The sequence below is a fragment of the Streptomyces sp. CA189 genome (genome assembly GCF_056428985.1).
Map to the genome: position 1 here is coordinate 112521 of NZ_JBWJVM010000014.1, position 56958 is coordinate 169478.

Sequence of the window (56958 nt, forward strand, 5' to 3'; positions counted from 1 at the left end):
GTCGGTCAGCGGGAAGCCGTATTCGGGGCGGAAGTGGTCGGTGACGGCCAGGAAGTCGTATCCGGCGTTCCGGTAGTACTGCGCCGTCTCCGCCGGGGACAGGGCACCGTCGGACTGATCGGAGTGCGTGTGCAGGTTCCCCCGCCAGAAGCGGCCCGGTCGATCGAAAGGCAGGCTGTGCATCCAACTCCTCCTTCTCGTACCGCAGCAGACCAGGTTCGCCCGGTTGGCGGTTGGCCCCTGGCGGCTGAGAGTGACAGATCGTGCCGCGCGACGCGCTCTCTACTCGGCGTCGAGCTGGTGGTCGGCCCAGACGTAGCTTTCGGGCAGCAGATCGGCGATGGGCACGGCTCGGACGCGTTCGCCGTGGCCGATGATGACCTTGAGGGTGGGGAAGTAGTCGAGGAGGACTTGCCGGCACCGGCCGCACGGGGGAACGAGCCCGCGGTCACGGTCGCCCACGGCGACGATGGTGTCCAGCTCGTAGGCGCCCCGGGCGGCCGCGGCGCCGATGAGGGCCAGCTCGGCGCAGGGGCTCCGGCGTGGTCGACGTGAGGGGTCTGCGTGGCCATCTTCTCCGCCTGCGTACGGTGTCAGGCGACGTTGACCCGCGTGACGACGATGCGCAAGCGAATATGCTCCTCGTCCACGGCGGCGGAGCCCCGACCGGGGCGGATGTCCCCGACCGGCGAGTCGACGCGGCGTACGGACCGGGTGAGCGCACGTACACTCGGCCTATGAGCCGCACACGACGTGTCACGGGGGAGTGCCTGCCGCAGGCCGCCCCCGGCGTGCGTGCGGCCGCTGCGGGCCGGACGGGCGTCAGCCCCCGGACCGCCGCCGACGGCCAGGCCCCCACGGTCGGCCGCGGCGTCCTGCACGGCCACGGCTAGCGCTCTCCCACCGCGCCCGGGCCCCGTACCTCCCGCCGCACCATCCTCAGCGACGGGCCCTGCCCCGGCAGCCCGGCCCCGATCACCGTGTCCGGCCCGGCCCCGTCGCTCCGAGGGCGACGCATCGCCCTCCCCGTCCCCACCACCGCAGTCCCGACGCTCCGTCGGCACTGTCGCCAGGCTAGGGCCGTGCGCCGGGCCGTAGCCGCCTCCGAAGGGACCACCGTGAAGTTGAGCGGGTTGCTGACCGGCCATGAACACCACGTCATCCAGGGCGACACCGAGTCGACGGGGATCACGGCGGGCACCACCTTCGACGTGGACCGCGTGGTGCCGGGCTCGCTCTTCATCGCGGTACCCGGCCACCGCGGCGGCGGCCCCGCATCCATCGGTGCCGCGCTCGCGCGCGGAGCGGTGGCGGTGCTCGTCGACGAGGCGGGAGCCGCTGCCGCTCCCCCCGGGCGGGAGCTGCTGCCGGCGGTGTGCGTCGTACGGGTCTCCGACACCCGCAAGGCGGCCGCCGTCGTCTCCTCCCGCTACTTCGGCGAGCCGGGCCGGCACATGGACGTGGTGGCGGTCACCGGCACCAACGGGAAGACCTCCATCTCCTACATGGTCGAGTCGCTCCTCAAGATCTCCGAGGGCGCCTCGGTGGGCGTGATCGGGACGGCGGGCAGCCGGATCGGCGACGAGGTGATCCCCATGCCTCCCTCGGCGCTGACCACACCGGAATCGCCCGACCTGCAGTACCTCCTGGGCCGCATGCGGGACCAGGGCACAGGCAGCGTGGTGCTGGAGGCCACCTCCATGGCCTTGCAGACGTACCGGATGGACCGCACGTTCGTCGATGTCGGCGTCTTCACCAACCTGACCCAGGACCACCTGGACGACCACGGCACGATGGCCCACTACACGGACGCCAAAATGCGGCTGTTCCAGGGGTTGTGCCGGCACGCGGTGGTCAACGTGGACGACGTCGTGGGAGCCGGGATCAGGGCGATGATGCCCGGCGCGGTGACGACGTACGGTCTCGACGAGGATGCCGACTTCCGGGCCACGGACCTGATCGCGGACGCCTCGGGCACGCGGTTCACGCTGCACCACGCCGGCAGCGAGTACCCGGCGGCCATCCCGGTCCCGGGCAGGTTCTCCGTGTCCAACGCGCTGGCGGCCGTGGCGGCCTGCCGGGTCCTGGGGCACGACCTGGACGGACTGGTCGCCGCGCTCGCGCAGATGCCGCCCGTGCCGGGCCGGTTCGAGCGCTTCGTCACCCCCGCCGGCACCTCGGTGATCGTGGACTACGCGCACTCGCCCGACTCCCTCGACAAGGTCCTCACCGCCATCCGAGGCTTTGCCCGGGGCCGCGTCATCACGGTCTTCGGCTGCGGCGGCGACCGCGACACCACCAAGCGCGCCGAGATGGGCCGCATCGCCGGCGCCCACTCCGACCTGTGCGTCCTTACCTCGGACAACCCGCGCACGGAGAACCCCGAGGCGATCCTGGACCAGATCGCGGGCGGAATCGAGAGCACGGGCACACCGTACGAGCGCTCCGCCGACCGGCGCCGGGCCATCGCCTTCGCACTGTCCGCGGCCCAGCCGGAGGACATCGTCCTGATCGCGGGGAAGGGCAGCGAACCGCACCAGATCGTGGGTGAGGACCTGCTTCCGTTCAGCGACATGGCGACCGTACGCGACCTCGCCTCCCGCCTGCTCCCCTGAAGGCCCCGCCGGAAGGCGACCGCGGCGGATTTCCCGAGCCGTCGATGGATTGCGGGCCGAATTCGGCAACGAGCGATGAGTTCCGGCGTCCGCAGCGGTCTCCCTTGAATGGAGAACACGGAGCACATCGATCTGGCAGCGGCCGCGGCGCGGGTGGCCCGGCTCGCCGAGGGCATCGGCGAGGAGCAGCTGGGGAACCCGACGCCCTGCACGGAGTACGGGGTACGGGAGGTGCTCGCGCACCTCGCCGGGCTGAGCGTGGCCTTTCGCGACGCGGCCCGCAAGGACTTCGGGCCGACGACCGGCACACCGCCCGGCTCGGCCCGGCCGGTCCTGGCCGACGACTGGCGCACGGGGCTGCCGAAGGCGCTGGACGCACTGTCGGCTGCCTGGCGCGAGCCGGGGGCTTGGGAGGGGGACACCCAGGCGGGCGGCGTCGAGCTGCCGGCCTCCGTCATGGGCATGGTCGCGTTGAACGAGCTGCTGATCCACGGCTGGGACCTCGCACGGGCGACGGGCCAGGAGTACGAGGTGAGCGAGGAGGAACTGGCGGTGTCCGAGGGCTTGCTGACCCCGGAGGAGGACGCTCCGGCCGAGGAGGGATTCTTCGGCCCGATCGTCGCGGTCCCGCCCGACGCGCCCCTGCTCGACCGTGTGGTGGGCCTGAGCGGCCGACGCCCGGATTGGCGTCCGCCGGCGTCCTGATCAGGGACGGGGAGACCCGAGTCCGCCTGCCCGCCTGCCCGCCCGTCGGGTTCGAATTCCGCGCCCCGGGTGAGCGGCGGGCGCCGCGGTGACCGCTCCGGCAGCGACGTGCGCGCCACGACCGCCGGTGCGGCACGGTCGGACTCCCGCCAGGGGAAGGCGGGTTCGGCGCGCCGCCGAGGTCGCGGCCCGCGTCCCCGCTCGACGAGCCGGGCTCAGGTCATTGGTCCAGACCTATTGACCGGTCGGGCCGTTCCTCCTACGATCCGGTCCGGCACAGCCCCACCTGTCCCCACCTCACCCAGAGCCGGGCGTCACGCCCCCACGCGTCGGTCATGCCCATGGCGCTCGGCGGGAATGGAGCGCACCATGTTCCGTCGGAGACCACGCACCCCGCGCCTGCCGGCCGACACCGGCCCTCGTGTGAACCCGACCAATCGCGCCCAGCGCCCACCGACCGTCCTGAACCGCTCCCTCGCCTGGGTGAGCGCCGCCGCCGTCATCGGTGCCGGCATCGCCGTGGCGGGCTCCGTCACGGCCGGGGTCGCAACGGCCGGAGCCGTCGCCACCAACCTGGTGGTCAACTCCGGCTTCGAGAACGGGCTCTCCGCCTGGACCTGCTCCGCGGGCTCCGGCGCGGTCGTCAGCAGTCCGGTCCGCTCCGGCTCCTCCGCGCTCAGGGCCACGCCGACCGGCCAGGACAACGCCCAGTGCGCCCAGACCGTCAGCGTGCAGCCCAACTCCCAGTACACGCTGAGTGCTTACGTCCAGGGCAGCTACGTCTACCTCGGCGCCACCGGCACCGGGATCACCAGCGCCCCGTCCACCTGGACGCCGAACAGCCCGTCGTACGGCCAGCTCAGCGTCGGCTTCACCACGGGGCCGAACACCACCTCGGTGACCGTCTACCTGCACGGCTGGTACGGCCAGACCACGTACTACGCGGACGACGTATCGCTCACCGGCCCCGGCGGAAGCAGCCCCACGCCGACGACGCCCCCGCCGACCACCACGCCGCCGACGTCGCCGCCCCCGACCACCGCCCCGCCGACCACCGCGCCCCCGACCACCGCCCCGCCGGGCGAGACCTGCCCCACGAAGCCCAAGCCGTCGGGCAAGGTCCTGCAGGGTTACTGGGAGAACTGGGACGGCGCCGCGAACGGCGTCCACCCCGGCATGGGCTGGGTGCCCATCACGGACAGCCGGATCGCCGCGCACGGCTACAACGTCATCAACGCCGCCTTCCCGGTGATCCTCTCGGACGGCACCGTCCTGTGGCAGGACGGCATGGACGCCACCGTCAAGGTCTCGACCCCCGCCGAGATGTGCCAGGCCAAGGCGGCCGGGGCGACGATCCTGATGTCGATCGGCGGTGCCACCGCAGGCATCGACCTGAGCTCCAGCACCGTCGCCGACAAGTTCGTGGCGACGGTCGTCCCGATCCTCAAGAAGTACAACTTCGACGGAATCGACATAGACATCGAGACCGGCCTGACCGGCAGCGGCAACATCAACACGCTGTCGGCCTCGCAGAGCAATTTGGTGCGCATCATCGACGGCGTGCTGGCCCAGATGCCGGAGGGCTTCGGCCTGACGATGGCTCCCGAAACCGCCTACGTGACCGGTGGAAGCGTCACCTACGGATCGATCTGGGGCTCGTACCTGCCGATCATCAAGAAGTACGCCGACAACGGCCGGCTGTGGTGGCTGAACATGCAGTACTACAACGGCAGCATGTACGGGTGCTCCGGTGACTCCTACCAGGCAGGCACCGTGCAGGGCTTCACGGCCCAGACCACGTGCCTGAACAACGGCCTGACCATCCAGGGCGTCACCATCAAGGTGCCCTACGACAAGCAGGTGCCCGGCCTGCCGGCCCAGCCCGGCGCGGGCGGCGGCTACATGACGCCGAGCCTGGTCGGTCAGTCGTGGAACGCCTTCGGTGGGGCGCTGAAGGGGCTCATGACGTGGTCGGTCAACTGGGACGGCTCGAAGGGCTGGACCTTCGGCGACAACGTCAAGTCCCTCCAGGGCCGTTGAATACACCCCTGACCTGACCCTGACCTCTGGGGGATGAGGAAATAGGTGGGCGGGGCCCCGTGGGAGCGCTGAGCGCCCCCGGAGCCCCGCCCCGGGTTCAGGAGGCGGCCCGCAGGCGGGTGGCCGCGGATTCCGCTTCCCGTACGACGCGTTCGGTGTCGATGTCGACGAGGCGGCCGTCGAGTTTGAGGGGCCGGCCGTCCACGAAGACCGCGCGGACGTTCTCCGGGCGGCCGTTGAAGACGATCTGGTTGATCCAGTCGAATCGCGGCGCGAAGTTGAGAGCGGCGGGGTTGATCACGATGACATCGGCGCGCTTGCCGGGGGTCAGGGACCCCACCGTGTCGCCCATGCCGATCACCTCGGCGCCGCCGAGCGTGGCGAGGCGGAGGACGTCGTGCACCTGGGGGAACACCGAGGTCTCCAACGCGCGTGCGCGCTGGAGGCCGATGGCCCCCTTCATCAGGGCGAAGAAGTCCGAGGTGTCGTTGGTCCCGCCGTCCTGGCCGAGCCCGGCCTTGACGCCGCGTCGGCCGAGGTCCGGCAGCCGCATGATCCCCGAGGCGAGCCGCATGTTGCTGAGCGGGCAGTGTGCGACCCGTACGTCGTGCGCGGCGACGGCGGCGATCTCGTCGTCGGTGAGGTGGATCGCGTGGTTCATGAGCAGCCGCGGACCCAGCGCGCCGATGTCCGCGAGGGTGCCGATCGGATCGTCCGCGTGCTGCTCGGCGCGTTCGAGGACATGGCTGTTGAGCATGACTCCGAGGTCTTCGGCGATCTCCCAATGCAGCCGGTTGAGGCCCTTGATGGCCCGTGCCGCGTGGGTGGCGACCTGCGCCGAGGCGAGGGGGAGCGGGTCGATGAGCTCCTTCTTGGTCCGGGTGATCAGCGAGGCTTCCCGCTCGGCTTGGAACATCGCGTAGGTGAAGCGGACGCCCGTGCCGGCCAGGGCCCGCACGTACTGGACCGTCGTGTCGTACGGGAGGGCGTCCACCCAGTCCACGAGCGTGGTCACGCCGGACTGTACGGAGTCGAGGGCGCCGAGGCGGACGAAGCGGTACATGTCCGCGGGCGTGATCCGGGAGAACGTGGCCCGGTTGCAGTCGGCCAGCCATCCGAAGAGGTCGCGGTCCGCGCAGCCGCCCCGCATCGACGACTGCCACAGGTGGGTGTGCACGTCGACGAATCCCGGCATCACCAGTTGGCCGGCGGCATCGATCACCTGAGTGCCGGGCGGTGCGGGCAACCGCTTCCCCACGGCCGCGATGACACCGTCCCGCATGAGGACGTCCGCGTGCTCGGCCGTCCCCAGCGGGCCGTCACCGAGGGCGGGGTCCATGGTGAGCACGAGTGCGGCGTTCCTGAGCAGGACGGCCCGGCCCGGGGGAGTGCCGCCGTGCGGCGGCCGGTTCCTCCCGGCGCCCAGGACGAGTGGGGCGGCCGCGGCCATTCCGAGGCCGCCCAGGACGCGCCGACGGCTGGGTGCCCCCGCCGTCGGCGAAGGCGTAGGGACTTCCGGTAAGGGGGTTGAGGCGGGTTCGGGACACTCGCTGAGCGGGTTCATGGCGTGTGGCCTCCCAACGAACGAGGGTGGGATCGGCCTTCCCCGGGCTGACGGGTGGTCAGGTGAAGGGGCGCAGGCTACATGAATCGTCCATCGGGCCAACGTCTTTCCGATAGAGGTGCGTCAACATTTTGTAGAAGTTGCACCCGTCGCCCCGTCCTCACCCCCCTGGACGCGTGCTCCTACGACCCCTCGTCGTAGGTCCCCGCCTCGACCTCGAGGGCGAGTTCTTGGAGGACTTCGATCGCGGAGACGTCCGTACGCCCGCCGTCGTGGGCGATCGCGAGGCTGGTGAACGCCAAGCTGAATCCGGAGACCATCGTGTGCAGCGCCGGACCGAGGGCTTCGGCCACCGCCGCGGCCACCTGCTGCGGAGAGGCGTCGGCCGGCACGCTGATCGACGGCAGCATCTCGTTCAGGAGGGTCGAGGCCACTCCGGCCGTCGCCTCGGAGCCGCCACCGTCCGTGTCACCGCCACCGCGGCCCTCCTCTCCGGTTCCGTCCTGCTCGGTTTCGACGGCCCGGCGGATGTCTTGGGCTTCGGTGAGGATGCCGATCACTCGCTTGAGGACCTCTGCGCGTTCCATCCTGCGGAGCGTAGTCCGCCGTCGTCCGGGGTGCGGCCGTGGGGCGGCCTCGCCGACGGTCAGATACTTGTCGATTATCGATATGGCCCCTAGTCTTCGGCGTATCGAAAATCGATAGGAAGGGGCGCGGTGAACACGCGACTCACTAGGATCCTGGCCTCGGTGACCTTCGTGCTGTCGGTGCTCTGGGGGCTCGTCTTCATCGGCACGGGGCTCACGCACATGCTCGACGACGGGGCGGTCTGCGTGCAGACCGGCTTCTGGGCCAATGCCTCACTCGGGGACGGCCTGCCGATCGGCAAGGGCGTGGAGGCGTCCAGCAGCGCCGCGCGGCTCTGTCAGAACAGTCCCTCCGGGGCGCAGCGGGCCGCCGACCTCGGGGGCGAACTGCCCTGGCTGCTGTTCGCCTCCCTCGCGCTGCTGCTCTTCTCCCGGCTGCTGAAGGCCGTCCTCGTGCAGGGGCCGTTCACCGACGCCGTGGCGCGACGGCTCACCGTTCTCGGCTGGTTCGTCACGGTCGGCACGCCGCTGGCAGGCCTCGTCGTAGGCTGGTCGCAGTCTTGGCTCGTCGGCAGCATGGCGCCCATCGTGGGGTCCGGGCCGACGGTCGCGGAGCCGCAGGTGCTCATCCTGGCCGGCCTCGCCGCGGTGATCATGGGGAAGATCATGCGCGAGGGCGTGCGCATGCGAGAGGACCTCGAAGGGACCATCTGATGCCCGAAGAGGAACTCCACTCGATCCGGATCCACCTCGACCGGGTCCTCGTGGAGCGCGGCATGACGCTCACCGAACTGTCCGCGCAGGTGGGCATCACCGTCGTCAACCTGTCCGTGCTCAAGAACGGGCGAGCCAAGGCCGTCCGCTTCTCCACCCTGTCCAGGATCTGCGACGTCCTCCAGTGCCAGCCGGGAGACCTGATCACCCACGACCCCGCCGAGCCGGCCTAGCGTGGCCGCGCCCTCCGCCGAACGCCCCGTGACCTCGGCGGACCGATGTCACGGGGCGTAGGCCGGGCGGCCACCGGCTACCGGCTACCGGCTGAGCGACTTGAGCGCCGCCGCGTCGTACGGCTTCAGCTCGTCGAAGCGGTTGCCGAGGACCTTCGCCGCCCACTGCGGGTCCTGGAGCAGCGCACGGCCGACGGCGACCATGTCGAACTCGTCGCGCTCCATCCGGTCCAGGAGGTTGTCGATGTCGCCGAGCGCCGCACCCTCGCCGGCGAAGGCGCGGAGGAAGTCGCCGTCGAGGCCGACCGAGCCGACGGTGATGGTGGGTCGGCCGGTGAGCTTCTTGGTCCAGCCCGCCAGGTTCAGGTCCGAGCCTTCGAACTCCGGGATCCAGTAGCGCCGGGTGGAGGCGTGGAACGCGTCGACGCCGGCCGCCGCCAGCGGGGCCAGGATCGCCTCCAGTTCCTCCGGGGTCTGCGCGAGCCGTCCGTCGTAGGCCTCCTGCTTCCACTGGGAGTAGCGGAAGATCACCGGGAAGTCGGCCTGGACGCGCTCGCGGACCGCGGCCACGACCTCCGTGGCGAACTTCGTACGGGCCACCGCGTTGCCGCCGTAGGCGTCGGTGCGGCGGTTGGTCCGCTCCCACAGGAACTGGTCGATCAGGTAGCCGTGCGCGCCGTGCAGTTCGACGCCGTCGAAGCCGATCCGCTCGGCCTCCGCGGCGGCGTCGGCGAACGCGCCGATGACGTCGTCGAGGTCGGTGCGGGTCATCGCCCTGCCGGTCCCCTCGGTGCCGTCGACGCGGATGCCGGACGGGCCGACGGCGGGGGCGTCGGGATACGGTGCCTCGCCCTGCTGGCGCACCATGCCTATGTGCCACAGCTGAGGCACGATCGTGCCGCCCGACTCGTGTACGGCCGCGGCGACCTTCGCCCACCCCGCCAGCTGGTCCTCGCCGTGGAACCGCGGCACCCGGTCGCTCTGCCCGGCGGAGTCGTGACCGACGTAGGTGCCCTCGGTGACGATCAAGCCCACACCCGCGGCGGCCCGGCTGGCGTAGTACGCCTGAACGTCCTCCCCGGGCACGCCGCCGGGGGAGAACATCCGCGTCATCGGCGCCATCGCGATGCGGTTGGGGACGGTCAGGCCGTTCACCTTGACGGGCCGGGACAGAATCTCGGCCGCGCGGGAGGCGGTGGACGTGGTGACGGGCATGCGGGTCCTCCGGGTTGAGGCTGTGGCTCGTCGGGTGACAACGAGAAGTGCATAGTACACATGTTATGTATCATGCATATTGCCGGGTCCGGCCGTCGTACGGGGGCCCGCCGGTCCCCGGGTTCACAGGTCGGCGATAATGGAGCGCCGGAAGGAGCGGGAGGCGCAGTGCTGGAGAAACTGGAGCGGGAGCTGATGCTGCTCTCGCGGCACCAGGTGCTTGCCCGGCGTGAGCGCGACACCGAACGCCTGGAGCGGTCGGCGTACCTGCTGCTCAGCCGGATCGACTCGCAAGGCCCCATGTCCATCGGACAGTTGGCGGAGGCCTTCGGGCTCGACACCTCGACCGTGAACCGCCAGACGGCCGCGCTGCTGCGCTGGGGCCTGGCCGAGCGCGTCGCGGACCCGGAAGGCGGCATGGCCCGCAAGCTCTGCATCACGGTTGAAGGCGGGCGTCGGCTCACCGAAGACCGCGAGGTCAACATGGACTGCCTGGCCCGGGTGGTCGCCGACTGGTCCCCGGAGGAAGTGCGGGAGCTGGAGGACGCGCTGGTCCGGCTCAACCGCAGCGCCGAGGCCCTCGAAGGCCGCTGCTGGCCGCGCACGGAGGAGGACGGCACCCGCGCCGAATGCCACCCGCCGGTCCCGCACGAATCCCCGGACCCCGCTCCGCGGGCACCCGCGACTCCCGCACCGTAAGAACGCGCACGCATCGTGCGGCGCCCGGACCCGGCGAGCGCAGCAGGGTGGCCGGGAAGGCGGTGGAGTCGCGGGTCGTCATCAGCGGGGCCGTCGAGTTCCCGAGGCGCACCCGGACGCGGGCCCGTGGGCCGGCGGTGCTCAGGCGAAGTGCGCGGTGATGCGCTGGAGCGGGACGAACTTGAAGTTCTGGTTCCCACTGGAGGCGGGGGCGCCGTTCGAGCCGTCCTGGCAGATGAAGACGCCCTGGGGGAAGGCCGGGCCGAGGTCGGCCGCGGTGGCGTCGATGCCGTCGGTGTCCTCGCAGTCGTCGGCCGCGGTGCCGTTGGCGACGGAGAAGCGGCCGAGGTTGGCGCGGGTGGTGCGGTCGTAGACGGTGAAGTCGTCGCTGCCCTGGGACGAGACGTAGATCCGGTTGCCCGCGGCGGCGATGCCCTCGGCGTCGGCGGTGATGTGGCCGCCGGACCCGGTGGAGTCGAGCTTGGTGCGCGAGGTGCCGGCGGTGGGCTCGGCGCCGTACACGCAGACGCCGACGTCCTCCTCGCCGAGGTAGAGCTTGCCGGTGGTCTCGTCGGTGTAGCAGCCCTCAACGGCGGAACCCGCGTCCCACAGACGGACCGAGGTCGCGTTGACCGTGTCGCCGGTCACGCCGAGCTCCCACTGCTCCACCCGGCCCGAGGTGGAGTTGGGGAAGGCGTACAGCTTCCCGGACGCGGGGGAGGTGTAGAGGCAGATGCCGTGGGCGGTGACCTCGGTGGGAACGTCCTTCAGGTGCTTGAGCTGTCGGGTCACGGGGTCGATGCGGTAGATGTGCATGGCGCCGTTGCCGTCGGCGGCCTCGTCGTCCGCGGAGACGACGATGTTGCCGCGCAGGTCGACGTTGTTGCCGTAGTCGCCGCTGATCCGCTGGATCCGGGTGCCGGACAGGTCGTAGACCTCCAGCGCGCCCTTCTTGTCCGTGGCGACGACCACGGACTGGGCGGGGTCGGTCGGGTGGACCCAGATCGCCGGGTCGTCGGCGGCATCCCCGCTGTGCGAGACCGGCGCGGTCTCCACGCTTGCGGTGACGGAGACGGGCGCCGCGTGCGCCGGCGCGGCTGGTACGACCAGGGCGGCCAACACCGCGGCGGGCAGGACGGCCGTACGGACAGAAGCGGTGATGGACACCGGGTTTCCCTTCCACTGTGAACGCTGGACAGGGGGAGGGTAGGGAGGCGTTGCGTGCTCTGCGTGCTCTGCGTGAACAGGAGCTGAACCGGCCGCGTCCGGCCGTCCGGGCCGGACCACGGGGGGTCCTGTACGCGGTGTGGCGGCCGGGCAGGTAGTTTGCTCGGGTGAGTCTCCTTGATGATGTGGCCGCACGTGACGGCTGGCAGTGCTGGGTTTGTGATGAACCGGTCGACCCCGACGAGTCGGTGAACGACCCGCGGGGGCCCAGTGTCGACAGCCGGACCGCCGACCGGAAGGCCAAGGTCGCCGAGCGGCTCGCGCACCGCGGGTGCAACACCCGCAAGGGCGCGGTCAAGGTGGTCATCGCCTGGCCGGAGCGCCTGTACGTGGTCGAACCCGCGCCGCTGATCACCGTTGCCGAGAGGCTGGAGCGCAAGGGCGGCCGCGAGATGGTCGGTCGTTGTCCGACCAAGAAGGATGCCCAAGAGGCGGCGGACTGGCTGGTGGACCGCTTCTCCCGCCTCGTACCGGGGCTGCCGGTGACCGCCGACATCCAGGCCGGCGGCGGTCAGTTCCTCCTCATCCTGTCCACCGGCCGCCGCTGACGGGGCGCACGGGGCGGGCTCGCGCGGCCGCCTCCCTTCAGGCTCCGACGTAATCCGCCAGGTGCTCGCCCGTGAGGGTGGCACGGGCGGCGACGAGGTCGGCGGGGGTGCCCTCGAAGACGATCCGGCCGCCGTCGTGGCCGGCGCCGGGGCCGAGGTCGATGATCCAGTCGGCGTGCGCCATGACCGCCTGGTGGTGCTCGATGACGATCACCGACTTGCCGGAGTCGACGAGCCGGTCGAGCAGGCCGAGGAGCTGCTGGACGTCGGCGAGGTGCAGGCCGGTGGTCGGCTCGTCGAGTACGTAGACCCCGCCCTCGTCTCGCATGTGCGTGGCCAGCTTGAGCCGCTGCCGCTCGCCGCCGGAGAGGGTGGTCAGCGGCTGGCCGAGGCTGAGGTAGCCCAGGCCGACGTCCGCGATGCGTTCCAGGATCTTGTGCGCGGCCGGGATGCGGGCCTCGCCCTCGCCGAAGAACTCCGCGGCTTCGGTGACCGGCATCGCGAGGACCTCGGTGATGTCGCGGCCGCCGAGGTGGTACTCGAGTACCGCGGCCTGGAACCGCTTGCCCTCGCACTCCTCGCAGGGGCTGGAGACGCCGGCCATCATGCCGAGGTCGGTGAAGATGACGCCGGCGCCGTTGCAGCCGGGGCAGGCGCCCTCGGAGTTGGCGCTGAACAGGGCCGGCTTCACGCCGTTGGCCTTGGCGAAGGCCTTGCGGATCGGGTCGAGCAGCCCCGTGTACGTAGCCGGGTTGCTCCGCCGGGAGCCGCGGATGGGACTCTGGTCGATCGATATGACGCCCTCGCTCGCCGGGATCGAGCCGTGGACGAGCGAGCTCTTGCCGGATCCGGCGACGCCGGTGATGACGGTGAGCACGCCGAGCGGGACGTCGACGTCGACGTTGCGGAGGTTGTGCGAGGTCGCGCCTCGGATCGCCAGTGCGCCGGTGGGCTCGCGCACGCTGTCCTTGAGGGCCGCCCGGTCGTCGAGGTGGCGGCCGGTGACCGTGCCGGACGAGCGCAGTCCTTCGAGGGTTCCCTCGAAGCAGATGGTGCCGCCCGCCGGGCCGGCCCCGGGGCCCAGGTCGACGACGTGGTCGGCGATGGCGATCGTCTCCGGCTTGTGCTCGACGACGAGCACGGTGTTGCCCTTGTCGCGCAGCCGCAGGAGCAGGTTGTTCATGCGCTGGATGTCGTGGGGGTGCAGGCCGATGGTGGGCTCGTCGAAGACGTAGGTGACGTCGGTGAGTGCGGAGCCGAGGTGGCGGATCATCTTGACGCGCTGGGCCTCGCCGCCCGACAGGGTGCCCGAGGGCCTCTCCAGCGAGAGGTAGCCGAGCCCGATCTCCACGAACGAGTCGAGGGTCTGCTGGAGGACGGCGAGCAGCGGGGCCACGGAGGGCTCGTCCAGGCCGCGTACCCACTGCGCGAGGTCGCGGATCTCCATGGCGCAGGCGTCGGCGATGCTGATCTGCCTGATCTTCGAGGTACGGGCTCCTTCGCCGAGCCGGGTCCCGTCACACCGGGGGCAGGTGGTGAAGGTGACCGCGCGGTCCACGAACTCCCGGATGTACGGCTGCATCGACGCCCGGTCCTTGGCCAGGAGCGACTTCTGGAGCTTGGGGATCAGCCCCTCGTAGGTGAGGCTCGCCCCGTCGACCTTCACCTTGGTCGCTTCCCGGTACAGGAAGTCCTGCCTCTCCTGCTCGGTGTACTGGGCTATCGGCTTGTCCGGGTCGAGGAAGCCGGACTCGGCGTAGGTACGCACGGTCCACCAGTTGTCCGACTTCCAGCCCGGGATGGTGAAGGCGCCCTCGGCGATGGACTTGGAGTCGTCGTAGAGCTGGGTGAGGTCGATGTCGGACACGGTGCCGCGGCCCTCACAGCGGGCGCACATCCCGCCGCTGCGGCCGAAGGCGTCCCCGCCGGCCTTGTTCCCGCCGTCCTCGGCGGTGATCGAGCCGCTTCCCTTCACCGAGGCGGTGTTGAACGAGTACGCGCTCGGCGGCCCGATGCGAGGCCGGCCGAGCCGGCTGAAGAGGATGCGGAGCATGGCGTTGGCGTCGGTGGCGGTGCCGACCGTGGAACGGGGATCGGAGCCCATCCGCTGCTGGTCGACGATGATCGCGGTCGTCAGCCCGTCGAGGACGTCGACGTCGGGTCGCGCCTGGGTGGGCATGAAGCCCTGCACGAACGTGCTGTACGTCTCGTTGATCAGCCGCTGGGACTCCGCGGCGATGGTGCCGAAGACCAGGGAGCTCTTGCCTGAGCCCGAGACCCCGGTGAAGACCGTCAGCCGGCGCTTCGGGAGCTCGATGCTGACGTCCTTGAGGTTGTTCTCCCGCGCGCCGTGCACGCGGATCAGGTCGTGGCGGTCGGCGGCGTGCGGCGCGGACGACTGCGGCCGCGACGTGGGGATGTGGGAGGTCTGAGGCATGATCGTCGTTCTCCAAGACTGTTGTACGGCCACATGGCTGTGCGGATCCGTGTCCGTCACTGGTTCCGCGGAGCCGCTGTCGCGCGGCAGGACCGGCGCCGAGCGCGCCGGGGCGGCCCCGGCCTCCGATCCGGATCGGAGGCCGGGGACGGGGCCGGGGCCGGGTTCTTCAGCGGCTCAGGTTCTGGAACCGCTTCACCGCCAGCGGGAAGAACACCGCGATCAGGGCTACCGGCCAGGCCACCGCGAGGAGTTCCGCGTGGGTGGCGGCCCAGGAGTCGCCGGTCGCGCCCGGGTTGCCGAACAAGCCGCGTACCGCGGTGGCCGTCGCCGACATCGGGTTCCACTCCACGATCGCGCCCAGCCATGAGGGCATCGACGCGGGCGAGGCGATGGCGTTGGAGAGGAAGCTGACCGGCCAGACCAGGATCTGTACGGCCTGCACCAGTTCGGGCTTGCCCGCGACCATCGCCAGGTGGATGCCGATCCACAACATCGCGAACCGCAGCAGCAACAGCAGTCCCACGGCGCCCAGGAAGGGGACGAAGCCCTCGTGCCAGCGCCAGCCGATCGCGTATCCGACCGCGATCATGACGGTCAGGCCGACCACCGACTGCAGCATGTCGGCGACGCTCCGGCCGACCAGGACCGCCCCGGAGTTCATCGGCATCGAGCGGAACCGGTCGATGACCCCCTTGCCGAGGTCCTGGGTGACCGAGAGCATCGTCGCTTCGAGGCCGAAGGCCATGGTCATGGTGAGCATGCCGGGGACCAGGTAGGCCTTGAAGTCGCCTTCGACGCCCTGTCCGCCGCCGATCAGGTAGCTGAACATCAGCATCATCATCACCGGGAAGACCAGCCCGACGACCACCTGTACGGGCTGGCGCGCCCAGTGGGTCAGCTCGCGCCGGGTCATCGTCCAGCAGTCGGCGGCCGCCCAGCCGAGCTTCGACCCCGGGGCGTGCGTCGTGGTCATGCCGTGCGTCGTACTCATGCCGTGGGTCGTACTCATGCGGCGTCCTCCTTCGTCAGGTGCATGAAGACCTCGTCGAGCGTCGGCCGGCGTACCGCGATGTCCTCGGCCTCGATGCCGGCCGCCTCCAGCGCCCGCACGGTCTCGGTCAGCGCGGCCATCCGGTCGCTGACCGCTGCGCTGACCATCCGCCGGTCCTCGTCCACCGTGACCTCACCGGGCAGGAGCCCGGCCGCGCGGGCCAGTTGGCCGCTGTCGTGCAGGACCACGTCGATGCGGTCGCCGCCCGTCTTGGTCTTCAGCTCGTCCGCCGTGCCCTCGGCGATGACCTTCCCGTGGTTGATCACCGCGATCTGGTCGGCCAGCTGGTCGGCCTCCTGCAGGTACTGCGTGGTCAACAGCACGGTCGTGCCGCCGTCGACCAGGGAACGCACCGCGCTCCACACCTCCGTGCGGCCGCGGGGATCGAGCCCGGTCGTGGGCTCGTCCAGGAAGAGCAACTGCGGCTGGGAAATGAGGGAGGCCGCGAGGTCGAGCCGCCGCCGCATGCCGCCGCTGTACTGCCTGATGGCCTTCTTGCCGGTGTCCGCCAGCCCGAACCGGGCCAGGAGCTCATCAGCTCGAACGCCCGCACGGCGGGCGCCGAGATGGTAGAGGCGGCCGAACATCTCCAGGTTCTGGCGGCCGCTGAGCTCCTCGTCGACGGCGGCGTGCTGGCCGAGCAGCCCGATCCGCGACCGCACCTCGTCGGGCCGGGTCCGCACGTCGATGCCGGCCACCTCGACACGCCCCTCCTCGGGGCGCAGCAGCGTGGACATGATGCGTACGGCCGTGGTCTTGCCGGCGCCGTTCGGGCCGAGGATCCCCTGGACGGTCCCGGCTCGGACGGTGAGATCGAGGCCGTCGAGGGCCTGCTTGTCCCCGTACTTCTTCCGCAGACCTTCGACGACGATCGCCATCTCGTGGTCAGACAACGCACCCTCCTGCCCTTAGTGGTCAAGCTTGACTAGGGAGTCCAAGGTAGGGGGCTCTCGCCCTTTAGTCAAATTTGATTAGCTGCCGAGGGAACCGCGGAGGGTTTCACCACTAGTCAAACTTGGGTAGAGGTAGTCTAGTCAAAATTATCTACGGAGGAGACGCTCATGTCAGCGATCCGGCTGCTGGTCCTCGGCGCGGTCCGCCAGCACGGACGGGCCCACGGCTATCAGGTACGCAACGACCTGGAGTTCTGGGGTGCCCACGAGTGGTCCAATGCCAAGCCGGGCTCGATCTACCACGCGCTCAAGCAGATGGCGAAGCAAGGACTCCTCGTCGAGCACGAGGTCGCGCCGAGCGCTGTCGGCGGCCCGCCCCGCGTCGAGTACGAGATCAATGACAAGGGGAACGAAGAGTTCTTCACGCTGCTGCGCGAAGCGCTGAGTTCGCACGAGCAGAAGCCGGACGTCATCTCGGCCGGCCTCGGCTTCATCGTCGACCTGCCCCGGGACGAGGCCGTCGCGCTCCTCAATCAGCGGATCGCGGGGCTTGAGCAGTGGCGGTCCGCAGTCACCGAGTACTACACGCCGGAGGACGGGCCCGGACAGCTCGGGCACATCGGCGAGATCATGAACATGTGGGTGCACTCGGCCGACAGCGGCGCGGAATGGACGCGCGGCCTCATCGAGCGGATCGAAGGCGGCGCCTACACGTTCGCGGGGGAGGGCGAACCGTTCGTGGGCGTACTCGCGGACGATGAGCCGAACCCGTTCGCGACGGGTCCCCATCCAGAGGACAACCGCTAGCCGGCATCCTGGTGGCGGAGTCGGCGATGCGCGTCAAGTAATGGATCCCTTTAGGTGAAAATGTCTCGGGGGGATTTCTGACCATTTCCGATACGGTGTGGAAATGGAGGAATACCTGGAAGGGTGGAGCGACTTCAATGTCGCCATGATGGGAGCCGCGGCCGCGCTCGCCGGCCTTGTGATCGTGGCGGCAAGCGTCAACATCGCGGAGGTCGTCAAAACGCCGTCGCTCGCATCGCGGCTGGCCGGCGGCATCGCGGGCCTGGTGTTGGCCCTCTCGGGGGCGGCAGTGGGGCTTGTTCCCCAGGTCTCACCGACGGCGTACGGTTCGTCGATCGCCGCACTCGCAGTCGGCGCAGGGTTTCTGCAGGCGCAGGCAACGAGACGGATCTACGAGAATTCCCACCCCGACAATCAGATGAAATTCGCCAAGTCTGCCATCGGATTCGTGGCACCCTGTGCATACCTGGTCGGTGCCGCGCTGCTTGTCGTCGGGTCACCTCAGGGCGTCGTATGGTTCGCCGCCGGCTCCGTCGTCGCAATCATCACGGCGCTCGTCATCTCCTGGATCGCACTGGTCGAAGTTCTGCGCTGAGAAGCCACAGGCCCGAACTCGCCGAGCAGGTGGGCAAGAGCGATGACGAACGGCCGGGAGGCGTGGGTGCGTACGGGGCCTGCCGGACCGGGACCCAGCCCGGGATCCGGTCCGGGCCCCAGTTCGGGACCCGGTCCGGGTATCAGTTCGGGTATCAGTCGTCGATCGCCTGGTAGAGCGTGGTCCAGAAGTCCTGGCAGAGGCGCGCCGGGTCCGGGACGGACAGGCCGACCTGGGTGAGCAGGATTCCGGTGAGCTGGTTCTCCGGGTCGGCGTAGGTCGAGGTGCCGCTGCCGCCGTCCCAGCCGAACTGGCCGATGGGTGCGTAGTCGCCCCGGTGGGTCCGCGTGGCCATCCCGAATCCCCAGCCGCCGTGCTGCCCCTGGCCGAATGACACGTGGACGTTGTCCGCTGCCATGGCATGCCGTGCCGCTTGCTGCTCGGGCTGGAGGCGGTTGGTGGTCATGAGCTGGACGGCGGGCCGGGACAGGACCCGCTCGGTGCCGTGCATCCCGCCGTTGAGGAGCATCCGGAAGTAGGCGTGGTAGTCGTCGGCGGTGGAGTTCAGTCCGCCGCCGCCGCCCTGGAACGCGGGAGGCCGGCTGTGACGTCCTCCCTTCGCTTCGTCCCACACATGGAACTCCCCGGTCTGCGGATCGGGGGCGTAGAGGGGAGGCAGCCGGTCGATCTGGTCGGCGGGCACGTGGAAGCCGGTGTCGTTCATTCCCAGGGGGTCGAAGACGCGTTCACGCAGGAACGTTTCGTACGAGTGGCCGGTGACCCTGGAAACGAGCACGCCGAGCAGATCGCTGGCGATGTGGTACTGCCAGCGATCTCCGGGCTGGTGCATCAGCGGCAGCGCGCCGAGGCGGCGCATCCACTCGTCGGGCTCTGGCATCGGCTCCGGCAGATTGGGCGTGAGCCCCTGCTCGAAGATCGTGTTCATGATCGGAGTGCCCAGAGAAGTCATATCCATGCCGAGCCCGAACGTGGACGTCAGCACGTCCCGTACGATGATCGGCCGCCGCGCCGGCACGGTGTCGTCCAACGGGCCGTCGATCCGCTTCAGCACCTGACGGTCGGTCAGTTCGGGCAGCCACGGATCCACCACGTCGTCCAGCCGCAGCCTGCATTCGTCGAGGAGGATCATCGCCGCTGCCACGGCGACGGGCTTGGACGTGGAGGCCATCCGGAAGATCGTGTCCCGACGCATCGGCGCGCCACCCTCATGGCGCATCGTCCCGATCGCTTCGACGAGCGTCTCGTCTCCACGGCTGACCAGTGCGACGAGTCCCGGTATCTTCCCGGACTCGACGTACCGCGCCAGCACGTCGCGCATTTTGCGCAGCCCTGCTTCGGAGAAGCCGTCTTTGCCCTGGCTCATGATGATTCCCTTCCGCCCAGCGTCCGATCTTTCGTATGCCAACACGGCCCCGTCGAGCACGAGTTCGCTCTGGGGACTGCCGCGGCTCCGCAAAAATCCTGGAGATGCTCGCCGGTCCCCTGCCCGCCTGTCAACGGGTGAGCGCGGGCAGATTGTCGAAGGTGCCTCGAGGGGTGTTCCCCCGCTCATCTTCTTGCCGGGGCGGTCGGACTCGCCGACGATGCTGCAAGGCCCCCTCCGTCCGGCTTCTACCGGGCCATCGGCGGGGGCATCGAACCAACAGGGGGATACAGTGACAAACTATCGCATTCCGAGGAATCGTTCTCGTGCGTCGGTCTCCACACTGGTACCGCTCATGCTCCTCGCCGGGCTGCTCCTGGGCCCGGCAGCCTCCGCCGCGACGGCGGCGCCGGCCGGCCGGCAGGCTCCCGCGGCTGCGGTCCTGTCTCAGAGTTCCCTCTCGGCCGGCGGCGGCGTGGTGACCGTGCTGCGCACGCCGACGTCCTCTCAAGTCCAGGCCACCGCCGGCAGCAAGAAGAAAAAGAAGAGCAAGAAGAAGGGCGGGCTCTTCAAGAACCTCGTCATTGTCCTGCTCCTCGTCGTCGCGCTGCTCGTGGTCCTGTTCGGGGTGCGCATGGTTCTGCGCCGCAGGTCCGCCTAGGCTTTGGCCGGCCGATCGCGTGAGGAGTCCCGCCACCGGCGTGGGGGCCACTGCGACCGCCGCGCTCCAACTGGTGCTGATTGGCAAGGAGATTCGCCGGTTGCTGAGCCCGGCTACGGGAGGCCCGGCGCACCTCGTGTCGACACGGCGGAACGCGCGACCCTGCTGCGGGGCCGCCGACGCCGACGGCGGCCCGGAACCTTCCGCCGTTGCGCTTGATCCCGATCGGGCTCCTGTTGGCTTCAGGCCCGACTGATCCGGAGAACCGGGATATCCCCGTCGGTCCCTTTCTGGTACTGCTCGTACCGAGGGAATACGGAGAGCACGAGTGGCCAGACCCTGGCCTTCCTCCGCGGGCAGGACTTCGACGCGTGCCCGGAAACGTTCGCCCAGTACCCGTACGTGCACCTCGGGGTTGGCCTCGACGCTCGCGAACCACATCGGGTGGTTGTCGGCACCTCCGTTGGAGGCCACGATCAGAGAGTGGTCGCCGTCCTTCGCGTGGATGAGGACGGTGCGGTGCCATGCACCGCTGACGCGGCCCTGATAGTCCAACAACAAGCAGGGGGAACCGTTCATTTCGGTGCTCTCTGCACCGTCTGACTCTTCGTACCTCACGCTTTGGTCGCGCACCTGCGGATGGGGGCTCAGTTTCACAGTCGCTGGGTCGTAGGCAGTCATGGGGAACCTCCGGAAGTGAAGGGCGGCGTCGCCGATCATCCACCATGACCACCTGCTGGTTGCTCTGGGTCAAGAGTGTCGTGATGCGGCCTGGCGGAGTTCAGGGCGTGAACATGTTCCGTTCTTATGACATGTGAAATATCACATGTCATAAGCGCCGGCGAGAACCCTTGGACGGTGCTCCATCACAAGGAGAACGAACCACCATGAACCGCTTAGCCCTGCTCGCAGCCAGTGCCATGGCCCTGGCCGTCTGCACGACCACCGCGGCCGCCGCCGCCCCGTCGGCAGACACCACCGAGACGGTCACCTCCTGCGGGAACTCCGGCCTCCAGGCCGGCTTGGCCACGCGGGTGTGCGCGGAGATCAACGGTACGACCATCACGTTCTACGGGAAGGTCGCACTGGCCGGCCCGCCCTCCCCGGGCAGCCCGCAACCCGCGGCCAAGGAGCTCCTCACCACCCTGTCCGTGCAGGTCGTCGGAGCCGCCGCACCCCGTACGCAGGTCAAGCCGGTCCTCTTCACCGCCGCCACCCTCGAGGTGCGCGCACCCGCCGGCACCGCACCGTGCGGTTCGACCGTCCGCGGTACCTTCGGCGTGGCCGCGGACCCCCACGCGGCCACGCCGGTGGCCCACGAGGTCACCCTCACCTGCTGAGACTCCCGCGCGCGGTGAAGGCGCGCCCGAACCCGGCTACCCGCCCGCCACGTTTCGTGGTGGGCGGGTAGCCGGGTTCGGGGGAAGCCGCGGACCGGTTTCCCGGACGGCCGTGGCCTCAAGGAAGCGAGATCACTTGCCCAGGTAGGCGTTGATGGTCGTGACCTCGGAGACGTTGCCCTGCTTGTCGGTGACCTGGGCTCGGAAGGAGATCCCCTGGTCCTTTGCGGGGTTCCGGACGGAGAACGCGCCGTCTGCGACCGTGACGCGCTTCCAGGTCGTACCGCCGTCCTCGCTCACGGAGATCGTCAGCGACTTGAGGTTCTTCCCGGAGGCCGCGCCCTGCACGGTCACGGGGATCCGGGTGACCTTGCCCGCGGGGGCGCGGGAGGCGATGTCGAGCGGGGCGTGGAAGCGCACCGTGGAGACCGGGAGTTCGGTGTGGGCGGCGACCTGGCGGGAGCGGAAGGTGAAGCTCGTGTCGATGCGCGTGGAGACGGCGGAGACGTCCGGGGACCGCTCGACGGAGGTGGTCAGCCGGTATTCGGCGTCGGCGCCGTCGACCGTGAAGGGGTCCCAGCCGCTCAGCGGGTCCTCGCTCTCGGCGACCTTGACTCCGTTGCGGTACAGGGTGGTCGCGGCCTTGGTGAGAGCCGAGGATCCCGCGTGCCCCGCGCCGTCGCCGAAGAGGGGCACCGAGGCGGTGATGGTCTGCTCGCCCGTCTCCGGGTCGGGCGCGGTGCGGAACACGCCCAGGCCCTTGCCCAGGAGCGGTGAGAAGACTCCGGTGTTGAAGGTCTCGCGGTGGGAGGAGCCCGCCGTGTAGCGCTTCGGCTCCAGGGCGGCCTGGTCCGCCTCGATGCGCTGGTTGCCGTCTTCGTCGGGGGCGCCCAGCTGCCAGAACCCGCTCCGCCAGGTCGCCCCGTCGAGGGCGGAGAGCAGGAGCGTGCGGGTGCCGGGAGCGGGTTGGACGGCTCCGTAGAGGTCGCCTTCACGCATGCCGGGCAGGGTGGGGGCGGCGTACGCGAAGCCGGACTTGCCGGGGGCGGGAGCGCCCATGTCCAGGGAGACCTTCGCCAGCGCATTCGCCCGTACGTGCCGTGTGTACCCGGTCGCGAGGCGCTTCGTCACGCCGCCGAGGGCAACGGAGTACTGGGTGGCCGGGTCCTTGAGGAAGGTCGCCTGCCAGCTCTGCGTGAGCGAGCCGTCGGTCACGTCCGGCCCCATGTGGGCGGAGCGGAATCCGGTGTACCCCTGGGGGAGGACCCAGCCGTTGCCGAGGTGGCCGTCGCCGACCGCCTGTTGGTAGTACGGCAGGGCGAAGTCGGCCGTGGCCAGACCGGGAACCGTGATGTCCACGGGCTTCGCGGTGCGCGCGTCGACCGTGACCGCGGTGGCTCCGGAGACCTCCAGCCGGGGCTGGACCAGCCAGTCGACGCCCCGGGCGAGGTCCGACTCGTCCTGGTACACGGAGCCGTGGAGGGCGTACGTGCCCTTGGGGACACGCAGGGTGCGGGGACCGGCCTCGTTGCTGACGCCCACCCATACGCCGGAGGCGGCGCCTCCGATGCCGAACAGGGAGTGGGAGAACGCGCGGGCGGCCGAGCCGTCGCGGTCGAGGGTCGTGATGGTGACGTCGTACGCCTCGGTCTCACGGGTGGCCGCCGCGCCCGTGCGCACCGACTGGCCGCCGCCGGTGGCGGTGACGTAGGCGGAGTAGGCGCCGTCGGTATCGCCGAGCCGGGTGTCGGCCGTCAGGTCGACCTCGGCCCGGCCACCGGCGGGCACGGTCACCTTGTCGGCGCCGAGCGTGAAGAACCCGGCCGGGGCGGCGTTGCCCCGGGCGTCATTGCCGGTCACCGCGAGGTCGAGGGTGACGTCGGTGGTGCCGAGGTTGCGGTAGGCGACCTTCTTGGTGAGGGGCACGTCGTCGGCGTGCGGCCACTGGGACGTGCCGAGGGACACCGACGGCTGCTCGGTGATCACCGTTTGGGCGAGGGCCTCGTCCACCTGCACGCGGCCGGTGCCCTGCTGTTGGACTCCGACCGAGCCGTCCTTCGTGGACGCGGTCAGCACGCCCTTGAGCTCCGTCCCGGTCCAGCCGGGGTTCTTCTGCTTCAGCAGCGCTGCCGCTCCGGCCACGTGAGGGGTGGCCATGGACGTGCCGTTGAGCTGCAGGTAACCCGGGGCGGGGTGCTGGGCCCCCGGAGCGGTGTCGAGCCTGCTTCCCGGGGCCGCCGCGGCGGTGATGCCCACGCCGGGCGCGGTGAGGTCGGGCTTGACCGCGCCGTCGCCGACGCGCGGGCCCCTGCTGGAGAACTCCGCGAGGACGTCCTTGGCGTCTACGGCGCCGACGGTCAGGGCGGCGTCGGCGCTGCCGGGCGATCCGACCGTGGACTCGCCGGCGCCGTCGTTGCCCGCGGCGACGGCGAACAGGACGCCCTTCTCCGCCGACAGCCGGTCGACGGCGGCCTCGACCGGGTCGACGCCGGGGAAGTCCCGGCTTCCGAGGCTGAGGTTGACGACGTCCGCACCCTCGGCGACGGCCCACTCCATGCCCGCGATGACCGCGGAATCGGTGCCGTAGCCCCGGTCGTCGAGGACCTTGCCGCTGATCACCTTGGCGCCGGGCGCAACACCCTTGAAGGCACCCCCGGACGCGGCCCCGGTCCCGGCCGCGATGGAGGCCACGTGGGTGCCGTGGCCGACGCGGTCCGCGGTGTCGGGGGAGTCGGAGAAGTTCTTCTCCCCGACGACCTGGCTCTTCAGGTCCTCGTGGGTCTTGTCGACACCGGTGTCCAGGACGGCGATCTTCACACCTGTGCCGTCGAACCCGGCCTGCCAGGCCCGGTCGGCGCCGATCTGCTTCGTGCTCTTGTCCAGGCTCGCCTTGCGCACGCCGTCCAGCCAGACCTTGCCGATGCCGGCCTCGGTGGCCCGGACGCCGCGGGCCGTGGGAGCCGTCAGGGCCTCCCAGACCTTGGCGGCCTCGGCGGGCGAGGCCTCGACGGCTTCGGCGTTGACGGCCTGCAGGGCGCGCCTCGGTTCGTTTCCGGCGGCGGACCGCAGCTCCGTGCGCGCCGCCCCGGCGGCCCCCTCGTACTGGACGATCAGGCCGAGTCCGCCGCGGTGCAGTGCGCGCAGGGTCGGGTCGGCGAGCGTGGTGACGTCGAAGAGGCGCCGGTCCAGCGTGCCGGCGGCCAGCAGGGCCCGGGCGTCGGCGGGCAGGACCAGGGTGCGGCCGTCGGCGCGTTCGATCTCGACCGGTACGCGCTCACGGCCCTTGGCGGGCTCGAAGCGTACGACGGCGCCGCTGCCGTTCACGGTCACCCGGTCGCCGGTGATCAGCGTGACGGTCACGGGCGTGGCCGCGCTGCCGGCGGCCGGGGTGGTCCTTGTGGAGGAGGCTGCTGCCGCCCCGGCGGGGCCGGTCAGCCCCGTACTGAGGGCGACGACGGCGGTGGCGAGGGCGAGGGCCCCGGCGGCGCGTCGAGGCGTGCGTGTCCGTATGAACAACTCTGCTCCTGTGGAAGGCGCGCACGGTGGCCGGAGCTGTGGCGCGCGCCTCGTCGTGTGGCGTACGTGGCGTACGCGGTGTCTGCGGTGTGTGCGGTGTGTGCGTGGCGTTGTGGTGACGCCGATCGCCGGGGCCCGGTCGACCCGCGTCCCACCAGCGCCCCCTGGGGGAGGTGCGGAGGTGGGCGGAGCGAGCCGTCCGGGCCGTGCGGCGACCGGGTACGGCAGCAGTCCACCGGCTCGCGGATTGTTCAGCAGCCCTGATCCGGGGGGCTGAACAATTGTTTTCCGTGGCTGAAGAGGCCCTTGTGGCTGCTGATGCCCCCTCCTACGGTGGAAAAGATCTTGACCCCGGGGGAGGGGAGCAGCATGCGAAGTGGTGTGGGAAGGCCGGAGAAGGCGCTCGATCCACAGGCTGGTCCGACCGCCCGGTTCGCCGGTGAGCTCCGCGCCCTGCGCCGAGCGGCCGGCTCCGTCCCCTACCGGGAACTGTCCGCGCGGGCCGGCTATTCGGTGACGGCGCTCTCCCAGGCCGCCGCCGGGAACCGGCTCCCGAGCCTGCCCGTGACGCTTGCCTACGCCGAGGTCTGCGGCGCCGCCCGGACGGAGTGGGAACGACGGTGGCGCGAGGCCGAGGCCGAGGCCCAAGCCGAGGCCCAGGCCGAAGCCCTGGCCTCCCTCTCGCCCGGTGCTGACGGCGGCGGCACTCCGCCCTACCGCGGCCTGACACGCTTCGAACCCGAGGACGAGTCGGTGTTCTTCGGCCGGGAACGCCTGACCGACCAACTGACGGCCCTGGTCGCCCAACACCGCTTCGCCGTCGTCCTCGGCCCCTCCGGCAGCGGCAAATCCTCCCTGCTGCGGGCCGGTCTCGTCCCGCGGCTGCGCCGCTCCGCACCGCCGCTGCCACCCGCCGCCGCCCTGCGCGTCCTCACCCCCGGCGAACACCCGATGCGGACCCACGCGCCGGTGCTCACCCCGGCCGCCGGAGACGGCGAGACATGGCTGATCGTCGATCAGTTCGAGGAGGTCTTCACCCTCTGCGCGGACCCCGACGAACGACGCGACTTCCTCGCGGCCCTCCTGGCCGCCCGCGACCCCGGAAGCCGGATCCGCGTGGTGCTCGCCGTGCGCGCCGACTTCTACGCGAACTGCCTGGCCCACCCCGCCCTGGCCGAGGCCGCCCGAGCCGCGACCCTCTCCGTGGGCCCGCTGACCGCCGAGGAGATGCGCGGCGCGATCGTGCGCCCCGCGGCAGCGGCCGGCCTCACCGTCGAACGCGCCCTCACGGCCCGGCTCGTGGAAGAGGTCACCCGCGAACCCGGCAGCCTTCCGCTGCTTTCCCACGCCCTGCTGGAGACCTGGCGGCGCCGCCGCGGGCGCACGCTGACCCTGGCCGGACACGAGGCGGCCGGAGGTTTGCGAGGCGCCCTGACCCAGACCGCCGAGGAGGTGTACGCGGAGCTCGGGCCCGACCGCGCCCCCGTCGCGCGTCGTCTCCTGCTGAACCTGATCACCCCCGGCGACGGAGCCCCCGACACCCGTCGGCCCGTACCCCGCGACACCCTCGTGCCCCCGGACGCGCCGGAGGCCGCCGAGGCGGGGGCCGTGCTGGACCGGCTGGCCCGGGCCCGGCTCGTCACCCTGGACCGGGACGTCGTGGACCTGGCGCACGAGGCCCTGATCACCGCGTGGCCGCGGCTGCGCGGCTGGATCGACACCGACCGCGAACGGCTGCGACGCCACCGCAGGTTGACCCAGGCAACCCAGAACTGGCTGACCCGGCGACGCGACGCCGGGGCGCTCCTGCGCGGAGGGGAACTGGCCGAGGCCGAGGCCACGTTCGCGGACGATACGGGCCGCTCCGCCGAACTGGTTCCGACAGAGCGGGAGTTCCTGCGCGCGGGTCTCGCGTCCCGGGCCCGCACGCGTCGGATCCGTCGCGGCGTGACCACCGTCGTCGCCCTCCTCCTCGTCCTCCTCACGGTGGCGAGCACGACCGCCTGGCAGCAGGGGCGCGACAACGTCCGGCAGCGGGTCGACGCCGAGATGCGGCGGGTCAAGGGAGAGGAACTGGCCGCCGGCCAGCTGGCGGCCGTAGCCCAGGGCCTGCGGAGCTCCGACCCCGCCTTGGCCATGAGGCTGAGCGTGGCCGCCTGGCGGCTCGCCGAGACCTCCGAGACCCGGTCGGCGCTGCTCGCGGCGTCCGCCCAGGCCGAATCCGACGCCTACGACGTGCCGGATGAGGCGGGGCCCTGGGACTCCCACCCCGCGCTCCCGGTCCGGCTGAGCGCGGACGGCCGGATCGCGGTCACCGCCGACGTGGACTCCGTACGCGCCTGGGACGTCACGAAGAGGACGGCGGTCGGACCGGAGACGGCCCTGGACCGGGACGCTCTGTTCCGCGGGATTTCCCCGGACGGCCGCACCGCCCTGGTGCAGGGGCCCGGGAAGAAGGCGGAGCCCGGATCCGGGCTCGGGGCGCGTCGACTGGATCTGGCGTCCGGGACCGCGCTCGACGCCGTGCCCCGTCCTGCGGGCCCCTCGGTGGCCTGGACAGCCGCCGAACAGGTCCTCGCCAACCTGGACATGGACGGTGCCGTCGGCCGGCTCTCGCTCCGGGACGCACGAAGCGGCCGCACCCTGTTGGAGGTGCCGACCGGGCGGCATCCGATGTGGGCACTCAGCCCGGACGGACGCCACCTGGCCCTGTGCGCCAGGGGAGGTGACGCGCCGAACTCCTTCGAACGGGCCGACGTGCCCCTGAGGGTCTGGGACGTGGCCCGGGGCACGGAGCTGCCCGCGGCCCGACCCGGCGCGTGTGCCGTCGACTCGTTCCGTTTCACCGGCGACGGCGCCGTCCTCGTGACCCAGGCGCCGGGCGGCCTGAGCCTGTGGGACCCGGTCACGGACCGGGAACCGGCCCGGATCCACCACCCGGGCCTGACGGAGGTGACCACCAGCCCCGACGGCCGGTTCGCCGCGGCCCTCGACGGCCGGGAGATCCTGATGTGGCGGCTCGCCTCGCCTGAACGGCCGGTCTTCCGGTACTCCCTCGCCAACGGGGCCGCCTCCCAGCTCCGGATCGACCCGAAGGACGGCGTCATCAGATACCTGACCGAACGCCGGCTCGGGGACACGATGGTGCGCACGATCTCCTACGGACCGGCCACGACTCCGGACTGGAACCCCGAACCGGCCTCGACGGGCGCCTTCAGCGCGGACGCCGCGACCGTCGCGGTCGACCGCCGGCAGGGCGCCAGTACCTGGTTCGAGGCGTACGACGTCGCCGACGGCCGGCGCACCGCCCGCACCCCGCCGGCCGACTGCCCGAAGGACGTACCGGGATCCACCGGAGCGCCCGCAGGACACGACTGCCGTGTCCTGCTCGCGCTCACCCCCGACGGACGGACCCTCGCCCACGCCCGAACCAGCTTCGGCGAAGGCTCCGGCTCCGGGGACGGACAGCGGGAGACCGCCCAGGAGCCGACTCTGTGGGACCTGTCGGCGAACACGGCCCGCCCGCTCCCCACCGACCCGGAACCGCCGTTCGCCGCCCGGATGCCCATCACGGGACTGGCCGTCTCGCCCGACGGCCGGTCCCTGCTCACGACGCGCGCGGGCGTTGACGCCCTGGACGTCCGGGACGTGGCGAGCGGACGCCGGATCCGACCCGAGGACCTCACGAAGGACCGGACCGGCTCCGTGGCAAGCCCGCGGAGCGACCGAGCCGCCCCGATCGCGGTCCGCCCTGACGGCCGACTGCTCGCGACGTCCTCGGACACCTTCGACGTCACCACCGGCCGACGCACCGAACGGGGCCTCACCACGGAACGGGCCGGGGTGATGGCCTACAGCCCCGACGGCACCCGCCTGGCGGTCGGTGACACGACGGGCGGGGTCACTCTGTGGGACGGGGAGGCCGAGCGCCGCGTGGCCACCCTCCCGGCCCGGTTCGACGCGATCGGCCTCGACTCCGCAAAGGCCGTCACCGCCCTGGCCTTCTCCCCCGACGGCCGGACCCTGGCCGTGGCGGGCGCCTCCGGCACGCTCCGGCTCTGGGACGTGAACTCGGGCCGACCTCTGGGTCTGCCGCTTCCGACCCCCGGCGACGGGATCGTCGCCGTCGCCTTCTCTCCCGACGGACAGGCCCTGCACAGCGCGGGCGAACACAGCGCCGTCCGCACCCACCAGGTGGCCCCGGCCCGACTCGCGGATTCCGTCTGCACCCGTGCCGGAGCCGGACTCTCCCGGACCGACTGGAGCACCTACCTCCCGGACCTCCCGTACAGAAAGACCTGCTGACAGGGCCCACGCATGCCGCCGGGCGGCCGCGTGTCTCAGGTCATGTTCCTGTAGATGTTCCAGCCGGTTCCGAACCTCACCGGGGCGGTGAAGGTCGCGGTGCCGGCGTTGCCCGTTGAGGTGTACCGGTACATGTCGCCGTTCGGGAGGCGTCCGAGTACGTCGCCCCTGCCGTCGCCGTCGTGCCGCGGCGGGGCCCGCGGCAGCCACCCGCGCGAGGGGTATGGCGCGGTCGGGCATGACGACGGTCGGGTGCCCGCCGTCGCGGCGCGGTACAACGGACGGGGCCGCGTCGCATCGACTCCCTTTCTCAGATGCCAAGTTGGCGCCGAGGCAATGACAGGACCGCCCCTGCTGTCGGCGCCCTGGGCGTCCACCACCCTCCTCGACGTGCCGGGCGCCCCACACGTGCGCGTCAGCCGCGAACCGGATGGTGAAGTAGGGCATGACCTGCCGGTCGTGCCAGGTCCGAACGCGGGGAGCAGCCTGCCTACTCCCTGGCGGAAACCGGCCGCCGCCTGTCGGCGACGTCGGCCGACCCGGAGGGGAGCCCGGGCCGGCCGTCGGGGTGCGGCGGGCGGACGTGCTAGGAGGTGTACGCCTCCAGTTCGGACAGCTGGCCCGCGGGCCAGCCGGTGTTGCCCGTGACGGTCAGGCGCAGGTGGCGGACGCCGGACGCGGGAAGCGTGACGGTGACCGTGTTGGATCCCTCGGTGAAGGTGTAGGCGGCGGAAGCCTTGAGCGTCGACCAGGCCGCACTGTCGGTCGATCCGAGCACCGAGAGGGTCTGGACGCGGGTGCCCCAGATGACGGGGAGCTTCAGCCCCAGTCGGCCGACGGTCTGGGTGGCGCCGAGGTCGACGGTGAGTGACTGGGGGAAGGCGTTGTTGTTGCTCTCCCAGTAGCTGCCGGCGTTCCCATCGGTGACGTTGGCGGCCACGTAACCCTGGGTGTGGGTCGTGTCCGTCGCGCTCTTGCCCCGCGCGAGGTTGGTGCCGGGCGCCGGCGTGGTCGGTGCAGGAGTGGTCGGCGGCGTCGTCGGGGTGCCGTCGGCAGCTGCGTAGACCTCGAACTCCGAGACCTGTCCCGCAGCCCAGCCGGTGTTGCCGGTGATGTTCAGCCGCACGTAGCGGACGTCGGCCGGGTCCAGAGTGAGCGTCGCGGCGTTGCCGGAGGCGGGATTGAAGGTGACGCCTGCGGGGGCGCGCAGCGTGGACCAGGCGGCGTTGTCGGTGGAGCCGAGCACCGCGAGGTTCTCGGTCCGCGTGGCCCAGTCGGAGGAGGGCGGGAGCTTGAGGGTGATCGTGCCGATCCGCCTGGTGTCGCCGAGATCCACCGTCAGGGTCTGCGGGAATCCGTTGCTCTCCCAGTAGGTGGAGGCGTTGCCGTCGACGGCATTCGATGCCGTGTACGACTGGACGGCCGAGGAGGCGGTGGCAGGCCTGCCCTGGGCGAGATTGCCGTTCGGCGGGGTAGTGGGTGGTGTCGTCGGCGGGGTGGTGGGAGGCGTGGTCGGATTGCTGGGAACACCGCCGTTGGCCCACACCGGGGCGGGCCACAATCCGGAGCAGGTCTGCCCCGTGTTCCAGCCGGAGTTGCCGCCGCCATCGGTGATCTGGAGGCCGGCGCCTATGCAGTTGTGGATCGGGGTAGCCGACTGGGCGATGTTCTTGGCGGTGACGCGTGTGAACTTCGCGGCGAGGTTGGACTGCGCCTGGATGGCGTAGGTCCCGGCCCCGTCGATGTTGACGTCGGTGAACTCCACCCCGCTGATCGGCCCTTCGATCGAGTGGATCGCCGCGTACGAGGAGTCCAGGATGTCCGTGTCGGAGATTTTGATGGCGGCGCCCTGCACGGCCTCGTTCAGGCCGGAGAACCAGATCGCGCCGACCCCGAAGTTCCAGTTGAAGTCGCTGTTCCCGGTGCGGATGAGGGTGTTGCGCGCGGCAGTGATGGTGCCGGCCACCGCGGTGCCCTTGCCGGAGTTGACCCCCGGATAGCGGTTGGCGATGTGCAGGCCGCCACCGTTGCTGATGGTGTCGGACATGACGTTGTCCGAGATGGTGAAGTCCTTGCCGCCGTAGGTGGCGATGTTGTTGGCGAGGATCGGCAGGACGACCGTGTAGTGGTCGAAACTGATGTTGATGTTCGGCTTGTCCTGGGGCCAGGAGGCCAGGCCGTCGTCACCCGCGTTGCGCACGAAAGTGTTGGTGACACGGGAATTCGTGACACCCGTGTGGAAGTTCACGCCGTCCGCCGTCATGTCGAGGAAGCGGCTGTTCTGGATGGTGAAGCGGTCCATCGGGCCGTCCATCCAGGCGGCGACCTTCACGTGCTGGATCCAGAGGTTGTCCACCGTGGAGTTGCTCATGGCCCCGCCCAGGGCGTTGACCTGGTCGTCGTCGATGCGCTCGCGGATGTCGCCGATGATCGCGAAATCCTTGAGGGTGACGTTCCTGCTCGGTCCGTTCGCCTCGTGGGACCGGACCGGCCCCGTGTAGCCGCCGCCGGGGACGTACTTTCCGTAGAAGCCGGCGGCGTGGCTGCGGTTCACCGGGTCGCGCCCGCCGAAGACGGAGTACCAGGGGCCCGCACCCTGGACCGTGACCCCGTCGACGACGACGTGGTCGTAGAGGGTGTAGCTGCCCGGCGGGACGTAGACCGTCTTGCCCTGCGCCTGTCCCGCGTTTACGGCGGCCTGCATGCGGGCCGTGGAATCGGTGGCGCCGGTCGGGTCCGCGCCGAAGTCGGCGACGGCGTCGAGCGCCCCGGCGGGTTTGCCGGTGGCCGGGGCGACCTGCTCGAAGTCGGCGAGGTCGATGGTGAAGGTGGGCGACTGCGCGGTCGAGGTCACCTGCACGCGGATCTTGGTGCCGGCCGGGTAGGTGGAATCGAGCAGTGTGCGGGACTCGTCGTAGAAGTGGTGCGGGTTGGTGTCGCCCGGGTTGTTGTTGAAGGGATATCCGCCGTAGTACCAGCTGTACTTGGAGGTGACGGGAAGGGTCTTCACCGACTGGCCGTTGGCCCGTACGTCCAGCGTCGCGTCGCGCCCCTTCCCGTCGCCGGTGTCCGGGAGGCTGTAACGCAGCGACATCGCGTTGGCGGGCTTGGTCAGGGTGAACTCGACGTACTGGCCGACGGCGTTCAGCGTCACGGCCTGCCGGCCGGAGGCCTCCGAGGGGAGGCTCCCGTAGAGCCTGTCGGGGCCGATGAACGTGCCGTTGGTGGCCGCGTACTCGGCCTCCAATTCGGTGAACGGCACGCTCGCACCCCGCCCGGCTATGCCGATCGGCGAGGGCGCGGGCACCCCGGCGGCGTGCGCCGCGGGGGCGGCGCCGAAGGTCAGGGCGGTCAGTGCGGCGGTTCCGGTGAGGGAGAGGGCCAGGAAGACGGCGCCGGCCCGCCGTCTGAGGGACCGGACTTGCCGGGGTGTCGCGGGATGGCTCTGCGGGGTCTGGGGCACGGGCACGCACGTCCTTGCGGCTCGATCGGCGGAGAGCAGAGGTGCTCAACCCGGGACGCTACGACTCCGCATGGAGGAAGTTTATGATCCTGCGCAAAAACCAGACGCGACACCGCAATAAACATCTACTTGGAGGGCTCTACCGCTCCCGTACACGTGCTGGGCCCTTCCGCTGGTGGGCGGCCCGCGGGGAGGCGTCCGGCCTACGGCCGCCGCCGGGTCGCCGCCGACCGCGCCGACAGATTCGTTGCACCGCCTACTTGGCCGCCTACGCGGAGCCCGGCGGTGTCCATGGGGCGGTACTGGAGGTTCCGCCGCTGTTCTCCTCCCAGGCCGCTCCGCCCTTCGGGCCCGGCTTGATGCAGGGCCTCGGGCCGCTCTTCCCCCTCGGGGCCAAGTGCCTCGGCCCCCAGTGGTCAGTCGGCGACTGGACCGGCATCGTCGAGGCCGCCCCGCGCGAGCTGCCCACCTCGCTCGACGCTCCGCTGCGGTTCTGGGGCGCTCACGGTTCGTCGCGGGCGAAGTCGGTGCGGACCTTCATCGAGAACTCCTCGATGGGCAGGGTGAGGCACGCGGTGTAGTGGGCTTCCTCGACGCTGGGGCGGCGGGAGGCGTAGGGCCCGTCCAGGCGACCGGGGACGACGCTCTCGACGACCCGGGCGAGTGCGTCGGCGCGTTCGGCCGGGTCCTCGATGGGGGTGGCCTTGCCGAAGATAGCGTCCGAACGCGGAGCCGTGCAGGAGGAGCTGGTCGCCCTCGCGCATGTGCAGGGTCGGGATGACGACCGGCCCGTCCTCGGTGGCGAAGCCGACGTGGACGGCGAGGGCCTCGTCGAGGATGGCGTAGACGGCGTCACGGTCGTAGGTGACGCGCTCGGGGTATCGCTGAGCGGTAGTACGTGCGGTAGCGGACATACCGGGCACTCTGAACATCGCAAGGACGCCCGGCCAGGAGGTGGGGCCGCCGGTCGCCACGCATGCCCCCGAACAGGGGCCAACCCCCGCGCCGGTGGCCGGCCTCCACAGCGTCACGGACGACGACGACGGCGGCGGTGGTGGCGGTGGTCGGGCCGGGGCAGGTCAGAACAGGTTGGCCAGGTCGTTGGAGATGGTCCAGGCCTGGTCGGCGTACAGGTTGACTCGGTCGCAGAAGCGGACGCGGACCGAGCCTCCGGTCCCGGGGGCCAGGGTGAACCAGGCGCCGGGGTGGGAGGATTCCTCGATCCCGGTCGGTGTGACGGTGAGTGTGATCCGCTGCCCCGTGGCGGGGCATGTGGTGGTGACCGGCGACCGGGTCTTGAAGATGATCGGGAACATCAGTGCGTCGGCCATGCACCACTGGTGGAAGAGGGTTCCGTCGATCTCCGCGGTGTGCCGGGAGTTGGCGATGAGCGACAAGCCGGCGCCGACGATGTTGCCCCGGCCGTCCATTTCGAGGTCGTACTTGCGGTCCGGAAGTACTGGACCATGCCGATTCCCCGGGCGCGTTCGGCGTCGGGGAGCATCGCGTCGGCGACTTCGATGGGCAGCGGTCCGTGTTCCTTCAAGTGGAGGACGATCTTCGCTCCTTCACGCAGCAGGTCCTGGCCCTGAGGACCGGACCATTTCGCGAAGAGTGCCTCGATGAGGCCGGGCATCGTCGCGTTCTCCACGGTCACCATCGCTCTCCAAGCGAGTGGGGGCCGCACGAACCGTGAACCCACGCCAGCCCACCATGCCGCTGACGGAATGCGCCATCAATCGGAACAAGACCCGTCGAAATTCACGCGGTCGGCAGGTCGGCAGGTGCCCGGCCGCCGATCTTCGCCCGATCCGGACCGTCGGGGATGGACGCTACGCACCGAGCCGCAGGGCCGCGGCGATGTCGGAGGGTGTGTCGTGGTCGGGTTCGAGTTCGTCCAGCCAGGCGGCGTCCTCGCTGTAGTGGGCCCGGAAGGGACGCCCGACCAGCTGCGGGTCGCGGGCCTGGAGCATGCGCAACTGGAAGAAGCGGCCCTGGGCGGTCTCGGTGACTCCGTCGACGACCACCTTGCCGGGTGTGGCCGACATGACCGGCCCGCGCACGGTGCGGGCGAGCCCGGGCAGGGTCAGATAGGCGGACCGGAAGATGTCGTGTGCACGGGCGAGCGGCACCTTGAAGTACTCGTACGGGCCCGTGTCCCGCTCGACGAACATGTAGTACGGGATGGCGCCCGCGGCCAGTTCCGCGCGCCACAGGGCGCTCCAGGTCCGCGGGTCGTCGTTGATGTGCGCGACCAGGGGCGCCTGGCAGTAGACGAGGGCGCCGGTGGACCGGATCCGGGCGATGGCCCGGCGGGCGAGGTCGGACTCCAGCTCTCGCGGGTGGGTGAAGTGCATCATCAGCGCCAGGTTCTTCCCCGATGCGACGACGCCCTCGAAGAGCCGGAGCACGTCGTCGGCGTCCGCGTCGGTGACGAACCGCTGGGGCCAGTAGGCGACCGACTTGGTACCGATGCGGACGGTACGGACACTGGGCACGCCCAGGATGGGGCCGAGGTGGCTGCGCAGCCGCTCGGTAGACATGATCATCGGGTCGCCGCCGGTGACGAGGACGTCGTCGACCTCGGGGTGGCGGCCGAGGTAGTCCACGAGGCCGTCGGGTGCCGGGGCCGCGAAGCGCAGGTCGGCGTCCCCCACGAACTGTGCCCATCGGAAGCAGTAGGTGCAGTACGCATGACAGGTCTGTCCCTGGCCGGGGAAGTACAGGACGGTCTCGCGGTACTTGTGTTGCAGGCCGGGCACCGTATCCCCGTCCAGGGTCGGGACGTTGAGCTGCTTCTGGCCCGACGGGTGGGGGTTGAGGCCGCCTCGGATCTGCTGGACCGCGAGCCGGAGTTCCTTCCTCGCGCCCGGATCGTCCACGAGGCCGGCCAGCCGCAGCTCGTCCTCGACCCGGAGCATCCCGCTCTGGGGGAAGACCATCTGGAAGATGGGGTCGTCCGGAACGTTGCCCCAGTCGATCAGCTGGGAGAGGACGTACTCGTTCACGCGGAACGGCAGAACGGAGGCGAGTGACTTTATGGACCGGGAGATGTGGTCCGGAATCGCGAACCGTCGACTGAGCTCGTCCACGTGGCGGGCGCCGTAGGCGTGGAATCTCTCCGTTTCCAGGGCCGCGGGAGGCGTTATGGGCATGGAGGAGGTCTCCGGCTTCAGAAGTCGACGCGGCCAAGTTCCTTGATCGTAGGTCGATCGGGTCGGGCAGAACGATGTGCGCCCAAGGTCGGCCGATAGGCGTAGCGCATGGCCGGAATGATGGACCCGTGGAGGCCCGTGGAGGGCTCGCCCGTCGCCCCGGCCTGCCTGACGCGGTCCCGCACCGCGGACCATCCGGGGTGCCACGTCCGGCGCGAAACGGCGCGGCGCCCTCAGTAGCCGTTGTCTTTCCGGACTCGATCGGTGGGTTTCCGCTGGTCAGGCATGAACTCCGTGGCATCGAGGAAGAGTCGGGCCGTCACGTCTGTCGGTTATGACACGGAGGTTGTCGATGGCTTCGGTCATGGGCTTGTTGGAAGCGCGCGAGACGGCCGCGCAAGTTCGGGTCGAAGAGCTCCGCGAAGAGGCGGAGCGGGTGCTGGCCGAGCTTGCGAAGGCGGAGGCGGTGCTGGAGCGACGGGCCATCGCCCGCGTGGAGCTGGCCGAGGCCCTGTCCGGGCCGGAGCCGGAGGCCGACCACCCGCCGGAGTCGGCGCCGGCCGTTGCCGAGGCCCCGGTGGCGGGGTCGGTGGTGCCGCACTGGCGGGTGGGCCTGACGATGGAGGTGCTCGCGCCGGACTACCAGCGGCTGGTGGGCGTGCTGGAGGCGGAGGCGGGCGGATCCGGGTTGCGGGCGCGGGAGTTGGCCGCACGGCTGGGCCTGGAAGCGGTGTCGGCGAAGGTCGAGGGGGTGCGGTCGAAGGTGAAGCGGCTGGTGGAGCGGGGCTGGCTGGCCGAGGAGCGTCCCGGGGTGTTCACGCCGAGGCGGGCTGCCGGGTGACGTTTCGGCTCCGGCGGCGGGCGAGGCGGCGTCCCATGAGCATGGTCATCGACCACAGGACGGCGGCTTCGCTGCTTTCGGTCCGGGTCTCGTAGTCCCGGGCAAGGCGCCTCGAGCGCACCAGCCAGCTCAGCGTCCTCTCCACCACCCACCTGCGTGAAAGCACCACGAACCCGCTCATGTCGTCGGTGCGTTTGACGATCTGAAGGGTGAGCCGGAGTGTCTCCTTCGCCCAGTCGACCAGGCGGCCGGTGTAGCCGCCGGCGGCCCACACCAGGCGGATCTTCCGGTAGCGGACGCGGAGCCGTTCCAGCATGCCGCAGGCGGCATCCCGGTCGGTCACGTCGGCCGCCGTGACCAGCACCATCAGCAGCAGGCCTAGACAGTCCACGATGACGTGCCGCTTGCGCCCGTTGATCTTCCTACCGCCGTCGAAGCCGCGTGAGGCGACCGGCACCGACGCGGCTGCTTTCACCGACTGCGAGTCGATGACCGCGGCGGTCGGCTCCGGGGCACGACCCTCGCTCTCGCGGACCTTCCCGCGCAGCCGGTCGTGCAACTCGGTGATCAGCCCCTTGTCGCGCCAGCGCCGCCAGAAGGCATAGACCCGGTCCCACGCGGGAAAATCGACCGGCATCGCCCGCCACTTGATGCCATTGTCGACCAGGTAGCGGACCGCGTCGATCATCTGCCGGTGGCAGTAGCCCTCCGGCTGTCCGCCCTTCCCGTTCATCCAAGCGGGCACGGGCAGCTGATCGCATACCGCCGCCCACTCCTCATCCGTCATGTCGGAGGGATAGACGGGCACACGCTCGGCACGGTCGGCCGCGTTCCCGTACTGATGAGCGAGGCAATCACACGACCGGGCAACCCAGTTGGACCCCGGGGGCATCGGCACGGAAGACTGCTAAGACAACAGGGCCTCCTGTTGCTCGGATGGATTCGACACCCACGAGCTGCGCAGGAGGCCCTGCCTTCATGCCCGTGCCACCGGAAGACCACCCGACCGGGAACCCTCGTTCGACCACCAAGCGAACCTCTCGGTACGACAACAGCTACTCAGAGCCCGGCGCCCTCACGGCCCGGCCGGTCGGCCGTCGGGCGGCGGCGAGCGCTCCCGCCCGCACCCCCGCCCGCGCCCGCCAGCTCACGCTCGGCGCTCTCCAGCAGCATGTCCAGCGCGACCGGATAGGCGCTGTGCGGCATCCGGGCTGCGAGGAGTCCGGCGGTGGCAGCGATGTTCGGGTACGTCCCGGCCGGCAGGCGGGCGTACGTCGACTCCCACCGCTCCTCGTCGGACTCCCTGGCCTGCTCCGTCAGCGCCAGGGAACCCGCGTCGAGCGCCGCGAAGGCCAGACACTGGTCGATGTAGGCGTGGTAGATCCGCACGGCGTCCTCGTCAGCGAACCCCGCGCCGCGCAGGCTGCCGAGGATGGCCTCGTCGGCCGCGATCTCCCGGGGTCGCCCGGTCACCCGGCTCGCCGTCAGCAGGGCGGCCTGCGGATGGGCGAGGTAGGCACCGTGGATGCGCAGGCCGAGGGAGCGCAGGTCCTCGCGCCAGCGCCCGGTAGGGACCCAGCCGGCGAGAGCCCGGCCGATGAGCTCCTCACCGATGGCGAGAGTGAGCCCGTCCATGCCGTCGAAGTAGCGGTAGAGGGTGCTGGGGTCCGCGCCCAGGGCGGCGCCGAGCCGTCGGGCGGTCAGGCCCGCGCTTCCGTGCTCCCGCACCATGCGCAGCGCCGTCTCGACGATCAGCCGCTCGGAGAGCACCGTGCCCTGCCGGGTCGGACGCCGCCGCCGGCGGGCCTCCTCCGGAACCACGTCCTTCGGCATCGCGGACTCGCCCCCTGGACCGTTCGTAGCCTTATGCCAACGGCATTGACCTTAACTCTTGGCAGGCGGTTCCATCAGCCCCCTGGGGCACACGCCCCAACGAGAGAGGACTTCGCCATGCGTGTTCTGCTTGTGGGTGCCGGCGGTGTCGGGAGCGCGATCGCCAAGATCGCCGCCCGCCGAGGCTTCGTCGACCGTTTCGTCGTCGCCGACTACGACCTGGCCCGCGCCGAGGCCGCGGTCGCCGCCCTGGGCGCGGCGGAACAGCGCTTCAGCGCCTGCCGCGCGGACGCCTCCGACGAGGAGGAGATCGCCCGGCTGCTCACCGAGCACGGGTGCGACGTCCTGATGAACGCCACCGACCCACGGTTCGTGATGCCGCTGTTCAACGCCGCGCTGGCGGCCGGCACCCACTACGTGGACATGGCCATGTCCCTGTCCCGCCCGCACCCCGGAGACCCGTACGGCGCGTGCGGGGTGAAGCTCGGCGACGAGCAGTTCGAACGGGCCGCGGAGTGGGAGAAGTCGGGCCGGCTCGCGCTCGTCGGCATGGGCGTCGAGCCCGGTCTCTCGGACGTCTTCGCCCGCTACGCGGCCGAGGAACTCTTCGACGACATCGAGGAGATCGGCATCCGGGACGGGGCCGATCTGACCGTCGAGGGCTACGATTTCGCACCGTCCTTCAACATCTGGACGACGATCGAGGAGTGCCTGAACCCTCCCGTGGTGTACGAGCGCGAGCGCGGCTGGTTCACCACCGAACCGTTCAGCGAGCCGGAGGTATTCGACTTCCCCGAGGGCATCGGCCCCGTGGAGTGCGTCAACGTCGAACACGAGGAGGTCCTCCTGATCCCGCGCTGGGTCGGAGCCCGGCGGGTCACCTTCAAGTACGGCCTCGGCGACGATTTCATCGGCAAGCTCAAGACCCTCCACGCGCTCGGCCTGGACTCCACCGAACCGGTCACCGTCCGCGGCGAGGACGGCAGCCCGGTCCGCGTCTCACCGCGCGACGTGGTCGCGGCCTCCCTGCCCGACCCGGCGACGCTCGGGGACCGGATGACCGGCCGGACCTGCGCCGGGACCTGGGTCAAGGGCACCAAGGACAACCTGCCGCGCGAGGTGTACCTCTACCACGTGGTCGACAACCAGTGGTCCATGCGCGAGTACGGCTCCCAGGCCGTTGTCTGGCAGACCGCCGTCAACCCGGTGGTGGCCCTCGAGCTGCTCGCCGCCTCCGTATGGTCCGGGGCCGGAGTCCTCGGCCCCGAGGCCCTCCCGCCCCGCCCCTTCCTCGACCTGCTCACCGCGTACGGATCCCCCTGGGCGATCCGGGAACAGGACCCGGCCCCGACGCAGCCGAACCCGGCACCGAACCGCTGACGCGTCACCCGGCCCGGACGGTCCCGCCACGAAGTCGGGCGTACGAAAGCACCCCCGCCCGGCCAGGGGGCCCGAATCGGAGGTGTCGTCGGAGCCGTCAGCGTTCCGACAGCTCCGAGGGTGCTTCCTGGACCACCCAGCCGTTGCCGTCCGGGTCGGTGAAGGTCAGGAAGGAGTTCCAGGTGTCGCCCTTGCCGTCCTCCCAGCCCTTCTCGCCGATGTGCCGCACCGGCGACACCTCCACGCCGCGCCCGGTCAGCTCCTCACGCGCGGCCTCGATGTCCGTGACGCAGAGCTGCAGGCCTTGCAGCGCGCCCGGTGCCATCTGGCGCGCACCGGGCGCCGGGGGCATCCCGTGCTCCAGCGCGATCGAACAGCGTGAGCCGGGCGGGGTCAGCTGGATGATGCGGATGCCGGGCGCGACCTCGCTGTCGAGGTCGACAGTGAAGCCGACCTTGTCCGCGTAGAACTCCTTCGCCCGGTCCATGTCGGTGACAGGGACCAGAACCACTTCGAGTGTCCAGTTCATGACGGGCCTCCTCGGAACACGAATGGTGCAGGGAAGGTCCACCGTCGCCCACAGCCTGCCCGTATACGAGCCGAAACGCGCGGCGTCATCCTCACGTGCTGAGCCGTCCGAGCGGCGAATCGCCCGCCCCAGTGCGTGAGATGCACGACACGGGGCGGGCCGCGAACCGGCTGCGGGCGCAGTTGGCCCGGCCGGCCTGCGGGGGCGCTGCTGCGGAGGTTCGGATGCTGATCCGCTTGCCCCGGTCGCGGCACCGGCCCCACGGCAGGCGGACTGTCAGTGGCGTGGGTCACAGTGGGGAGGGTGAGGTGAATCTGATGAAGCACGCGATCCAGGCAGAAGGCCTGACCAAGCGGTTCAAGGAAACACGCGCCCTCGCCGGGGTAGATCTCCAGGTTCCCGCCGGGACCGTGTGCGGGCTGCTGGGTCCCAACGGCGCGGGCAAGACGACGGCGGTCCGCATCTTCGCCACGCTCCTGCGCCCCGACGGCGGGCGGGCGGAGGTCGGCGGGTACGACGTCGTACGGGAGCCGGGGCGGGTCCGTTCCCTGATCGGTCTCACGGGCCAGTACGCCGCCGTCGACGAGAATCTGACCGGGACCGAGAACCTGCTGCTGATCGGGCGGCTGCTCGACATGCCGCGCGCAGACGCCCGCGCCCGGGCGGCCGAGCTGCTCGACCGGTTCCACCTGACCGACGCGGCGGGGCGCGCCGCCAAGGCGTACTCGGGGGGCATGCGCAGACGTCTCGACCTCGCGGCCAGCCTGGTCGGGCGGCCGCAGATCCTCTTCCTCGACGAGCCGACCACCGGACTCGATCCGCACAGCCGCGGCGAGGTGTGGGACATGCTGCGCGTCCTGGTCGCGGAGGGAATGACCACCCTGCTGACCACTCAGTACCTCGACGAGGCCGACCGGCTCGCCGACAACGTCGTCGTGGTCGACAAGGGCACGGTGATCGCGGACGGCACGCCCGACGAGCTGAAGTCGCAGGTCGGCGGACAGGTGCTGCAATTGCGCCCCACCCGCCCGGCAGATCTCGGCGCGGCGCACGCGCTGATCACGGAGGTGGCGGGGCCGCAGACCAAGATCGAGGGCGACGGGATCACCGCGCCGGTCAACGACCCGGCGCTCATGCCGAGCGTCGTGCGCCGGCTGGACCAGGCCGGCATCGAGGTCGGCGAGATCACCCTGCGGCGCTCGTCCCTCGACGAGGTGTTCATGGTCCTGACCGGACACCGAGCCGAGGCCGGCGGCCCCGGGGGCGAAGCCGGTGCAGACGCCGAGGGAGATGCAGATGCCGGTGCGGGAGACCCCCGGCAGGTGAACGCGGGGAGCCCGTCATGACCTCCATGACCATCACCGACACCCTGGGCCGCGGCGGCCGGGTGCGCCCGCTGGCGGCCGTGCGGCAGACCGCCACGATGGCGTGGCGCAGCCTGGTCTCCGTCAAGCACAACCCCCTGGAACTCGTCGACTACAGCATCACGCCGATCATGTTCGTGTTCCTGTTCACCTACGTCTTCGGCGGGCAGATGTCCGGTACTCCCCGCGACTACCTCCAGTACGCGCTCGCGGGGATCATCGTCCAGAACACCCTCTTCATGAGCATGTACACCGCCATGTCGTTGAACTCCGACCTCACGAAGGGGGTCTTCGACCGGCTGCGGAGCCTGCCCATCGCCCGCTCCGCGCCGCTCTTCGGGCGGATCACCGCCGACCTGGCGAAGCAGCTCTGGGCGATCGTCCTGATGGTCGCGCTGGGCATGCTGCTGGGCTTCCAGGTCACCGGGGGCATCGGCGGCTTCCTCGGCGGCACCGTGCTGGTGCTGATCTTCGCCGCCGCCGTCTCCTGGACGGCGGTGCTCATCGGGATGGTGGCCGGGGACGCCGAGAAGGTGCAGGTGTACGCCTTCACCTTCATCTTCCCGATCACTTTCACCAGCAGCGCGTTCGCCCAGGTCGACACGATGCCGGGCTGGCTCCAGGCATGGGTCGAGGTCAACCCCGTCACCCACCTGTCGGACGCCTTCCGCGGGCTCCTGCTCGGCACCCCCGCGGGCCGGCCGATCCTGTGGTCCCTGGTCTGGGCGGCGGGCATCGCCGCCGTGTTCATGCCGCTCGCGATGCGCGCGTACCGCTCTCAGGACCGCTGAGCGGGGGAGCGGTCCCGTAGCCCCAAGGCCGGGCTGTCAGGAGCCGTGCTTCACGTGGCGGACCAGCCACATCAGCAGGGCGTCCAGGTCTGCGGCGGCAGAGAGGACCCGGTCGACCGCCTCTGGGGTGTGCAGCCACTCCTCGCAGCCGAGGGGACGCGCGGCGATCAGAGATCGGTGGCGCAGCAGGTCCGTACGGGAGTGGTCCGTCGGATAGCCGCGCGGGGGCCGTTTCATGACGTCCCCGGAGATGTCGTAGCCCTTCTTCCGCACGTCCTCGACAATGGCGGACAGTTCCCGGCCGCTCCCCTCGGAGGCCACGGCTTTGCGGAACCTGTCCACCTGACCGGGATCGGGGTACCACCAGGCGCCCTGGATCCGCAGGCCGTCCAGGGCGAACCGGAGACCGATCTCGATCTTGCGGTCGAGCCGGATCACCGCGCTCTGGTGCTGCCACCACCAGGAGTCGGTGCGGTAGTGCCAGACGGAGAAGTCCTCGTATCGGGAGTCGGCGTCCGCGACCTCGTCGAGCAGGGCGATCATCGGCTGCCGGACCAGGCGTTCACGGTCCGCGCGACAGCGCTCGCGGGTCGCGTGGGTCGGTTCGCCCTGGAGCTGCCACAACACGTCCATCGCCTGCTCAGGCCAGCCGGTGAACTGTCTGCGCATGTGGGCAGGTTAACTCACCGGCACTTCCGTTCCCCCCTGTGCCGCAGGGCGGCTCGGTTGCGTGCTGCGGCAAGGCGAGCTCCGGCGGCGTTGTCAGTGCGGGGCAGCATGATGACCTGCATGACCGAAAACAGCGCCCTGCTTTCCCCTGCGGCCTACACGGAGGCCGTGACCGCCGCCGTGGCGGCGTCAGCCGCGTACTACGGCAACGGGACCACCCCGCTCGGTGACGACGAATACGACGGGCTCCTCCGCGCCATCGCGGCCTACGAGGACGCCCACCCGGACGAGGTGCTTGCCCAGTCGCCGACCGGGAAGGTGGCGGGCGGGGCCGTACAGGGAGACGTGCCGCACTCGGTTCCCATGCTCTCCCTCGACAACGTCTTCGACGCCGACGAGCTCGCCGAGTGGGTCGCAGGGCTGGAACGGCGACTGGGGCGCCCTGTGGCCGGGTGGTGTGTGGAGCCGAAGCTCGACGGCCTCGCGGTCGCCGCTCGGTACCGGGGTGGCAGGCTCGTTCAGGTCCTCACCCGCGGCGACGGCCTGGCCGGCGAGGACATCACCCACGCCTCCGACGCCGTCCTCGGTCTGCCCCCGATGCTCACCGAGCCGATCGACGTCGAGCTGCGCGGCGAGGTGCTGCTGACGACCGCGCAGTTCGAGGAGGCCAACCGGATCCGGCTCGCCCACGAGGCCACGCCCTTCGCGCACCCGCGCAGCGGAGCGGCCGGCACCCTGCGGGCCAAGGACCGCCCCTACCGGATCGAGTTGACCTTCTTCGCCTACAGCGCGATCGGCCTGAACGACCTCGGCCACGTCGCCTTGCTGGAGAACCTGGCCGCGCTCGGCGCGAACACGGCCGCCAGTACGGCCGCCGCCCCGATGCGCTGCGAGACCGTGGAGCAGGTGCACGAGCGCATCGACGTGATCGCCGGCATGCGCGCAGACCTGCCGTTCGGGATCGACGGTGTCGTCGTCAAAGCCGACACGGCCGAGGACCAGCGGCAGGCCGGCAACGGCTCGCGCGCCCCGAGGTGGGCGGTGGCCCGGAAACTGGCGGCCGAACACAAGGTGACGCGCCTGCTGGCGGTGGAGTGGAACGTCGGCCGGACGGGGATCATCGCCCCGCGCGCCGTCCTGGAGCCCGTGGTCATCGACGGGGTGACGGTCACCTACGCCACGCTCCACAATCCGTCCGATATCACCCGTCGCGGGCTCATGATCGGCGACCAGGTGTTCGTCTACCGGGCCGGCGACGTGATCCCCCGGGTCGAGGCACCGCTGCTCGACCAGCGCACCGGTGCCGAGAGCCCGATCGTCTTCCCCGAGGCGTGTCCCCGCTGTGGCGACGCGATCGACACCTCCGAGCAGCGGTGGCGGTGCGTGCGCGGCCGCAGCTGTCAGGCCGTGGCCTCGGTGATCTACGCAGCCGGCCGCGACCAGCTCGACATCGAAGGTCTCGGCGACACGCGCGCGATCCAGCTGGTGGAGGCCGGCCTGGTCAAGGACGTAGCCGACCTGTTCACGCTGACCCGCGAGCAGCTCCTCGGTCTGGAGCGGATGGGCGAGACCAGCGCCGCCAACCTCCTGGCCGCGATCGAGACTGCCCGCGGGGCCGCATTGAGCCGCGTGTTCTGCGCCCTCGGTGTCCGCGGCACCGGGCGTACGATGTCCCGCCGGATTGCCGCGCACTTCGGCTCGATGGCCGCGATCCGGGCCGCCGACGCGGACGTGCTGGCCGGGGTCGACGGCATCGGCACCGAGAAGGCCCGCGTCATCGAGGCCGAACTCGTCGAACTGGCCCCGCTCCTCGACAAGCTCCAGGCCCAGCAGGTAGGCACGCAGGTCACCGAGCCGCAGCCGCCCGCAACCGATGCGACCGCCGGCGGGGACCAGGCGGGCGGCCCGCTGGCCGGCCAGGCCGTCGTGGTAACCGGCTCCATGACCGGCCCCCTTGCGGTGCTGTCCCGGAACGAGATGAACGAGTTGATCGAGCGGGCCGGCGGAAAGGCATCGTCGTCGGTGTCCAAGCGCACCACCCTCCTGGTGGCGGGCGAGAAGGCCGGATCCAAGCGCACCAAGGCCGAAGAACTGGGCATCCGCATCCTCGACCCCAGCGAATTCGCCGCCCTCGTCGCCGACCTCCTCCCCACCACCTAGCCGTCGCCGCCCGCAAGCCCTTCGGCCGGGGATGGGCCCGCTCCGGTGCGGGACGAGCCCGCCCCAGGTGGCGGCCGCCCTCGACGGCGCGATGCCTGCAGGCCGGATCGGCGACTTCCCCACTGGTGTTACGGCAAGGATGGGCACCAACTACGCCGGCATCCCGCTGGTCGGCATGGCGCCCTCCGTACCGTCTGCCCTCGACGCGGCCGTGATCCGGCTTGTGGTGGGCGACACCGCCGTCAGCGAGGCCACGGTCTACGCGGAGGGCTGGGAGACGCAGGGGGCGTAGGCCTTCGGCGGGTGGAGTAACCCCGGGTGCGGCCGGTGGGCAGGGCCCTGAGCCTGGGTCGATGAGTACGCGCAGGGTGGTGGTCCAGGCGCCGGACGGACGCGGCCTGCGTGCGGTGGACATCGACGGCGTGCCCGCGGGCGCCGCCTGGTCGCGACGCGATCTGCGCAGGCAGCTCCGCCGCGCGGGGCTGCCGCGCGACGTGGACCTGGAGGACCGGGCCTCCATAACCTGGCGCGGGGCGGACTCCGCCACCTGGCCCGACCACCCGGCCCGCCGGCGCGGCACGATCGCGCTGCTGGCCGCCGGGCTGCTCGCGTCCATGCTGCTCCTGGCCCGTGTCGGTATGGTCGACGCGTTGGGGGCGCTGACCTTCTCGGGGCGCCTGACCGGCGTGCTGCTGGTGCTCTCGGGCGCCGTGCAGGGGGTCGCGGCGCTCGCGGTGTTCGACTACTGGGGGAAGCGGACGCTGACGTACGCGGCCCCGCTGGTGCTGGTGGGAGTCCTCATCGCGGTGGCGACGCAGGCCCTGCTGCTGATCGTGTGGTTCCAGGAACGGGAGTGGACGCCGTACCTGCCGGTGTTCCTCGCCCTCGCGCTCTGGTCCCTGTGGGCGGGGTGGGTGGTCTGCCGGGAGCGGGCCTGGAAGGGGATTCCCCATCCGAAGAGCTTTACCGCGGGCGTGGTCGCCACCGCCCTGCTGACGTCGGCGAACTTCGCGTACTCGGCCTTGTACCAGCCCCAAACAGCGGTCTTCCACTTCGCCGTGGAGGTGAAGTTCGGGACACCGAGAACGGACCCGAAACGGCCGCTCGTCTACCTGCCGGTGAAGTTCCGCGTGGCGAACGACGGGGCCGTTCCGGCATACATCGTCACCAGCGTCTACTGGATCAAGGGGCGGGAGTCCGTCTTCGACGCCAAGAAGACCGACCTGAAGCCGGAGGAACGACGGGCCGACGCCGAGGCCAGGGTCAACACGGAGCCCCGCGTGCGGCCCACCGCGTACCGGACGCTCGATACCGGCACGGTCGTCTCGCCGGGCGCCTGGATCGGGCCCGGAGCCGACTTCAACATGGAGCGGGTCGTCGCGATCCCCGTTGACGCACCGTTCGACCTCGTCGTGCCGCGCATGACGGTCACCTTCCTGAGAGGGGACCGAGGAAAGATCGGGTACGAGTACGGGCTGCCGATCTACTCGTAGCAACAGGAAAGGGACGCGTTCTTCGACTGCTCCGCCAAGCGCTGCGCGGACTACGTCATGCACTACGCGAGGGTGCGTCACAACAACAACGTCATCAACGTGACCCGCGGGCCCCGGTACCTCAGCTCCTACGTCGTTCTCGGCGCGACGGCAGTCCCCGTCTCGCAGATCTCCCCGCTCGATTCCGAGGGCCGCCTCTCGGCCGACACCGAGAGCTCGGGCCGGTACGGCATCGACGAGTACTGGTCACCACGCACGGAGATCCCCTTCGCCACCCTGCTGTAACCCGCCCGTTCCTAGGCCGTCCTGCGATGACTTCGGGAGAATTCCTGTGCGGGCCGTCCGCAGGGCATGCGGCAAGATGCGGACGCGGCGAGGCCGTGTCGGCCACGACTCCCGCTCCCACGGGCCGAAAGGCGATAGCGGGCCCTGGCCAGTTCCTGATCGGATCCCAGGGCTACGGCGCGTTCACGACCGGCTGCTTCAGCCGGGACGGCGCCGAAACCGCGCGCTGGGCCAGCCACGGGGCCATGCTCGTCGACAGGGACGGCAGCGTCAGAGGACCCGAGCTCGAGAACCGCCTGCCTTCGCGATCGCGCTTCCGGCGGCTCGCACCGGACAACAGTCTCGTGGACGGGCCGGCGCTGACGGGCATCTACACGTCCGCTCCCGCGATGGACTGCGAGGGAACCGCGGTGTTCTGGCGAGACGGCAAGCTGCTCGCCGTGGACACGGACCTCAGTTGCCACGAACTGTTCTCCATGGCCGACAGCCGACCAGTCATCGGTCGCGCGCTGCTGCTGAGCGAAGGGAGCGTCGTCATCTCCCTGGACAAGCAGGTCCTGGTCTTCCGCACACCGCCGGGCCCGCTGGCCGAGGGCCCCTGGCCGTGCGGGGAAGGGAACCTCCGGGGCAATCCTCTGCTGAGCTGAAACCGCCTGCGTGACGCCGGAGGAGAGCGGCCCGCTTCCTCTACCCGGCCAGTTGCCGAGCGCCCACTTGCCCCGACGGGCCAACTGCGGGGCCGCTGCTCCACGGTGTCAGAGCGTGCTGAGGTGCTGGCGTCACCGCGATGAGGGCCCGGTCGGGGTCCTCCTGGCCGACGGCCCCGTTCCGGATCCGGTGTACTTCGACACCGGCTCGGGCTCGGACGGACCGACCCGATATCCCGCAACCCTCCTCGACCTGCTGTTCGGTTCTCGACCGCGCCACCGCCACCCGGGCCGTCCACCACGGGTCACCCCGCCCCGTGGCTCACTCCAGTACCAACAGCACCGCAAGAGCGACGAGGAGGGAGTCGATCCGGTCGAGGAGGCCGCCGGAGCCGGCCAGCCACCGGCCGGCGTCCTTGGCGCGGGCACCCCGCTTGACCATCGACTCCAGCAGGTCCCCGAGCGGGCCGCCGATCGCCACGGCCACCGCCGTCTGCCACGTCAGGGAGGACAGCACGGCCAGCGTGAGGAGACCGGCCGCGGCCCCGGCCAGCGTGCCGCTCCACCGCTTGGCGGGCGACAGCGGGGAGAGCCGGGGGCCCCCGAGACGGGGACCCGCCGCGTACGCGACGATGTCGGCGATCGACACCGCCACGAACAGGACGAGGCCGAGGGCGCCGGACGGTACGAGGCCGGCCAGGGCGCCCAGCCACACGAGCCCCAACAGGCCCGCCCCCAGGCGCCGGAGTCCGTGTTCCGCGTCGCCCGAGAGCAACGGCACCCCGGCGATCGCAAGCGCCCCGGCCGCCGCCACCCGGAGCACCTCCCCGGGGGCCAGCCAGGAGGTCATGACGAGTCCGACGATCGCCGCGCCCAGCACCAGCCGGTCCACCAGCCCCAGCCGGAGCAGCCCGCCGAATTCCGCCACCGCGACCACACCGACCACGGCCGCGAGCACCGCGATCCCCGGTGGACCGAGCCAGAACGCGGCGGTCACCAGGGGCACTCCGACCGCCCACACGCACCAGCGGACCATCAGCTCACGGCGCCGGGTCGCCGCCACCGCGACGCCTCCGACCGCCAGTGCCCCGCCGAGGTACGGCACGAGACCGGCGACCGTCGTCACCGGGAGGCCCGCCCCGCACCCGACACCACTGCGGCCGGCGCGCGCAGCGCGTCCAGGGCGCTCTGGCACGCCGCCACGATCCGCGCGTTCTCCGCCGTGTCGCGGACGGCGATCCGCACCGTCCGCCCCTCGTACGCCGGGGACATCGGCGACAGGTCACGCAGGAACACGTCGTGCCGCCGGCACTCGCGCACCAGCCGCGCCGCGCTCGGCCCGTCCGGCGGCAGGGTCACGGTGAGGAAGTTCGCCACCCCCTCGTCGACCGAGGAGAACCCGTCCAACTCCTCGAGGTCGTACGCCAGACCCCGGCGCAGCACATGGGTGCGGGCCCAGCGTTCCGCGTAGTACGCGGGGTCGCGCAGCGCCGTCACGGCAGCCAGCTGGGCCGGCAGGCTCACGGGCCACGGCGGCGTCCAGCGCCGCAGCTCCCCGGCCGTCTCCGGACCGGCCACCAGGTAAGCGGCCCGCATCCCCGACAGCGCGTACATCTTCGACAGCGAGGTGCAGACCACGACCCGGGCGTCGGTCGAGGCGAGTCCGGCCAGCGAGTCCTCCGGATCGACATAGCCCAGGTACGCCTCGTCGATCCACCACCGGGTCCGCACGGGCGAGGCCTCGATCACCGCGCGCAGCGCGTCGGCCGGGGCGTGGCGGCCGGTCGGGTTGTTCGGGTTGACCACCACCACGAGGTCATACCGTCCGTCGCCGGTCGCGGCGGCGAGCCGGGCCGGGTCGAGCAGCCAGCCGTCCTCCCGGCGCAGCTGGAGCCGGTCGACCCGGCAGCCGATCACCCGCTCGGTGACATGGGCGTACTCGCCGTACCCCGGATCGAGCAGGAGCACCCGGCTCCCCGGCGTCAGCCACCGGCCGAACGCCCGGAAGATCAGATCGGACGAGCCCGCCCCGACGACCAACGACTCCACCGGCAGCCCGCGGACCCCGGCGATCTCCGCGAGCAATCCCTCCGCGCCCGTCGGCGGCGAGGTCCGGGCCGCCCACCCCGGATCCTCCGAAAGGACCGCGCGGACCCCCGGAGACGGCGGGAACCAGGCGTCCAGCACATCCGCCGCGACCACCTCGTGACGGCGGGTCAGGGTCCGGAAGTCGGTGCCGATCGCCGAGAAGAACGCCCCGCCGTGCTCACAGCCGTCCGCACGCGGCGCGAAGGGCACGTCGAGCCGCCAGTCGAGGCCCGCCCGAAGCCGCTCCAGGGTCCGTCCGTGGCGCTCCGCGACCGTCCTCGTCAGCTCGGCCACGGAGCCGCTCAAAACCTCGAACGACACCGCGCCCGACCGGACCGTGCGCCCCAACGGCCGCAGCCCGGCGGCGAGGTACATGTCGAGCAGCTCCGTGCGTCCCATCGCCACCACCCGGCGCCCGCCCCGCGCCGCGACCCAGCGCAGCGCCGCGTACATGAGGAGCGGCGCCGCCGCGGTGGACCGCCAGTGCTCCTCGACGGTCAGGACGCGGATCTCGAACGGAGCCTCCTCGGTCAGGACCGGCAGCTCCTCGCGCGTCAGGTACTTGTCGAGGGAGTAGCGGCCGACCCACGGCGGGGTGAGGCTGACGAAGCCGATCCGCGTCTCGCCGCGTGCGGCCACGAGATAGACGTTGTCGCCGTCGAGTCCGTCGCTCAGCCTCCCCGACGGATCCACCGGATGCTGGCCGAGCTCCTCCGCGTACACCCGGTGGCGAAGTTCGTGGATCCAGTCGTGATCCCCGGGCGTGGCAGTGCGCAGCTGCAGGGCATGGTCCATGCGTATGTCCTCCTGAGACGGTCCGGCGTTCGCGCCCCAGCATGGAGGAGTCCGGTATGCGGCACCTGAGTACGCGTACTCAGCCGGACAGTGGGGGAGTTGGTAGAGGTCCAGGTCAGGGCCCAGCCCATGGGCAGGCGACGACCCAGCGGCGCCGGTCGCGCCCCGGAACCGAGGCCCCGTCCGAGGTGGACAACGTTCGCTCAGCCCGTGCCGATATGGAGTGCACGGCTGAGGCTTGGAGCCCAGACGCGCTCTCGGACGCAGAACCACCGCGTCGCCCCAACGAGGTACTGCGCGCGCAGCCGGCGCGGCCGTTGACGCCCTCACCACCCCCGTCGAGTACGAGCCGTCCTCAGGGGAGCACCGCGCGGACGTGGTCAGCCGAGAGGTGCAACTCGTAGGGCAGGCAACAGTCGGAGCAGAGCGTCGCGACGAGGGTTCCGCAGGCGCACAACTGGTTCATCCCACCGCCCGGGGTCGCTCCGCAGCAGGCCGCGGACGCGTGCCGCAGCTCCAGGCCGCAGGAGTCGTCCGGGTTGATGACGATGTTGCCCCGCGGGCCCTGCGAGACCAAGGGCTTGTTGTCCACGTTCCAGCGCTGCCCGAGGCGCGGCATCACCGGCCCGGGCACCTCGGCGACGGCCAGGGGCGCACCGTACGGCTCCGTCTCGATGGCGTAGCAGCCCGACGGCACGGTCGCGGGTGACGGCCCCGGCTCATCGGCCTCCCACCATTCGTAGTAGGGAGCATCGGGAATTTCGGGCAGCCGTCTGAGTGGGCCCGTCAGCCGTATGCCACACGTCGCACACACGAACACCACCGCTTCAGCCTCTCCAGCCCCGTCAGCGATGTCAGCAGGCAAGGAGGCCTGCCTGCGCTCCGGCTCGCCGCCGCCCTGATCCTGATCTCGCTGATCGTGCATGCGCCGACCTTCACCGTTGCCGTCCGAGTTGGGTCAGGGAAACGCAGGGCTGGCTACAGGGCCCAACCGTGCTCCGGCAGCGGCCCGTACCTCTGGTGTTTCCATCAGGTCGTCGCGGAGCGCCTCGATCCGCTGCAAGGTCTGCGGGTGGTGGGGTGCCGAGGCGATGCCGAGCAGCCGTGCACGCTTCTCACAGTCCCAGAGCGACTCGGTGTACGCGTCGTCCAAGCCGGACGGGTCGATCGCGCCAAGCGCTTTCAGGTAGTCAGCGCGCTCGTACGAGTGCGGGGTGTGCCGCCAGTAGCCCCAGAGGACCGGCACGGCCTCGGCGGCTTCGGGTCCGAAGCGGGCCAGTCTCCTCGCCGTCGTGTCGGGACCGCACCAGGCGCGCGCCTTCCACTGTTCGGCGAGTTCGGCCACGAGCCCCGGTAGCGCCTCAGGCCCGGGGTGGTCGGCCAGGACGTCCGCCCCCAGCCCGGCCAGCCACTCCCGCCCGTCCACGGCCCACCCACGCGCCGCCGGCACGGCGAGGACACCGAGGCGGTCGACCACCCGCCGCAGGGAGGGCAGGGCCCGGCGGCCGTCCCCGGTACCGAGCGAGGGCACCAGCGGGATCAGCCCCTCGGCAGGCTCCCGGCCGGCCAGTGCGCGCAGTGCGTCGACCTTCGTCGCGGACTGTGTGCCGTCGGCGGCCAGAAGGGCGAGCAACTCCTCGTCGTCCAGCCCGCCCAACGACGGCCGCGGAGGAAACCGGCTGCCAGGCACCTCGATCCCGAACCGGTTCCACGGCTCGAAGGACCAGGGAAGATCCTCCTCCGCGCCGATGCGGGCACGCGCGACGTCGCCCAGGTCCTCCCACCACTCGGCCGGCCAGCCGTCCGCGACCGACTCCAGCACGCGGACCCAGTGCTCGCCCTCCCGGACGTACGCCCGAAGTCCCTCCCGGGCCTCGTCCGAGCCGGTGAGGGCGAGCTGTTCCAGCACGTTGGCGGCCCGTGAGAACTCCTCCTCGTCCCCCGCCAGCTGGTCGACGACCGGCGTGGGCGACAGCTTCAGGTCCCGGATCAGTCGTGCCTGGTAGAGGTGGCGGGTGTCGGTCTGGTAGTCCCACTTCCAGTCCCGGCGGATCCCGTCGTAAACGAACGGAGCGGCGGCCCCCGGCTCACACCGTGCGCGTTCCGCGCCCAGCCCCCGGCCACGCTGCAGCAGCCCTTCCAACGTGTCGTGGCGGGCGTAGGACAGGGAGCGGGACGTCTCGTCGTGATAGATCATCACGCCACACCCTGCCCCGCTTGGGGCCTGCTCGCCATGCAATATCGGCCCTAACCCAGCGGACGCAGTCGTCTCCACGGTTCGGCCGCGGTCAGCCCCAGAACCTCATGCTGTCGAAACCCGTGAAGTCGTACGGCCACCAGACGCCGGGGCTGGCGACCGACGTCGAGCATGCCGTGCGGCGGTACGAGCGGCACGGCCACCGGCCCGGACGGTTCTGGAGTGACCAGGCCCCTCGCGGTTGCCTCCGCCGTGACCGGGGTCACCGCGAACGCGGCCCGTATGCTGCACCCGTGGTGGGATCCGACCGTTCTCTCCACTGCATCCGCGATGTTCCGCCGTAGACGCCAGGCATCGGCGACCTGCCCGATCCGGCACCCGGCGGGCGGGGTCAGCCGGCCCAGGGCAGTCGAAGGGCCTCGATGTCCGTGTCGGCCAAGAGGGCCTCGACGAGCGGGGCGGGGCCCGCCACTTTGGTGGCCCAGAGGTCGTAGTCCGTGCAGAGGACCCAGGAGCGGTCATGGGCCCAGAGGTTGGACGGGGTCCAGTTGTCCTCCTCGGAGTGGTCGTACAACGCCTTGGCGTCCGCGAGGGCCCCGGCCCGGACGTGCACGTTGTCGAAGTCCTCAGCCCTCTGGAGCAGCGGGCTGTAGTAGGCCAGGCAGCGGGTTTCCCCACCCTGCGGACTGTGCTCGGTAAGGATGTCGACCAAGCGGTTCCAGTCGTTCCGGTCCAGGCGGCCCTCGGACGGCCCCATGATGCCGACAGGCCAGCCGCTCGGCTCGCGGAGCGAAGGGAAGGAGCGGTAGCAGGGCAACTGGCCTTCAGGCGCCACGGGGTCGCCGGTCCGTCGCGAGAGTTCCGCCCAGAGCAGCCGACGCCAACGGGGGACGGGGGGCTCGCCCACCGTGCCCCCGAACACATCCGCGGGGTCGAGTCCCGGGATGATCTCGGGCCCGCCGCCGTTCAGCAGGGCTCGTTGATACGCGACGTAGGACATGTCCGTCGGCCCGAGTTCGTGTTCGTACATGGAGTGGAGCACCCAGGCGCCGTCGGGCAGTGCCGGCGGCATGAAGCCGGTGAGCCCGTCATCGCCGGCCAGCTCCCGCAGCCAATCGGTCTCCCCGGCCGCGGCCAGCGGCCACCCGGCGGTCGCCCGAGCAGCGGATGTCTCGTTCATCCGTTCAGGATCTCACCCATATTCGAGGCGAACGCCGGGTACAGCTCCCGGCCTGCTCCACCCACATGGTGGGGGATCACTGAGCACATGCCCCACGTTCACGAGGATCTGGAGCACGCAGCCAGTCCTCCGTCCGGCAACTCTGATCGGCACGTCGGAGCCCGGCCGCCCACGTGGCGTCAGCTCAGGCCGGCGGTGTCCAGCACCTGCGACACCTCGCGCCGGACCTGCCCGCAGGCACCCGGTGTCCGCCCGTGCCTGGGTCGGCGACGAGGTCACCGACCCCGACGACCGCGCCGCCATCGCCACCGACGTCCGGGCCGGCGGCACCCTCTGGGTGCTGCGCCCGATCTACGGCGGGAACAACTTCTTCACCCGCTGGGAGACCGAGCAGCTCGCCGTCGAGGCGGCCTACGAGTGGTGGTGGGAGGCACAAGGCCGGCAGCCCAGCCTCTGACCGCTTCGGACTGACGGTGGGCCCCCGCCGGTGAGACCCCATGGCTGGACGCCCCCGGGGACCTGCTCCCCGGGGCACGTCGGCGATAGGAGGGGCGACGTGGACGCTGGCAGGGAACCGGAACCGCTCGCCGCGTGGTCCGAACGCCGGGAGCGCAGGCGCACCTCCGACCGGCAGGTCACCGGCCGCCGCCGCGCCGAACCGCTGGACCCCGACGCCCGCGGCCGCCCACTTCCTCAACGGCTGCCGTCGACACGGGTCAGCCGACCGCCCTGGCCCGCTGCCCCGACGCCGAGCGGTGACCCGTCCTGAAGCCCGTCGGCGCCGCGATCGAGAAGTTGGGCAGCGAGGCAGGCGGCCAGGGCGGCTTCGCCTTCCACGAAGACGCCGTGGAAACGGTCCCGGGCAGATGGTGGGGCTGAAAGCCCACCATTTCGTGAATACGGGCCTGCCTCGGGGCCCCATGCGCCATCGTCGTGTTCAGACAGCTCGGATACCGGGCCGCCTGAACACAGGGCGGGGCGAGGAGGGCGTTGTGGGCAGGCGCGAAACGTGGACGACGGACGAGTTCGGCGCATCGCATGCCGGCGCGGTCGGGGTACTCCTCCCCGACGGCACCGTCCCAGGGCCCGTGTACTTCGACAGCGGCTCCGGCTCGGGAGGAGAAGCGGTGGCGCAGTGGAGCGTCTACGACGGCCGCTCCACCCGCGGACCGCGCGCCGCCGCCCTGCGCGCGGTGTGTTCGTGCGGCTGGACCGGCCCCGCCCGCCGCGTGGACTGGGAGGCGATCGGCGACCAGGACCTCGTGGACGGCGGGGACGATCAAGCGGACGCGTGCGCCAGGGACTGGGACGAGCACACCGTCCAGGTCGAAGCACAGACCATCCCCTTGCCCGAATCCGTCACCACGCTCCTGGAACGGCTGGAGGAGGAGATCGACAAACTGACCAAGACCTCCCCGGTCGCGGCCGTACGCGCGGCCCGCCGGCTGGAGGTCACCGCCGAGCGGGTCGGCTACTGGGCTGCCCGCAATACCGCCAGCGAGCTGGACACCGCACAGGCCGCCACCCACCTCGGACTCGACGAGGACGCCGCACGCAACCTCATGGCCCGCTACGGACGCTGGAGCCCCTACCGCTGACTGGACCCGCCTCGGGCGAATCGCGCTTCCGTGGGCCGGCCGGGCTCGATCCCCCTCCCCGTTGTGGATCGGTCCTCCGGCGTGGCCTGCGACAGCGCTCTGCCGGCGAACAGGCCGCCGTTTCACAGACCGGAACGACGAGGGACGTCGGGCCCTGGCCTCAGGCTTTTCCCCGTGATCAACTCGATCCACATGACCTCCGCGAACGCACGAGAGCCCGTGCCCGCCCAGCCCCTCGGCCTTTCCCCCCGTCCCCGCCGAAAGGCGTGGGCCGCCGTCCTGGGCCTCCTCACCGTCGTGGGCCTGGCCGCGTCGGTGCTCGTCGGGGCGGTGGCGTGGCGGGACGTTCGGCAACTCGACGCGTACGACACGGCCCCGGCCTGCTTGTCGGGGGCCACGCAGCACAGCCGGAAGACGGTGGCCGGCAGCGCCTCACAGCTCCGGCAGCAAGGGACGTTGCCGATGCCGAGCAGGAGCAGTTCGCTCGTCTTCACCCCGGACGACGGAGGGCGGCCGTGGTACGTCACGGCTGGCGCCGGCACGGCCGGGCGCCTGCTGAAGGACCCCCGGGTCACGGTCGAGGTCTTCGACAACCGCAGCTCCCTCCTCACCACGGCCGACGGGTCCTCCGAGGCCGCCGTGGGTGGTCCCCTGGACGTGGGACGCGAGCGGGTGGGCTACAGCCTCATGCTGTTGCTCTTCGTCGCCGTGACCGCGGGCATGGCCCTGCGGGCATGGCGCCTGGGCTTCCTGGTGGGGCCCGTCTTCGGCAGGTTCACCCGGATCCTTCTGGGAACCACGGTCACGTTCCTCACGGTGCCGTTCGTCGTCGCGTTCACCCTCGGTACGGCCTCGGCGCTCACCGGCCTGTCCTGGACCCTCGCCATCGGAGCCGCTGGGACCGTCCTCCTGGCCCTGCTCGGCCCCTCCCGCCAGGACAACCCCACGAGCAGACGCCAGAAGCCCTGAAAGAGCGTTTCATCCCAGCTGGGGTCTTTGGTAACTCGGGCGTAGACGCTTGGTTCGGGTGATCCTGCGTGTGAGGATCGTGCCGCGTGCGCACCGAGGAAGCAGTTGTGCGCGTGGCCGCCCGAACGGCCAAGGAGGGGTGATGGAAATGTTCGCGGGGAGAACGGCGCGGCTGGTAGTCAGCAACGACGACGAGGTACCGCTGGATCTGGTGTTGGAGCCCTGGGGTGACGTCCATCGGATCTTGCCGAAGGAGACGTGCGTCGTTGTCACTCATGCTTCTGAGGGAGATGCTTCATGGCCCGGGACGCAGCTTGGGGACGAGCCGTTCCAGGTTGACCACCGGCGGGATTCGGTAGCGGTGTGGGCCAACGGCCGCTGC

The 56958-nt window shown here is 70.9% G+C and carries 48 protein-coding genes and 5 pseudogenes (1 of these 53 cut by a window edge); 28 read left to right on the plus strand and 25 right to left on the minus strand.

Annotated elements, in window-relative coordinates; all coding sequences use genetic code 11:
- Together AC061S_RS14410 and AC061S_RS14415 are read right to left on the minus strand one after the other, a co-directional pair.
- Positions 1-183, minus strand: partial view of a CehA/McbA family metallohydrolase gene (locus tag AC061S_RS14410; protein WP_478686320.1) — the 5' portion only. Its footprint begins 741 nt before the window's first position; the window shows 183 of its 924 coding nt (coding positions 1-183); it begins with the start codon at positions 181-183; its stop codon lies off the left edge, out of view.
- Positions 184-282: 99 nt separating this feature from the next.
- Positions 283-534, minus strand: a pseudogene (locus tag AC061S_RS14415) (cytidine deaminase family protein); the annotation flags it as partial.
- A 203-nt stretch (positions 535-737) separates the two neighbouring features.
- Here AC061S_RS14415 and AC061S_RS14420 point away from each other — a divergent pair.
- The 5 genes and pseudogenes from AC061S_RS14420 to AC061S_RS14440 form a co-directional block, all read left to right on the plus strand.
- Complete coding sequence (locus tag AC061S_RS14420; protein WP_478686321.1) at positions 738-893, plus strand: hypothetical protein; 156 nt, start codon at positions 738-740, stop codon at positions 891-893.
- 225 nt (positions 894-1118) lie between these two features.
- A complete protein-coding gene (locus AC061S_RS14425) occupies positions 1119-2615 on the plus strand; it encodes a UDP-N-acetylmuramoyl-L-alanyl-D-glutamate--2,6-diaminopimelate ligase (protein WP_478686368.1) in 1497 nt (498 codons plus the stop codon).
- Positions 2616-2723: 108 nt separating this feature from the next.
- Positions 2724-3320, plus strand: coding sequence for a TIGR03086 family metal-binding protein (locus tag AC061S_RS14430; protein WP_478686322.1), 597 nt, complete (start codon positions 2724-2726; stop codon positions 3318-3320).
- A gap of 369 nt (positions 3321-3689) precedes the next feature.
- Positions 3690-4229 (plus strand): annotated as a pseudogene (locus tag AC061S_RS14435) (carbohydrate binding domain-containing protein); the annotation flags it as partial.
- A 132-nt stretch (positions 4230-4361) separates the two neighbouring features.
- Positions 4362-5360 (plus strand): annotated as a pseudogene (locus AC061S_RS14440) (chitinase); the annotation flags it as partial.
- A gap of 97 nt (positions 5361-5457) precedes the next feature.
- On the opposite strand, the gene AC061S_RS14445 reads toward AC061S_RS14440, so the two are convergent.
- A complete protein-coding gene (locus AC061S_RS14445; RefSeq protein WP_478686323.1) occupies positions 5458-6810 on the minus strand; it encodes an amidohydrolase family protein in 1353 nt (450 codons plus the stop codon).
- A 296-nt stretch (positions 6811-7106) separates the two neighbouring features.
- A complete protein-coding gene (locus AC061S_RS14450; RefSeq protein WP_478686324.1) occupies positions 7107-7511 on the minus strand; it encodes a hypothetical protein in 405 nt (134 codons plus the stop codon).
- Positions 7512-7673: 162 nt separating this feature from the next.
- On the opposite strand from AC061S_RS14450, the gene AC061S_RS14455 reads away from it, so the two are divergent.
- Together AC061S_RS14455 and AC061S_RS14460 are read left to right on the plus strand one after the other, a co-directional pair.
- Positions 7674-8225, plus strand: a complete 552-nt coding sequence (locus AC061S_RS14455) for a DUF2975 domain-containing protein (protein WP_478686325.1) — start codon at positions 7674-7676, stop codon at positions 8223-8225.
- A complete protein-coding gene (locus AC061S_RS14460; protein WP_478686326.1) occupies positions 8225-8458 on the plus strand; it encodes a helix-turn-helix domain-containing protein in 234 nt (77 codons plus the stop codon). The genes AC061S_RS14455 and AC061S_RS14460 overlap by 1 nt, the downstream gene beginning before the upstream one ends.
- Positions 8459-8542: 84 nt before the next feature.
- Here the strand turns inward: AC061S_RS14460 and AC061S_RS14465 are convergent, their stop codons facing one another.
- Complete coding sequence (locus AC061S_RS14465) at positions 8543-9673, minus strand: NADH:flavin oxidoreductase (RefSeq protein ID WP_478686327.1); 1131 nt, start codon at positions 9671-9673, stop codon at positions 8543-8545.
- Between the two features lie 195 nt (positions 9674-9868).
- On the opposite strand from AC061S_RS14465, the gene AC061S_RS14470 reads away from it, so the two are divergent.
- Complete coding sequence (locus tag AC061S_RS14470; protein ID WP_478686369.1) at positions 9869-10372, plus strand: MarR family winged helix-turn-helix transcriptional regulator; 504 nt, start codon at positions 9869-9871, stop codon at positions 10370-10372.
- Between the two features lie 141 nt (positions 10373-10513).
- On the opposite strand, the gene AC061S_RS14475 is transcribed toward AC061S_RS14470, so the two are convergent.
- The gene (locus AC061S_RS14475; protein ID WP_478686328.1) at positions 10514-11539 is read right to left on the minus strand and encodes a phytase; all 1026 of its coding nucleotides are present in this window, start codon (positions 11537-11539) and stop codon (positions 10514-10516) included.
- A 167-nt stretch (positions 11540-11706) separates the two neighbouring features.
- Between AC061S_RS14475 and AC061S_RS14480 the strand changes: the two genes are divergently transcribed.
- Entirely contained in the window at positions 11707-12147 is a 441-nt protein-coding gene (locus AC061S_RS14480) for a hypothetical protein (RefSeq protein WP_478686329.1), read from the plus strand.
- Between the two features lie 37 nt (positions 12148-12184).
- Here the strand turns inward: AC061S_RS14480 and AC061S_RS14485 are convergent, their stop codons facing one another.
- From AC061S_RS14485 to AC061S_RS14495, 3 genes are all read right to left on the minus strand, one after another.
- Positions 12185-14584, minus strand: a complete 2400-nt coding sequence (locus tag AC061S_RS14485) for an ATP-binding cassette domain-containing protein (RefSeq protein ID WP_478686330.1) — start codon at positions 14582-14584, stop codon at positions 12185-12187.
- A 169-nt stretch (positions 14585-14753) separates the two neighbouring features.
- Positions 14754-15596: an ABC transporter permease gene (locus AC061S_RS14490; RefSeq protein WP_478686331.1), complete on the minus strand. Its 843-nt coding sequence runs from the start codon at positions 15594-15596 to the stop codon at positions 14754-14756.
- Positions 15593-16516 carry an ATP-binding cassette domain-containing protein gene (locus AC061S_RS14495; RefSeq protein WP_478686370.1) on the minus strand — a complete coding sequence of 308 codons (924 nt, stop codon included), beginning with the start codon at positions 16514-16516 and terminating at the stop codon, positions 15593-15595. Before AC061S_RS14495 ends, AC061S_RS14490 begins: the two co-directional genes overlap by 4 nt.
- Positions 16517-16699: 183 nt before the next feature.
- On the opposite strand from AC061S_RS14495, the gene AC061S_RS14500 reads away from it, so the two are divergent.
- Together AC061S_RS14500 and AC061S_RS14505 are read left to right on the plus strand one after the other, a co-directional pair.
- Complete coding sequence (locus AC061S_RS14500) at positions 16700-17338, plus strand: PadR family transcriptional regulator (RefSeq protein WP_478686332.1); 639 nt, start codon at positions 16700-16702, stop codon at positions 17336-17338.
- Positions 17339-17441: 103 nt separating this feature from the next.
- Complete coding sequence (locus AC061S_RS14505; protein ID WP_478686333.1) at positions 17442-17933, plus strand: hypothetical protein; 492 nt, start codon at positions 17442-17444, stop codon at positions 17931-17933.
- 154 nt (positions 17934-18087) lie between these two features.
- Here the strand turns inward: AC061S_RS14505 and AC061S_RS14510 are convergent, their stop codons facing one another.
- Positions 18088-19317 (minus strand): serine hydrolase domain-containing protein, encoded by a 1230-nt coding sequence (locus AC061S_RS14510; protein WP_478686334.1) that lies wholly within the window; start codon positions 19315-19317, stop codon positions 18088-18090.
- Positions 19318-19672: 355 nt separating this feature from the next.
- Between AC061S_RS14510 and AC061S_RS14515 the strand changes: the two genes are divergently transcribed.
- On the plus strand, positions 19673-19978 hold the full coding sequence (locus AC061S_RS14515; RefSeq protein WP_478686335.1) for a hypothetical protein: 306 nt from the start codon (positions 19673-19675) through the stop codon (positions 19976-19978).
- A 242-nt stretch (positions 19979-20220) separates the two neighbouring features.
- Here AC061S_RS14515 and AC061S_RS14520 read toward each other — a convergent pair.
- A pseudogene (locus AC061S_RS14520) lies at positions 20221-20698 on the minus strand (nitroreductase/quinone reductase family protein).
- Between the two features lie 167 nt (positions 20699-20865).
- On the opposite strand from AC061S_RS14520, the gene AC061S_RS14525 reads away from it, so the two are divergent.
- The gene (locus AC061S_RS14525) at positions 20866-21318 is read left to right on the plus strand and encodes a hypothetical protein (protein WP_478686336.1); all 453 of its coding nucleotides are present in this window, start codon (positions 20866-20868) and stop codon (positions 21316-21318) included.
- A 132-nt stretch (positions 21319-21450) separates the two neighbouring features.
- Here AC061S_RS14525 and AC061S_RS14530 read toward each other — a convergent pair whose 3' ends face one another.
- On the minus strand, positions 21451-24834 hold the full coding sequence (locus tag AC061S_RS14530; RefSeq protein ID WP_478686337.1) for a S8 family peptidase: 3384 nt from the start codon (positions 24832-24834) through the stop codon (positions 21451-21453).
- Positions 24835-25203: 369 nt separating this feature from the next.
- Between AC061S_RS14530 and AC061S_RS14535 the strand changes: the two genes are divergently transcribed.
- A complete protein-coding gene (locus AC061S_RS14535) occupies positions 25204-29139 on the plus strand; it encodes an nSTAND1 domain-containing NTPase (protein WP_478686338.1) in 3936 nt (1311 codons plus the stop codon).
- 586 nt (positions 29140-29725) lie between these two features.
- Here the strand turns inward: AC061S_RS14535 and AC061S_RS14540 are convergent.
- Positions 29726-32602 carry a discoidin domain-containing protein gene (locus AC061S_RS14540; RefSeq protein ID WP_478686371.1) on the minus strand — a complete coding sequence of 959 codons (2877 nt, stop codon included), beginning with the start codon at positions 32600-32602 and terminating at the stop codon, positions 29726-29728.
- A 260-nt stretch (positions 32603-32862) separates the two neighbouring features.
- Between AC061S_RS14540 and AC061S_RS14545 the strand changes: the two genes are divergently transcribed.
- Positions 32863-33183 (plus strand): hypothetical protein, encoded by a 321-nt coding sequence (locus tag AC061S_RS14545; protein WP_478686374.1) that lies wholly within the window; start codon positions 32863-32865, stop codon positions 33181-33183.
- Positions 33184-33321: 138 nt separating this feature from the next.
- Here the strand turns inward: AC061S_RS14545 and AC061S_RS14550 are convergent.
- From AC061S_RS14550 to AC061S_RS14560, 3 genes and pseudogenes are all read right to left on the minus strand, one after another.
- Positions 33322-33534, minus strand: a pseudogene (locus AC061S_RS14550) (pyridoxamine 5'-phosphate oxidase family protein); the annotation flags it as partial.
- A gap of 147 nt (positions 33535-33681) precedes the next feature.
- Positions 33682-34032: an organomercurial lyase gene (merB, locus tag AC061S_RS14555; RefSeq protein ID WP_478686339.1), complete on the minus strand. Its 351-nt coding sequence runs from the start codon at positions 34030-34032 to the stop codon at positions 33682-33684.
- A 402-nt stretch (positions 34033-34434) separates the two neighbouring features.
- On the minus strand, positions 34435-35757 hold the full coding sequence (locus tag AC061S_RS14560; protein ID WP_478686340.1) for a KamA family radical SAM protein: 1323 nt from the start codon (positions 35755-35757) through the stop codon (positions 34435-34437).
- A gap of 352 nt (positions 35758-36109) precedes the next feature.
- Here AC061S_RS14560 and AC061S_RS14565 point away from each other — a divergent pair, with 352 nt between their 5' ends.
- Entirely contained in the window at positions 36110-36598 is a 489-nt protein-coding gene (locus AC061S_RS14565) for a hypothetical protein (RefSeq protein WP_478686341.1), read from the plus strand.
- Here AC061S_RS14565 and AC061S_RS14570 read toward each other — a convergent pair.
- Positions 36573-37385, minus strand: a complete 813-nt coding sequence (locus AC061S_RS14570; protein ID WP_478686342.1) for an IS5 family transposase — start codon at positions 37383-37385, stop codon at positions 36573-36575. The two genes, AC061S_RS14565 and AC061S_RS14570, sit on opposite strands and share 26 nt — an antisense overlap.
- Before the next feature lie 272 nt (positions 37386-37657).
- Positions 37658-38431, minus strand: coding sequence for a TetR/AcrR family transcriptional regulator (locus AC061S_RS14575; RefSeq protein ID WP_478686343.1), 774 nt, complete (start codon positions 38429-38431; stop codon positions 37658-37660).
- Positions 38432-38548: 117 nt separating this feature from the next.
- Between AC061S_RS14575 and AC061S_RS14580 the strand changes: the two genes are divergently transcribed.
- Positions 38549-39811: a saccharopine dehydrogenase family protein gene (locus AC061S_RS14580; RefSeq protein ID WP_478686344.1), complete on the plus strand. Its 1263-nt coding sequence runs from the start codon at positions 38549-38551 to the stop codon at positions 39809-39811.
- A 97-nt stretch (positions 39812-39908) separates the two neighbouring features.
- Here the strand turns inward: AC061S_RS14580 and AC061S_RS14585 are convergent, their stop codons facing one another.
- Positions 39909-40340 carry a VOC family protein gene (locus tag AC061S_RS14585; protein ID WP_478686345.1) on the minus strand — a complete coding sequence of 144 codons (432 nt, stop codon included), beginning with the start codon at positions 40338-40340 and terminating at the stop codon, positions 39909-39911.
- 317 nt (positions 40341-40657) lie between these two features.
- Between AC061S_RS14585 and AC061S_RS14590 the strand changes: the two genes are divergently transcribed.
- Together AC061S_RS14590 and AC061S_RS14595 are read left to right on the plus strand one after the other, a co-directional pair.
- Complete coding sequence (locus AC061S_RS14590) at positions 40658-41686, plus strand: ATP-binding cassette domain-containing protein (RefSeq protein WP_478686346.1); 1029 nt, start codon at positions 40658-40660, stop codon at positions 41684-41686.
- Positions 41683-42495, plus strand: a complete 813-nt coding sequence (locus AC061S_RS14595) for an ABC transporter permease (RefSeq protein ID WP_478686347.1) — start codon at positions 41683-41685, stop codon at positions 42493-42495. The genes AC061S_RS14590 and AC061S_RS14595 overlap by 4 nt, the downstream gene beginning before the upstream one ends.
- Before the next feature lie 36 nt (positions 42496-42531).
- Here AC061S_RS14595 and AC061S_RS14600 read toward each other — a convergent pair whose 3' ends face one another.
- Positions 42532-43164: a DUF2461 family protein gene (locus tag AC061S_RS14600; RefSeq protein WP_478686348.1), complete on the minus strand. Its 633-nt coding sequence runs from the start codon at positions 43162-43164 to the stop codon at positions 42532-42534.
- A 111-nt stretch (positions 43165-43275) separates the two neighbouring features.
- Here AC061S_RS14600 and ligA point away from each other — a divergent pair, with 111 nt between their 5' ends.
- The 5 genes from ligA (at position 43276) to AC061S_RS14625 (ending at position 47749) form a co-directional block, all read left to right on the plus strand.
- On the plus strand, positions 43276-45324 hold the full coding sequence (gene ligA / locus AC061S_RS14605) for an NAD-dependent DNA ligase LigA (RefSeq protein ID WP_478686372.1): 2049 nt from the start codon (positions 43276-43278) through the stop codon (positions 45322-45324).
- Between the two features lie 139 nt (positions 45325-45463).
- Positions 45464-45616 carry a hypothetical protein gene (locus AC061S_RS14610; protein WP_478686349.1) on the plus strand — a complete coding sequence of 51 codons (153 nt, stop codon included), beginning with the start codon at positions 45464-45466 and terminating at the stop codon, positions 45614-45616.
- A gap of 61 nt (positions 45617-45677) precedes the next feature.
- Positions 45678-46817 (plus strand): hypothetical protein, encoded by a 1140-nt coding sequence (locus tag AC061S_RS14615; RefSeq protein WP_478686350.1) that lies wholly within the window; start codon positions 45678-45680, stop codon positions 46815-46817.
- A gap of 57 nt (positions 46818-46874) precedes the next feature.
- Positions 46875-47102 carry a hypothetical protein gene (locus tag AC061S_RS14620; RefSeq protein WP_478686351.1) on the plus strand — a complete coding sequence of 76 codons (228 nt, stop codon included), beginning with the start codon at positions 46875-46877 and terminating at the stop codon, positions 47100-47102.
- Positions 47103-47197: 95 nt separating this feature from the next.
- Complete coding sequence (locus AC061S_RS14625) at positions 47198-47749, plus strand: hypothetical protein (protein ID WP_478686352.1); 552 nt, start codon at positions 47198-47200, stop codon at positions 47747-47749.
- Between the two features lie 322 nt (positions 47750-48071).
- On the opposite strand, the gene AC061S_RS14630 is transcribed toward AC061S_RS14625, so the two are convergent.
- From AC061S_RS14630 to AC061S_RS14650, 5 genes are all read right to left on the minus strand, one after another.
- Positions 48072-48875 (minus strand): phosphatidate cytidylyltransferase, encoded by an 804-nt coding sequence (locus AC061S_RS14630; protein WP_478686353.1) that lies wholly within the window; start codon positions 48873-48875, stop codon positions 48072-48074.
- Positions 48872-50632: an aminotransferase class I/II-fold pyridoxal phosphate-dependent enzyme gene (locus AC061S_RS14635; RefSeq protein WP_478686354.1), complete on the minus strand. Its 1761-nt coding sequence runs from the start codon at positions 50630-50632 to the stop codon at positions 48872-48874. Before AC061S_RS14635 ends, AC061S_RS14630 begins: the two co-directional genes overlap by 4 nt.
- Positions 50633-50987: 355 nt before the next feature.
- Positions 50988-51329: a hypothetical protein gene (locus AC061S_RS14640; RefSeq protein ID WP_478686355.1), complete on the minus strand. Its 342-nt coding sequence runs from the start codon at positions 51327-51329 to the stop codon at positions 50988-50990.
- A gap of 261 nt (positions 51330-51590) precedes the next feature.
- Positions 51591-52829, minus strand: a complete 1239-nt coding sequence (locus AC061S_RS14645; RefSeq protein ID WP_478686356.1) for a hypothetical protein — start codon at positions 52827-52829, stop codon at positions 51591-51593.
- A gap of 391 nt (positions 52830-53220) precedes the next feature.
- Positions 53221-54009 carry a hypothetical protein gene (locus AC061S_RS14650; protein WP_478686357.1) on the minus strand — a complete coding sequence of 263 codons (789 nt, stop codon included), beginning with the start codon at positions 54007-54009 and terminating at the stop codon, positions 53221-53223.
- A 244-nt stretch (positions 54010-54253) separates the two neighbouring features.
- Between AC061S_RS14650 and AC061S_RS14655 the strand changes: the two genes are divergently transcribed.
- The 4 genes from AC061S_RS14655 to AC061S_RS14670 all read left to right on the plus strand — a co-directional run bounded on the left by AC061S_RS14655 (position 54254) and on the right by AC061S_RS14670 (position 56576).
- Complete coding sequence (locus tag AC061S_RS14655) at positions 54254-54466, plus strand: hypothetical protein (RefSeq protein WP_478686358.1); 213 nt, start codon at positions 54254-54256, stop codon at positions 54464-54466.
- A gap of 99 nt (positions 54467-54565) precedes the next feature.
- Positions 54566-54778 (plus strand): hypothetical protein, encoded by a 213-nt coding sequence (locus tag AC061S_RS14660; protein ID WP_478686359.1) that lies wholly within the window; start codon positions 54566-54568, stop codon positions 54776-54778.
- 223 nt (positions 54779-55001) lie between these two features.
- A complete protein-coding gene (locus tag AC061S_RS14665) occupies positions 55002-55607 on the plus strand; it encodes a hypothetical protein (protein ID WP_478686360.1) in 606 nt (201 codons plus the stop codon).
- Positions 55608-55781: 174 nt separating this feature from the next.
- Positions 55782-56576 (plus strand): hypothetical protein, encoded by a 795-nt coding sequence (locus AC061S_RS14670; RefSeq protein ID WP_478686361.1) that lies wholly within the window; start codon positions 55782-55784, stop codon positions 56574-56576.
- Positions 56577-56958: the final 382 nt, after the last annotated feature.

What these genes read in the sequence shown, in the direction of transcription:
- AC061S_RS14650 (WP_478686357.1), bottom strand. Translation starts at nt 54,009, where the DNA reads ATGAACGAGACATCCGCTGCTCGGGCGACCGCCGGGTGGCCGCTGGCC.
- AC061S_RS14570 (WP_478686342.1), bottom strand. Translation starts at nt 37,385, where the DNA reads ATGACGGATGAGGAGTGGGCGGCGGTATGCGATCAGCTGCCCGTGCCC.
- AC061S_RS14505 (WP_478686333.1), top strand. Translation starts at nt 17,442, where the DNA reads ATGGAGGAATACCTGGAAGGGTGGAGCGACTTCAATGTCGCCATGATG.
- AC061S_RS14645 (WP_478686356.1), bottom strand. Translation starts at nt 52,829, where the DNA reads ATGATCTATCACGACGAGACGTCCCGCTCCCTGTCCTACGCCCGCCAC.
- ligA (WP_478686372.1), top strand. Translation starts at nt 43,276, where the DNA reads ATGACCTGCATGACCGAAAACAGCGCCCTGCTTTCCCCTGCGGCCTAC.
- AC061S_RS14500 (WP_478686332.1), top strand. Translation starts at nt 16,700, where the DNA reads ATGTCAGCGATCCGGCTGCTGGTCCTCGGCGCGGTCCGCCAGCACGGA.
- AC061S_RS14495 (WP_478686370.1), bottom strand. Translation starts at nt 16,516, where the DNA reads ATGGCGATCGTCGTCGAAGGTCTGCGGAAGAAGTACGGGGACAAGCAG.
- AC061S_RS14585 (WP_478686345.1), bottom strand. Translation starts at nt 40,340, where the DNA reads ATGAACTGGACACTCGAAGTGGTTCTGGTCCCTGTCACCGACATGGAC.
- AC061S_RS14430 (WP_478686322.1), top strand. Translation starts at nt 2,724, where the DNA reads ATGGAGAACACGGAGCACATCGATCTGGCAGCGGCCGCGGCGCGGGTG.
- AC061S_RS14420 (WP_478686321.1), top strand. Translation starts at nt 738, where the DNA reads ATGAGCCGCACACGACGTGTCACGGGGGAGTGCCTGCCGCAGGCCGCC.
- AC061S_RS14510 (WP_478686334.1), bottom strand. Translation starts at nt 19,317, where the DNA reads ATGAGCCAGGGCAAAGACGGCTTCTCCGAAGCAGGGCTGCGCAAAATG.
- AC061S_RS14595 (WP_478686347.1), top strand. Translation starts at nt 41,683, where the DNA reads ATGACCTCCATGACCATCACCGACACCCTGGGCCGCGGCGGCCGGGTG.
- merB (WP_478686339.1), bottom strand. Translation starts at nt 34,032, where the DNA reads ATGGACGGCCGGGGCAACATCGTCGGCGCCGGCTTGTCGCTCATCGCC.
- AC061S_RS14565 (WP_478686341.1), top strand. Translation starts at nt 36,110, where the DNA reads ATGGCTTCGGTCATGGGCTTGTTGGAAGCGCGCGAGACGGCCGCGCAA.
- AC061S_RS14610 (WP_478686349.1), top strand. Translation starts at nt 45,464, where the DNA reads ATGGGCACCAACTACGCCGGCATCCCGCTGGTCGGCATGGCGCCCTCC.
- AC061S_RS14575 (WP_478686343.1), bottom strand. Translation starts at nt 38,431, where the DNA reads ATGCCGAAGGACGTGGTTCCGGAGGAGGCCCGCCGGCGGCGGCGTCCG.
- AC061S_RS14515 (WP_478686335.1), top strand. Translation starts at nt 19,673, where the DNA reads ATGCTCCTCGCCGGGCTGCTCCTGGGCCCGGCAGCCTCCGCCGCGACG.
- AC061S_RS14450 (WP_478686324.1), bottom strand. Translation starts at nt 7,511, where the DNA reads ATGGAACGCGCAGAGGTCCTCAAGCGAGTGATCGGCATCCTCACCGAA.
- AC061S_RS14635 (WP_478686354.1), bottom strand. Translation starts at nt 50,632, where the DNA reads ATGGACCATGCCCTGCAGCTGCGCACTGCCACGCCCGGGGATCACGAC.
- AC061S_RS14525 (WP_478686336.1), top strand. Translation starts at nt 20,866, where the DNA reads ATGAACCGCTTAGCCCTGCTCGCAGCCAGTGCCATGGCCCTGGCCGTC.
- AC061S_RS14600 (WP_478686348.1), bottom strand. Translation starts at nt 43,164, where the DNA reads ATGCGCAGACAGTTCACCGGCTGGCCTGAGCAGGCGATGGACGTGTTG.
- AC061S_RS14560 (WP_478686340.1), bottom strand. Translation starts at nt 35,757, where the DNA reads ATGCCCATAACGCCTCCCGCGGCCCTGGAAACGGAGAGATTCCACGCC.
- AC061S_RS14620 (WP_478686351.1), top strand. Translation starts at nt 46,875, where the DNA reads ATGCACTACGCGAGGGTGCGTCACAACAACAACGTCATCAACGTGACC.
- AC061S_RS14615 (WP_478686350.1), top strand. Translation starts at nt 45,678, where the DNA reads ATGAGTACGCGCAGGGTGGTGGTCCAGGCGCCGGACGGACGCGGCCTG.
- AC061S_RS14580 (WP_478686344.1), top strand. Translation starts at nt 38,549, where the DNA reads ATGCGTGTTCTGCTTGTGGGTGCCGGCGGTGTCGGGAGCGCGATCGCC.
- AC061S_RS14590 (WP_478686346.1), top strand. Translation starts at nt 40,658, where the DNA reads ATGAAGCACGCGATCCAGGCAGAAGGCCTGACCAAGCGGTTCAAGGAA.
- AC061S_RS14535 (WP_478686338.1), top strand. Translation starts at nt 25,204, where the DNA reads ATGCGAAGTGGTGTGGGAAGGCCGGAGAAGGCGCTCGATCCACAGGCT.
- AC061S_RS14465 (WP_478686327.1), bottom strand. Translation starts at nt 9,673, where the DNA reads ATGCCCGTCACCACGTCCACCGCCTCCCGCGCGGCCGAGATTCTGTCC.
- AC061S_RS14485 (WP_478686330.1), bottom strand. Translation starts at nt 14,584, where the DNA reads ATGCCTCAGACCTCCCACATCCCCACGTCGCGGCCGCAGTCGTCCGCG.
- AC061S_RS14490 (WP_478686331.1), bottom strand. Translation starts at nt 15,596, where the DNA reads ATGAGTACGACCCACGGCATGAGTACGACGCACGGCATGACCACGACG.
- AC061S_RS14470 (WP_478686369.1), top strand. Translation starts at nt 9,869, where the DNA reads ATGCTGCTCTCGCGGCACCAGGTGCTTGCCCGGCGTGAGCGCGACACC.
- AC061S_RS14460 (WP_478686326.1), top strand. Translation starts at nt 8,225, where the DNA reads ATGCCCGAAGAGGAACTCCACTCGATCCGGATCCACCTCGACCGGGTC.
- AC061S_RS14445 (WP_478686323.1), bottom strand. Translation starts at nt 6,810, where the DNA reads ATGGCCGCGGCCGCCCCACTCGTCCTGGGCGCCGGGAGGAACCGGCCG.